The 57,333-nt window shown below is 68.8% G+C and carries 49 protein-coding genes (1 of these 49 running past the window's edge); 16 read left to right on the top strand and 33 right to left on the bottom strand.

Annotated features, from left to right (window positions below; all coding sequences use genetic code 11):
• Positions 1-120 precede the first annotated feature (120 nt).
• Complete coding sequence (locus tag AC0VYM_RS28895) at positions 121-501, top strand: PLD nuclease N-terminal domain-containing protein (protein ID WP_475457454.1); 381 nt, start codon at positions 121-123, stop codon at positions 499-501.
• Positions 502-591: 90 nt separating this feature from the next.
• On the opposite strand, the gene AC0VYM_RS28890 is transcribed toward AC0VYM_RS28895, so the two are convergent.
• From AC0VYM_RS28890 to AC0VYM_RS28870, 5 genes are all read right to left on the bottom strand, one after another.
• Positions 592-978 (bottom strand): DUF952 domain-containing protein, encoded by a 387-nt coding sequence (locus AC0VYM_RS28890; RefSeq protein ID WP_475457452.1) that lies wholly within the window; start codon positions 976-978, stop codon positions 592-594.
• A gap of 118 nt (positions 979-1,096) precedes the next feature.
• Positions 1,097-2,359 (bottom strand): dihydrolipoamide acetyltransferase family protein, encoded by a 1,263-nt coding sequence (locus AC0VYM_RS28885; protein WP_475457450.1) that lies wholly within the window; start codon positions 2,357-2,359, stop codon positions 1,097-1,099.
• A gap of 12 nt (positions 2,360-2,371) precedes the next feature.
• The gene (locus AC0VYM_RS28880; protein WP_378735515.1) at positions 2,372-3,385 is read right to left on the bottom strand and encodes an alpha-ketoacid dehydrogenase subunit beta; all 1,014 of its coding nucleotides are present in this window, start codon (positions 3,383-3,385) and stop codon (positions 2,372-2,374) included.
• Between the two features lie 15 nt (positions 3,386-3,400).
• Positions 3,401-4,501: a pyruvate dehydrogenase (acetyl-transferring) E1 component subunit alpha gene (pdhA, locus tag AC0VYM_RS28875; protein WP_378735517.1), complete on the bottom strand. Its 1,101-nt coding sequence runs from the start codon at positions 4,499-4,501 to the stop codon at positions 3,401-3,403.
• A gap of 508 nt (positions 4,502-5,009) precedes the next feature.
• Entirely contained in the window at positions 5,010-5,687 is a 678-nt protein-coding gene (locus AC0VYM_RS28870; RefSeq protein WP_378735519.1) for a GntR family transcriptional regulator, read from the bottom strand.
• Between the two features lie 778 nt (positions 5,688-6,465).
• On the opposite strand from AC0VYM_RS28870, the gene AC0VYM_RS28865 reads away from it, so the two are divergent.
• Together AC0VYM_RS28865 and AC0VYM_RS28860 are read left to right on the top strand one after the other, a co-directional pair.
• Positions 6,466-7,182 (top strand): phosphatase PAP2 family protein, encoded by a 717-nt coding sequence (locus AC0VYM_RS28865; RefSeq protein ID WP_475463289.1) that lies wholly within the window; start codon positions 6,466-6,468, stop codon positions 7,180-7,182.
• A 351-nt stretch (positions 7,183-7,533) separates the two neighbouring features.
• Positions 7,534-9,483 carry a heavy metal translocating P-type ATPase gene (locus AC0VYM_RS28860; RefSeq protein WP_475463287.1) on the top strand — a complete coding sequence of 650 codons (1,950 nt, stop codon included), beginning with the start codon at positions 7,534-7,536 and terminating at the stop codon, positions 9,481-9,483.
• 239 nt (positions 9,484-9,722) lie between these two features.
• On the opposite strand, the gene AC0VYM_RS28855 is transcribed toward AC0VYM_RS28860, so the two are convergent.
• From AC0VYM_RS28855 to AC0VYM_RS28820, 8 genes are all read right to left on the bottom strand, one after another.
• Positions 9,723-10,559, bottom strand: coding sequence for a polyphosphate polymerase domain-containing protein (locus AC0VYM_RS28855; protein WP_475457445.1), 837 nt, complete (start codon positions 10,557-10,559; stop codon positions 9,723-9,725).
• On the bottom strand, positions 10,556-11,164 hold the full coding sequence (locus tag AC0VYM_RS28850) for a DUF4956 domain-containing protein (RefSeq protein ID WP_475457443.1): 609 nt from the start codon (positions 11,162-11,164) through the stop codon (positions 10,556-10,558). The genes AC0VYM_RS28855 and AC0VYM_RS28850 overlap by 4 nt, the downstream gene beginning before the upstream one ends.
• Before the next feature lie 156 nt (positions 11,165-11,320).
• Positions 11,321-11,980 carry a response regulator transcription factor gene (locus AC0VYM_RS28845; RefSeq protein ID WP_378735522.1) on the bottom strand — a complete coding sequence of 220 codons (660 nt, stop codon included), beginning with the start codon at positions 11,978-11,980 and terminating at the stop codon, positions 11,321-11,323.
• Positions 11,977-13,677 (bottom strand): sensor histidine kinase, encoded by a 1,701-nt coding sequence (locus AC0VYM_RS28840; RefSeq protein WP_475457441.1) that lies wholly within the window; start codon positions 13,675-13,677, stop codon positions 11,977-11,979. The genes AC0VYM_RS28845 and AC0VYM_RS28840 overlap by 4 nt, the downstream gene beginning before the upstream one ends.
• Positions 13,667-14,065 (bottom strand): hypothetical protein, encoded by a 399-nt coding sequence (locus AC0VYM_RS28835; protein WP_475457439.1) that lies wholly within the window; start codon positions 14,063-14,065, stop codon positions 13,667-13,669. The genes AC0VYM_RS28840 and AC0VYM_RS28835 overlap by 11 nt, the downstream gene beginning before the upstream one ends.
• A gap of 200 nt (positions 14,066-14,265) precedes the next feature.
• Positions 14,266-17,535 (bottom strand): efflux RND transporter permease subunit, encoded by a 3,270-nt coding sequence (locus AC0VYM_RS28830; protein ID WP_475457437.1) that lies wholly within the window; start codon positions 17,533-17,535, stop codon positions 14,266-14,268.
• A gap of 245 nt (positions 17,536-17,780) precedes the next feature.
• Positions 17,781-18,767, bottom strand: a complete 987-nt coding sequence (locus tag AC0VYM_RS28825) for an aldo/keto reductase (RefSeq protein ID WP_475457435.1) — start codon at positions 18,765-18,767, stop codon at positions 17,781-17,783.
• A 98-nt stretch (positions 18,768-18,865) separates the two neighbouring features.
• Positions 18,866-19,537 carry a dTDP-4-dehydrorhamnose 3,5-epimerase family protein gene (locus AC0VYM_RS28820; RefSeq protein ID WP_475457433.1) on the bottom strand — a complete coding sequence of 224 codons (672 nt, stop codon included), beginning with the start codon at positions 19,535-19,537 and terminating at the stop codon, positions 18,866-18,868.
• Positions 19,538-19,630: 93 nt separating this feature from the next.
• Between AC0VYM_RS28820 and rfbD the strand changes: the two genes are divergently transcribed.
• On the top strand, positions 19,631-20,497 hold the full coding sequence (rfbD, locus tag AC0VYM_RS28815) for a dTDP-4-dehydrorhamnose reductase (RefSeq protein WP_475457430.1): 867 nt from the start codon (positions 19,631-19,633) through the stop codon (positions 20,495-20,497).
• Between the two features lie 35 nt (positions 20,498-20,532).
• Here the strand turns inward: rfbD and AC0VYM_RS28810 are convergent, their stop codons facing one another.
• Positions 20,533-21,279, bottom strand: coding sequence for an SDR family oxidoreductase (locus AC0VYM_RS28810; RefSeq protein WP_475457428.1), 747 nt, complete (start codon positions 21,277-21,279; stop codon positions 20,533-20,535).
• Between the two features lie 282 nt (positions 21,280-21,561).
• Here AC0VYM_RS28810 and AC0VYM_RS28805 point away from each other — a divergent pair, with 282 nt between their 5' ends.
• Together AC0VYM_RS28805 and AC0VYM_RS28800 are read left to right on the top strand one after the other, a co-directional pair.
• Positions 21,562-22,101, top strand: coding sequence for a GNAT family N-acetyltransferase (locus AC0VYM_RS28805; RefSeq protein ID WP_475457426.1), 540 nt, complete (start codon positions 21,562-21,564; stop codon positions 22,099-22,101).
• Between the two features lie 96 nt (positions 22,102-22,197).
• Positions 22,198-22,488: a hypothetical protein gene (locus AC0VYM_RS28800; protein WP_475457424.1), complete on the top strand. Its 291-nt coding sequence runs from the start codon at positions 22,198-22,200 to the stop codon at positions 22,486-22,488.
• A 17-nt stretch (positions 22,489-22,505) separates the two neighbouring features.
• On the opposite strand, the gene AC0VYM_RS28795 is transcribed toward AC0VYM_RS28800, so the two are convergent.
• Entirely contained in the window at positions 22,506-23,777 is a 1,272-nt protein-coding gene (locus AC0VYM_RS28795; protein WP_475457422.1) for a nucleotide disphospho-sugar-binding domain-containing protein, read from the bottom strand.
• A gap of 26 nt (positions 23,778-23,803) precedes the next feature.
• Positions 23,804-25,072 (bottom strand): activator-dependent family glycosyltransferase, encoded by a 1,269-nt coding sequence (locus AC0VYM_RS28790; protein ID WP_475457419.1) that lies wholly within the window; start codon positions 25,070-25,072, stop codon positions 23,804-23,806.
• Positions 25,073-25,378: 306 nt separating this feature from the next.
• Between AC0VYM_RS28790 and AC0VYM_RS28785 the strand changes: the two genes are divergently transcribed.
• The 4 genes from AC0VYM_RS28785 to AC0VYM_RS28770 all read left to right on the top strand — a co-directional run bounded on the left by AC0VYM_RS28785 (position 25,379) and on the right by AC0VYM_RS28770 (position 30,007).
• Positions 25,379-25,996 carry an LmbU family transcriptional regulator gene (locus tag AC0VYM_RS28785; protein WP_475457417.1) on the top strand — a complete coding sequence of 206 codons (618 nt, stop codon included), beginning with the start codon at positions 25,379-25,381 and terminating at the stop codon, positions 25,994-25,996.
• Between the two features lie 116 nt (positions 25,997-26,112).
• Positions 26,113-27,225, top strand: coding sequence for a DegT/DnrJ/EryC1/StrS family aminotransferase (locus AC0VYM_RS28780; protein WP_475457415.1), 1,113 nt, complete (start codon positions 26,113-26,115; stop codon positions 27,223-27,225).
• Positions 27,222-28,592 carry an NDP-hexose 2,3-dehydratase family protein gene (locus AC0VYM_RS28775; protein ID WP_475457412.1) on the top strand — a complete coding sequence of 457 codons (1,371 nt, stop codon included), beginning with the start codon at positions 27,222-27,224 and terminating at the stop codon, positions 28,590-28,592. The genes AC0VYM_RS28780 and AC0VYM_RS28775 overlap by 4 nt, the downstream gene beginning before the upstream one ends.
• 113 nt (positions 28,593-28,705) lie before the next feature.
• The gene (locus tag AC0VYM_RS28770) at positions 28,706-30,007 is read left to right on the top strand and encodes a nucleotide disphospho-sugar-binding domain-containing protein (protein ID WP_475457410.1); all 1,302 of its coding nucleotides are present in this window, start codon (positions 28,706-28,708) and stop codon (positions 30,005-30,007) included.
• A 36-nt stretch (positions 30,008-30,043) separates the two neighbouring features.
• Here the strand turns inward: AC0VYM_RS28770 and AC0VYM_RS28765 are convergent, their stop codons facing one another.
• The 5 genes from AC0VYM_RS28765 to AC0VYM_RS28745 all read right to left on the bottom strand — a co-directional run bounded on the left by AC0VYM_RS28765 (position 30,044) and on the right by AC0VYM_RS28745 (position 38,231).
• Positions 30,044-31,270, bottom strand: a complete 1,227-nt coding sequence (locus AC0VYM_RS28765; protein ID WP_475457408.1) for a methyltransferase domain-containing protein — start codon at positions 31,268-31,270, stop codon at positions 30,044-30,046.
• 62 nt (positions 31,271-31,332) lie between these two features.
• On the bottom strand, positions 31,333-32,319 hold the full coding sequence (locus tag AC0VYM_RS28760) for an NAD-dependent epimerase/dehydratase family protein (RefSeq protein ID WP_475457406.1): 987 nt from the start codon (positions 32,317-32,319) through the stop codon (positions 31,333-31,335).
• 5 nt (positions 32,320-32,324) lie between these two features.
• Positions 32,325-33,677, bottom strand: a complete 1,353-nt coding sequence (locus AC0VYM_RS28755) for a nucleotide sugar dehydrogenase (RefSeq protein ID WP_475457404.1) — start codon at positions 33,675-33,677, stop codon at positions 32,325-32,327.
• A gap of 999 nt (positions 33,678-34,676) precedes the next feature.
• Positions 34,677-36,734, bottom strand: coding sequence for an AfsR/SARP family transcriptional regulator (locus tag AC0VYM_RS28750; protein WP_475457402.1), 2,058 nt, complete (start codon positions 36,732-36,734; stop codon positions 34,677-34,679).
• A gap of 213 nt (positions 36,735-36,947) precedes the next feature.
• Positions 36,948-38,231 (bottom strand): activator-dependent family glycosyltransferase, encoded by a 1,284-nt coding sequence (locus tag AC0VYM_RS28745; protein WP_475457400.1) that lies wholly within the window; start codon positions 38,229-38,231, stop codon positions 36,948-36,950.
• Positions 38,232-38,473: 242 nt separating this feature from the next.
• On the opposite strand from AC0VYM_RS28745, the gene AC0VYM_RS28740 reads away from it, so the two are divergent.
• The 4 genes from AC0VYM_RS28740 (at position 38,474) to AC0VYM_RS28725 (ending at position 43,206) form a co-directional block, all read left to right on the top strand.
• Entirely contained in the window at positions 38,474-39,784 is a 1,311-nt protein-coding gene (locus AC0VYM_RS28740; protein WP_475457398.1) for an activator-dependent family glycosyltransferase, read from the top strand.
• Between the two features lie 218 nt (positions 39,785-40,002).
• Positions 40,003-40,875, top strand: a complete 873-nt coding sequence (locus tag AC0VYM_RS28735; RefSeq protein ID WP_475457396.1) for an ABC transporter ATP-binding protein — start codon at positions 40,003-40,005, stop codon at positions 40,873-40,875.
• Between the two features lie 7 nt (positions 40,876-40,882).
• Positions 40,883-42,049, top strand: coding sequence for an ABC transporter permease (locus AC0VYM_RS28730; RefSeq protein WP_475457394.1), 1,167 nt, complete (start codon positions 40,883-40,885; stop codon positions 42,047-42,049).
• On the top strand, positions 42,046-43,206 hold the full coding sequence (locus tag AC0VYM_RS28725; protein ID WP_475457392.1) for an ABC transporter permease: 1,161 nt from the start codon (positions 42,046-42,048) through the stop codon (positions 43,204-43,206). Before AC0VYM_RS28730 ends, AC0VYM_RS28725 begins: the two co-directional genes overlap by 4 nt.
• Before the next feature lie 69 nt (positions 43,207-43,275).
• Here AC0VYM_RS28725 and AC0VYM_RS28720 read toward each other — a convergent pair whose 3' ends face one another.
• The 11 genes from AC0VYM_RS28720 to rfbA all read right to left on the bottom strand — a co-directional run bounded on the left by AC0VYM_RS28720 (position 43,276) and on the right by rfbA (position 54,320).
• Positions 43,276-44,148, bottom strand: a complete 873-nt coding sequence (locus tag AC0VYM_RS28720; RefSeq protein ID WP_475457390.1) for an ABC transporter permease — start codon at positions 44,146-44,148, stop codon at positions 43,276-43,278.
• Positions 44,145-44,690, bottom strand: coding sequence for a GNAT family N-acetyltransferase (locus tag AC0VYM_RS28715; protein WP_475457388.1), 546 nt, complete (start codon positions 44,688-44,690; stop codon positions 44,145-44,147). The genes AC0VYM_RS28720 and AC0VYM_RS28715 overlap by 4 nt, the downstream gene beginning before the upstream one ends.
• Positions 44,691-44,748: 58 nt before the next feature.
• Positions 44,749-45,012 carry an acyl carrier protein gene (locus AC0VYM_RS28710; protein ID WP_475457386.1) on the bottom strand — a complete coding sequence of 88 codons (264 nt, stop codon included), beginning with the start codon at positions 45,010-45,012 and terminating at the stop codon, positions 44,749-44,751.
• On the bottom strand, positions 45,009-46,499 hold the full coding sequence (locus AC0VYM_RS28705) for an amino acid adenylation domain-containing protein (RefSeq protein WP_475457384.1): 1,491 nt from the start codon (positions 46,497-46,499) through the stop codon (positions 45,009-45,011). Before AC0VYM_RS28705 ends, AC0VYM_RS28710 begins: the two co-directional genes overlap by 4 nt.
• Entirely contained in the window at positions 46,496-47,635 is a 1,140-nt protein-coding gene (locus AC0VYM_RS28700; RefSeq protein ID WP_475457381.1) for an acyl-CoA dehydrogenase family protein, read from the bottom strand. The genes AC0VYM_RS28705 and AC0VYM_RS28700 overlap by 4 nt, the downstream gene beginning before the upstream one ends.
• A 5-nt stretch (positions 47,636-47,640) precedes the next feature.
• Entirely contained in the window at positions 47,641-48,687 is a 1,047-nt protein-coding gene (locus AC0VYM_RS28695; RefSeq protein ID WP_475457379.1) for a ketoacyl-ACP synthase III family protein, read from the bottom strand.
• Positions 48,688-48,738: 51 nt separating this feature from the next.
• Complete coding sequence (locus tag AC0VYM_RS28690) at positions 48,739-49,629, bottom strand: SAM-dependent methyltransferase (RefSeq protein ID WP_475457376.1); 891 nt, start codon at positions 49,627-49,629, stop codon at positions 48,739-48,741.
• 24 nt (positions 49,630-49,653) lie between these two features.
• On the bottom strand, positions 49,654-51,192 hold the full coding sequence (locus tag AC0VYM_RS28685) for an aromatic amino acid lyase (RefSeq protein WP_475457374.1): 1,539 nt from the start codon (positions 51,190-51,192) through the stop codon (positions 49,654-49,656).
• A gap of 31 nt (positions 51,193-51,223) precedes the next feature.
• Positions 51,224-52,303: a class I adenylate-forming enzyme family protein gene (locus tag AC0VYM_RS28680; RefSeq protein ID WP_475457372.1), complete on the bottom strand. Its 1,080-nt coding sequence runs from the start codon at positions 52,301-52,303 to the stop codon at positions 51,224-51,226.
• Positions 52,304-52,415: 112 nt separating this feature from the next.
• Complete coding sequence (gene rfbB / locus AC0VYM_RS28675; protein WP_475457371.1) at positions 52,416-53,426, bottom strand: dTDP-glucose 4,6-dehydratase; 1,011 nt, start codon at positions 53,424-53,426, stop codon at positions 52,416-52,418.
• 15 nt (positions 53,427-53,441) lie between these two features.
• Entirely contained in the window at positions 53,442-54,320 is an 879-nt protein-coding gene (gene rfbA / locus AC0VYM_RS28670; RefSeq protein ID WP_475457368.1) for a glucose-1-phosphate thymidylyltransferase RfbA, read from the bottom strand.
• 338 nt (positions 54,321-54,658) lie between these two features.
• On the opposite strand from rfbA, the gene AC0VYM_RS28665 reads away from it, so the two are divergent.
• Together AC0VYM_RS28665 and AC0VYM_RS28660 are read left to right on the top strand one after the other, a co-directional pair.
• Positions 54,659-55,906 carry a nucleotide disphospho-sugar-binding domain-containing protein gene (locus AC0VYM_RS28665; RefSeq protein ID WP_475457366.1) on the top strand — a complete coding sequence of 416 codons (1,248 nt, stop codon included), beginning with the start codon at positions 54,659-54,661 and terminating at the stop codon, positions 55,904-55,906.
• Positions 55,907-55,954: 48 nt separating this feature from the next.
• Complete coding sequence (locus tag AC0VYM_RS28660; RefSeq protein WP_475457363.1) at positions 55,955-57,211, top strand: activator-dependent family glycosyltransferase; 1,257 nt, start codon at positions 55,955-55,957, stop codon at positions 57,209-57,211.
• Positions 57,212-57,225: 14 nt separating this feature from the next.
• Here the strand turns inward: AC0VYM_RS28660 and AC0VYM_RS28655 are convergent, their stop codons facing one another.
• A protein-coding gene (locus tag AC0VYM_RS28655) for an activator-dependent family glycosyltransferase (RefSeq protein WP_475457362.1) crosses the window boundary here: on the bottom strand, positions 57,226-57,333 show its end. 1,164 nt of this gene lie beyond the right edge of the window; only the last 108 of its 1,272 coding nucleotides appear in the window; the start codon falls outside the window, past its right edge; the stop codon is at positions 57,226-57,228.

The raw sequence follows: 57,333 nt of genomic DNA, 5'->3' as shown, positions 1-57,333 counted from the left end.
GGATTCGGAGGTGCGTTGGCAGATGCGAGGAAACGCCCGAAAGCGTCGGAATGCGCGTGACTGATCGCCACCAAATACTACGCTATGTGACCAGGGAGTCACTTCTTGCTTGGGGGAGTCATGATCACGAACCTGTCGGAGCTCGCTGATCGAGTGAGCCTGTCGCAGATGGACAGCGGCGAACGCACCTTCGCCTGGATGAGCGGCATCACCGGTGTCCTCTTCCTCCTCGTGTTCCTCGCCGTCGCCGTGCTGGTGATCACCGCCGTCATCTCGACCCTGGCCAACGGCGACACCACCGGCGGGGGCAAGCTCCTGTGGATCCTCTTCATCCTGTGGATCCCGCTGTTCGGCGCGGTCGCCTGGTTCGTGGTCGGCAAGAAGGGGCACCTCAACCGCTTCCTGGGCATCGACAAGGGCAAGGCCCGGCACACCGTCCCGGGCAGCATCGGGCAGCACAGCAACATCCCACCCGACCAGACCGGCCTCGGCCACGCCTGACCGCACGCGAAGGGGCCCCGGGTGATCCCGGGGCCCCTTCGCGTCGTCCACAGCCTGTGGACAAGTTTCCCTGTCGACTTGTCGACGGGATCAGCCCTGGAAGCAGGGGCCGGGCTCCATCACCGTCTCCAGGGCCGCGTACCGCCCCTCCGGGCTCCGGACCAGACGGCGCAGCCCGGTCACCGCCGAGCGGGGGATCGGCCCGTACACATGGGGGAAGAGCACGTCCGCGCCGACGCCGGGCGGCGGGACGGGCGCGGCCGCCTCCCACCGCACCTCGGCGCCCACCTTCTCCGTGTCCACCACCAGCACGACCAGCGCCTCCTCCGGGGCGGAGTAGAAGGCGTCGGCCACCGCCAGCATGGTGGCCTCGTCGGGCGACGCGTGCAGGAACCCCTCGGCGCCCAGGGAGTCGGCCTCGACGTCACCGTCGGCGCGCCAGCGTGAGAGTTCGGTCAGGTGCAGTACATGAGCCATGCAGCGGACGCTACCGCGTCACCCCCGGACGCGCGTGGACCAGGGGTTCCCGGACACGTCGCGGGAACGACGGACGCCCCGGCCGGGGACTCGGGCCGGGGCGTCGCGTACGGGGGTGCTACAGGATGATCCGCATGGGCTCTTCCAGGATCTCCGCGAGCTCCTTGAGGAAGGCGGCGCCCACGGCCCCGTCGACCGCGCGGTGGTCCACGGACAGCTCCAGGGCGATGCGGTTGCGCACCGCCACCTCACCGTCCACGACCACGGCCTCCGGGCGCATGGCGCCGACCGCGAGGATGGCGGCCTCCGGCGGGTTGATCACGGCGGAGAAGCTGTCGATACCGAACATGCCCAGGTTGGACACGCTGAAGGTACCGCCGCTCATCTCCTGCGGCTTCAGCTTGTTGTCCCGGGCCTTGCCCGCGAGCTCACGCGTGCGCGTGGAGATCTCGGACAGGGTCGCCTTGTCGGTGTCGTGCAGCACCGGCACGACCAGCCCGGCGTCCACGGCGACGGCCACGCCGACGTTGGTCCGGTGGTGCTGGACCAGGGTGTCGTTGACCCAGGAGGTGTTGACCTCCGGGTGCAGCTTGAGCGCGGTGGCGCAGGCCTTCACGATCAGGTCGTTGAAGCTGACCTTCACGCCCGTGCTGGACAGCTGCTCGTTGATCTGTCCCCGGAAGGCCTTGAGGGCCTCGGCGTCGATCGAGCGGCGCAGGTAGAAGTGCGGGACCGTCTGCTTGCTCTCGGTCAGACGGCGCGCGATCACCTTGCGCACGTTGCTCGTCCTGACCTCCTCGGAGCCCCGGACGTCGTCCTGGGTCGGGGCGGCCTGGGCGGCGGGCGCGGGGGCGCTCGGCGCGGGGGCGGCCGGGGCCTCCTGGGCGGCGGCACCGTCCTTGGCGGCCTCGATGTCGGCGCGCACGATCCGGCCCTTGGGACCGGAACCCTGGATCTTCGTGATGTCCAGGCCGTACTCCTTGGCCAGCCTGCGGGCCAGGGGGGAGGTCCGGGGACGCTCACCGGCGGGCTCGTCGGCGGCGGGGGCGGGCGCGGCGGCGGCCTGCTCCTCCTCCTTCGGCTCCTCCTTGGGGGCCTCGGTGGCCGGGGCGGCGGGCGCGGCCGCCTCCTCGGGCACCGCGTCCGGGGAGTCCGCGATGAAACCGATGACCTCACCGATGGGCACGGTGTCGCCCTCGGAGAAGTTCTGCTTGACGAGGAAACCGTCCTCGTAGGCCTCGAACTCCATGACGGCCTTGTCGGTCTCGATCTCGACCAGCACGTCACCGGAGGCGACCTTGTCCCCCACCTTCTTGACCCAGGTGGAGATGACGCCCTCCTCCATGGTGTCGGAGAGGCGGGGCATGTGGATCTCGCTCATTGACTACTCCCTCTACCCGACCCGTTTGCCGACGGCGCTCAGGGTTTCCTTGATCGCGGTGCTGATCGACTCGACCGACGGCAGGGCGGCGGTCTCCAGCGGCTTGGCGTACGGCATGGGAACCTCGGCCATGGCCACCCGGCGCACCGGGGCGTCCAGGTAGTCGAAGGCCCCCTCCTGGATCGACGCGGCGATCTCCGCGCCGATGCCGTAGGTGAGCCAGTCGTCCTCGCAGATCACCGCGGCACCGGTCTTCTTCACCGAGTCCACGAAGGTCTGCCGGTCGAGGGGACGCAGGCTGCGCAGGTTCACGACCTCGACGCTGATGTCCTCCTCGGCCAGCTTCTCGGCCACCTGGGTGGCGACCATGGCCATCCGGGAGTAGCCGATCAGCGTGATGTCGCTGCCCTCGCGGGTCACGGCGGCACGGCCGATGGTGGCGACGTTGTCGTTCTCCGGCTCCGCGTAGTCCTCGGGCACCTCACCCTTGGAGTTGTACAGGCCCAGGTTCTCCAGGAACAGCACCGGGTCGTCGTCGCGGATCGCGGCGCGCAGCATCGAGGAGGCCTCGGCCGGGGTGCTGGGAGCCATCACCTTGAGGCCGGGGATGAAGGAGTAGAACAGCTCGATGTTCTGCGAGTGCGTCGCGCCGAGCTGCTGACCGCCGCCACCGGGGGTGCGGATGACCAGGGGGACGCTGGTCTGGCCGCCGAACATCCCGTAGATCTTGGCGGCGTGGTTGATGATCTGGTCGATGGCGATCAGCGAGAAGTTGATCGTCATGAGCTCCACGACCGGGCGCAGGCCCAGCATGGCGGCGCCGACGGCGGCGCCGACGAAGCCCTCCTCCGCGATGGGGGTGTCCTTGACCCGGCGGGGGCCGAACTCCTTGAGGAGCCCCTCGGTGATCTTGTAGGAGCCCTCGAAGACGCCGATCTCCTCGCCGATCACGAGGACGTTCTCGTCACGCACCATCTCGGCGCGCAGGGTGTCGCGCAGGGCCTGGCGATAGGTGATCACGGACATGTGAGTGGTTCCTTCCTATTCCGCGAACACCGGGTCGGCGGGCATACGCCGCGACTCGTTCGGCACCGGGGTGGCGTAGGTGTAGTCGAAGAGCGTGGACACGTCCGGCTTCGGGCTGTTCTCCGCGAAGTCGGCGGCCTCCGTGACCTCGGCCTTGACCGAGGCGGCGATCTCGTCGCGCAGGTCGTCGGTGAGGATCCCGGCCTTGGCCAGCTGGGCGTCGAAGATCACGATCGGGTCGTTCTCCTCGGCGCGGGCCGACTCGCGCTGCTCGTCGGTGCGGTACTTGGCCGGGTCCACGACGGAGTGGCCCTTCTGCCGGTAGCTCCAGGCCTCCAGCAGGAACGGGGTCTGCTCCTCGCGGGCGCGCTCGACCAGGCGGGTGGCGGTGTCGCGGACGGCCAGGACGTCACGACCGTCGACGCGCTCACCCTCGATGCGGAAGGCGGCGCCGCGCTTGTACAGCTCGGGCTCGGCGGAGGACATCTCCACGGTGGTGCCCATGCCGGTGAAGTTGTTGATCACCACGAAGACGACCGGCAGGTTCCACAGCTTGGCGATGTTGAGGGACTCGTGCCAGGCGCCGATGTTGGTGGTGCCGTCGCCCATCTGGCACATGACGACCTCGTCGCCGCCGCGGTAGGTGACGGCGAGCGCCGCACCGGTGGCCAGGGGGAGCTGACCGCCGACGATGCCGTAGCCGCCGAGCATGCGGGTCTCGGTGTCGTACATGTGCATGGAGCCGCCCCAGCCCTTGGACACGCCGTCGACGCGTCCGTAGAGCTCGGCCATGACCCGCTTGGGGTCCATGCCCTTGCCGATCGCGTACCCGTGGTCACGGTAGTTCGTGAACAGGTAGTCGCGCTCCTGGAGGGCGGTCATCAGACCGACGACGGTGGCTTCCTCGCCGAGGTTGAGGTGGCAGTAACCGCCGACGCGGGCCTGGGTGTAGGCCTGTCCGGTGCGCTCCTCGAAGCGTCGGATGAAGAGCATCTGGCGGTAGTAGTCGAGGAGGGTCTCCGGCTTCTCGTTGCCGATGCCGGAGTCCTTCCGGGTCCGGCGTCGGGACGCGGAGGCCCGGGCGGTGCCGCCCTTCGGCTTGGCCGTGTCAGCCATGGTGTGCCTTTCTACGTGCGCGGAGGCCGCGCGACTCCGTCCTGTGGGTCGGAGACGCGGCCCGCCCGGACCCCGCTGTCAGGCGTGGTCCCGGCGCGTGCCGCCGCCGGGCTCATCGGCGGCGACACTGTGGCTGTTGCGGGGCGCGTCCGGTCGGGCCTGGCGGGGCCCGGGTGCGGACGCGAAGCGAATCGGGTCGCGTGTGCAGTTGTCGCGCCGCGACCCTTGACGGCATTGCTTCCCGGTCTGGGGTGCGGTAAGCATCCGCCGGGAGGTCGGCCGAGTTCGTTCACCGGCCGGATGAACAACCCCGTGCCACCAGGGGGCACGCGCGTGTGTGATGTGACGTGCGTCGCGCACACTCTACGGTCTGATCGATGATCGATCAATACAACTTTAAGCCAGAAACCCGAAGTTTGGTGCAAACCACCAGGTGGTCGCAGGAGCCGCCCAGGTGGGAAGGAAGGGGGCGGGGCGGTGAAACCCCGCACCCGGTGGCGGAACGCGGCTAGCGACTGCCCTCGTGGGTCCGCAGCGCCGCCTCGACGTAGTTCATGACGTGGTCGCTGAGCATCTGTCCGACGGCGGGGTCGCCCTCGCGGAAGGCCCGCGTGATCTGCGCGTGGTCGGCGGCCTTGGCGTGCAGCTCCATGTTGAGCCAGCGCACCGACAGCGCCGTCCACACCTCGACGCCCAGGGACTCCCAGGTGTGCAGCAGCACGCTGTTGTCCGCCGCCCGCACGACCTCGCGGTGGAACTCCACGCTGTGCCGGATCTGCTCCGTGACGTTCCCCTCGGCGGTGGCGCGCTGGAGCGCCTCCACCTCGCGTTCCAGGACGGAGGGGTCCTCCGCGAGGCGCGGCGCGGCCAACTGTGCGGCGACCAGCTCTAGACCGGCGCGGACGGGGTAGATCTCCGCCATGTCCTGGACTCCGAAGGCCCTGACCCGGGCCCCCTTGTTCGGCACGGTCTCGATGAGCCGCAGCGTCTCCAGCTCGCGGAGCGCCTCACGGACCGGTGCCTGGCTGACCTTCAGCTCCGTGGCGATCCGGCGTTCCACGATGCGCTCTCCGGGCTGCCAGCGTCCGGACAGCAGACCCTCGACCAGTACCTGCCGGATCTGTTCCCTCAGCGGCTCACGGGCCAGCTTCGAGGGGTCCTCCGGCAACTGTGGGAGGTCGACCATCCAGGGCCCTTCCGTCTTCCGACCCGTGCGCGACCAGCACACGTGCCGACACACTCCAGCGTCTGACAAGCTCCTTGAAGGGTGCCACACGCGCACGTGTCCGCCGGACGGTCGGCCTCGAAGCGCTAACGGAACCCTCACGAACCGGTCGCGTGCGGGTGAAGCGCGCCGGTCGTCGACGTGGGCTTCCGGCAAAGTCCGAGGTGGAAGGGTCACACTTGACCCGGGAACCCACCAATGAGGGCGACTGTCCGGGTAGGCTCGCGTGTTGGCAATATCCACCCAAAGCCGTACGGAGAGTTACCCACGTCACGGTGATGGCCCGACGAGAGCGCCCTGACCTGCGCTGACCGAAGCAATCGCGGTAACGAGCGCCCACACAGACGCCACTGTCGACCAGTTCCGTTCCCTGGACGTCGAGCCTGCCGGCGGCCGGTCACGACCACCGTGAACCAGTCCGAAGGTTCGACCGTCGAACGGGGTGTAAGGGGTATGCCCCCGGTACGTCACCACACTCCGTGTCGGCCCCCGGGCACGTCAGGATCAGTCCCAACAACCGCGGCTAGCCCGTCCCCCACGCCTCAAGCAGTGCCACAGGCAAGCCCACGACGTGTGAGACAGCACTGAGCACATGACGCAATCTTCGCGGACCCGGCACGCGTGGTCCAGACAGTTGACAACGCCACACGAACCGGAGCGGCGCAAGCCGGAACCCGGACCCTACAGCGGCCCGATCCCCGTGGTGCCGAGCAAGGAGCTCGCGCCGGGGCCGCCCGTCGTGCGCGCGGTCAGGTGGCCGAGTGTGAGCGAGATCGCGTGGGGGCTGGCCTCCGACCGCATCGCGATCATGCTCTTCGTGGCCCTCATCGTCATGACGATGCTGGCCGCGGGACCGCTGCATCCGGTCGACAACCTCCTCAACGAACTCCCCCGGCCCTACTGGGACACGCTGCGCGAGCCGATGATCTTCTGGCCGGACAACGTGGCCTCCCGTTACGTGGCGCTGCCGGTCCTGGGCGTCACCACGCTCCAGCTGGCCTACTGGCACCGCAGCTGGCGGCCGATCATCCTGGGGGCGGGCGGCGTCTTCGGGATGATGTCCCTGGTCTCCGTGATGAAGCTGCTGTTCAACCGGGGCCACGCCAAGTACTACGACCCGGACTTCTTCGCGGGGGCGGGCAACGTCGCCTTCCCCTCCGGGCACGGGGCCAACGCGATCCTCATCTACGGTCTGGTGCTGTTCCTCATCATCCGGTTCGGCGCCGCGCGGCCCCACATCATCCGGCGGTTGGCCTACTGCATCGTGGGCATCGCGCTCCTCCAGTCGACCGTCTCGATCTACCTGCACTTCCACTGGTTCACGGACCTGCTGGCCGGGATGATCGCGGGCGGGTTCGCGCTCAGGCTCACGATCCGCCTGGACCGGATGATCCCGCACGGCCACACCGTGCAGTGGTGGCCCTGGTACGGCAGGGAGACCGAGACCGCCTCCTAGGGCGCGACCAGACCGCCTCCTGGACCGAGACCGCCTCCTGGGGCGAGACCGCCTCCTGGGACCAGCCCCCGGAAGAACACCCGTCGAGACGCTCGGCGGGTGTTCTTCGCGTTCGGACCCGGTTCGGAATACCCCGTAGGGGTATATGTGTCATGGGAGACGCGCGAACAACGCGGACGTCCGTGGTCGGGAGGCCCCGGGCGTGCAGGGTCGGAGCAGAGAGGGGTCGACATGACGACGCATCAACACGGTGACGACGACGGCCGCGCGCACGAGGGGCACGCCGACCACGGGGACCAGGGCGGCCACAACGGTCACGGAGGCCATGGCGGTCACGGGGACCACGCGGCGATGTTCCGCACCCGGTTCTGGTGGAGCCTGCTCCTGAGCGTGCCCGTGGTGTTCACCAGCCACATGATCTCCGGGTGGCTCGGCTACGACGTCCCCCAGGCCCTCACCTGGGTGCCCCCGCTCCTGGGCACCGTGGTCTTCCTCTACGGCGGCTGGCCGTTCCTCGCCGGCGTCCCCGGTGAGCTGCGCGAACGCAGGCCCGGGATGATGACCCTGGTCGCGATGGCGATCTCCGTCGCCTTCGTCGCGAGCCTGCTCTCCACCTTCGGGGTGGTCGGCATGGAGCTCGACTTCTGGTGGGAGCTGGTCCTGCTGGTCGTGGTGATGCTCCTCGGCCACTGGCTGGAGATGCGCGCCCTGGGGCAGGCCTCCGGGGCGTTGGAGGCCCTGGCCGCCCTGCTGCCGGACCGCGCCGAACGGGTCGGTCCCGACGGCGGGATCGAGGAGGTCCCCGCCGCCGAACTGCGCACGGGCGACACCGTCCTGGTCCGCTCCGGCGGCCGGGTCCCCGCCGACGGCACCGTCGTCCAGGGGTCCGCCGCCGTCGACGAGTCCATGATCACCGGGGAGTCCCGCACCGTCACCCGTGCCGAGGACGACCGGGTGGTCGCCGGGACGGTCGCCACCGACTCCGCCCTGCGGGTCCGCGTGGACGCGGTCGGTGACGACACCACCCTCGCGGGCATCCAACGCCTGGTCAGCGAGGCCCAGGAGTCGAAGTCGCGCTCACAGGCGCTGGCCGACCGCGCGGCCGCGCTGCTGTTCTGGTTCGCCCTCGCCGCGGCCGTGGTCACCGCGGCCGTGTGGGGTCTGGTCCTCGGGGAGGGCAGCCAGGCCGTCGAACGGACCGTCACGGTGCTGGTCATCGCCTGCCCCCACGCGCTGGGGCTGGCCATCCCGCTGGTCATCGCGATCTCCACGACCCTGTCGGCGCGCAACGGCATCCTGGTCAAGGACCGGCTGTCGCTGGAGCGGACCCGGCTCGTGGACACGGTGCTCTTCGACAAGACCGGAACCCTGACCAGGGGAGCCCCGGCGGTCGGTGACTCCGCGGCCGTCGACGGGTGGACCGACGAACGGGTCCTGGCCCTGGCCGGGGCGGTCGAGGCCGACTCCGAGCACCCGCTGGCCAGGGCGATCGTCCGGGCCGCCCGGGAGCGGGGGCCGGTGCCCGAGGCCACGGACTTCCGCTCGCTGACCGGACACGGCGTCCGGGCGGTCGTGGACGGTGCCGAGGCCCATGTGGGCGGGCCCGCGCTCCTGGACTCCCTGGGCGTCACGGAACCCACTGAACTGGTCGAACGCACCGGGTTCTGGCGTGACCGGGGTGCCACCGTCCTGCACCTCGTGGTCGACGGGTCCGTGGTCGGGGCGATCTCCCTGGCCGACGAGGTCCGCCCCGAGTCCGCGTCGGCCGTCCGCCAGCTCCAGGAGCAGGGGGTGCGCGTGGCGATGGTGACCGGTGACGCCCGCAACGTCGCCGACGCCGTCGCCACCGAACTCGGCCTGGACGAGGTGTTCGCGCAGGTGCTGCCGGACCAGAAGGACGCGGTGGTCCGCGACCTCCAGGAACGGGGCCACCGGGTCGCCATGGTCGGTGACGGGGTGAACGACGCCCCCGCCCTGGCCCGGGCGGACGTGGGTGTCGCGATCGGCGCCGGGACCGACGTGGCCATCGAGTCCGCCGGGGTGGTGCTGGCCTCCGACGACCCGCGCGGTGTGGTGTCGGTCCGGAGGCTGTCCCGGGCGGGCTACCGGAAGATGGTCCAGAACCTGGTCTGGGCCGCCGGGTACAACGTCGCGGCGGTTCCGCTGGCCGCCGGGGTGCTGGCCCCGGTCGGCATCGTGCTCGCCCCGGCGGTGGGCGCCGTGCTGATGAGCCTGTCCACGATCATCGTGGCGCTCAACGCCCAACTGCTCCGGCGTCTGGACCTGCGTCCCGCCGACTGACCGGGCGCGGTCCGGAACCGCCCCTCCGGAAAGAGTGGAACCCCTGCCGGTCTGGACCTGCGGGGGACCGGGTGTCACCATTGTGGTGCCGCGGACTCCCTCTTGTAGCGGGAGAGGGCCCGCGGGAACAAGGCCGCCGCCCCGACCGGTTACGGGGCGGCGGCCGCTCCGCGCGACCGGTCGGGGCGGTCACGAAGCGGGTGCCGGATGTTTCACGTGAAACACCCGGCACCGGTCGGTCAGTCGCCCGCCAACGCCCTCTCCGGGCGCCGCACGGGGGCGGGGTGGTCCATGCAGTGGCCCATCGCCCGGTGCCAGCGGTTCCCGCGCAGGTCAGGTTCGAGGGCGGCCAGCGCGGCGGCGTACTTGCTGAACCGGGCCTCCCGCACCCCGAGCGCGTGCAGTCGCCGCTCCGTCGCGGTCAGCCCGCCCCGGGTCTTGACCTCCAGGAGCACCACGTTCGGGCGCATCCGCACCTCCCAGTCGCCCCGGTAGCCCACCAGGTCGTGGTCGATCGTCACCCGCTCCTCGCCGGACAGGGCCACGACGGTGGTCCGCCGGTAGTCGGTCACCGCCGAGGGCAGCAGGACGTCCGGCGGAGAGAGGCGACAACGGGTCAGCGACCGGTCGAGGAAGTCGCGGGTCCGCCAGGTCAGGCGGTCCACGGGGGAGCCCGGGGGCAGTTCGACGCGCACCTTGTCGGTGATCCCGCGCGCCCCCTTCAGCTTCACCTCGAACATCGTCGTTCCGGTGTCCACGTAGGAGCGGGTGCGCACCTTGTAGCGCAGCCGCCGCCCCTGCCGGTGGTCGTGGAAGGTCCGCAGCTCCGGGGTGTCCAGGTAGGTGGACGAGTACAGGAACGACGTCCGGCCGTCGATCTCCAGCACCCCGAAGGCGCTCTCGGCGCCGTCGAACAGGGCGGGCACCAGGTCGGCGGGGAGCAGGTACTTGCGGCAGGTGCGGGTGACGAGGGCGGCGCGCTCGTTGATCTCGGCCAGGGAGACCGGGTGCAGCCGGTCCAGCCCGGGCGGCGCCGCGGCGGGGGAGAGGGTGGGGGCGGGGGAGGGGAGTCTCAACGTCCACCCCGCATGGAGGCCAGCGGCTGGCGGCGTCCGGCGGGACGCCCCGGGACCTCGGTCGGCTTCGGTTCCTGGAAGCGCACGTCCACCACCATGAGGTCGCGTACGTAGTCCACCTCGGTGACGTCCACGTGCCGCACCCGGCCGCGCAGCCGCCGCTCCAGGTCCTGTCGGAGCGCCAACGGGTCCTCGTGCACCACGTCCAGGGTCATGACCCGGCGCTGGGTGCGGGCCAGCAGCTTCGGGTGCCCGGCCACGTACAGGGAGGACAGCAGGAGCGCGTTCAGGCCGAGCAGCAGCCACGGCGCCGGAGCGGCCACCGCGTTCACCAGGCCGAGGGCGATCGCGATGAAGTAGTAGCCGATCTCCCCCTGGCTGATGAGGTCGGAGCGCAGGCGCAGGATCGACAGTACGCCGAACAGTCCGAAGCCGACCGCCAGGCCGACCTCCTGCTGGGCCAGCATCGACACGACCGCGAAGATACCGACGTTGAGCGCCACGTAGGCGAGCACCAGGTCCCGCCGGCCGTGCCTGCGGAAGTAGAGGACGTAGGACAACAACGTGATCGCGGTCAGGTCGACCGCAAGTGCGAACCAGAACATGTCGACCATAGTGGGCAGCCCCGGTGAGGCGATCATGAGCGCCGCATGAGGGAACCCTCATGTTCGCCCGGGGTTCACGCACCGGCGTCCGAACCCCGGACGCACGAGGGCCGACCGGCCGAGGAGCTCGGCAGGTCGGCCCACGGGGCGGTCACCTCAGCCGGTCAGCCGGTACCCCATGCCCCGCACCGTGAGGATGCGCTCCGGGCCCACCTTGCGGCGCAGCGCCCGCACGAACACGTCCACCACGTTGGACCCGGGGTCGTAGTCGTAGCCCCACACGTGCGACAGCATCTGCTGACGGGTCATCACCTGCCCCTGGTGCCGCATGAGCAGTTCCAGCAGTGCGAACTCCCGGGCGGTGAGGTCCACCGAGTCCTCGCCCACCGCCACCCGGCGGGTCCGCAGGTCCAGGCGGAGCCCGCCCGCGTGCAGCACCGTCAGGTCCGGGGCGCGCTCCGTGCGCATCCGCAGCCGGACCCTGGCCAGCAGCTCCTCGAACCGGAACGGCTTGGTGACGTAGTCGTCCGCGCCGATCTCCAGGCCCGTCACGGTGTCCCGCACCCCGTCCCGGGCGGTCAGGATCACCACGGGGACGTCCACCCCCAGGGCGCGCACCCTGCGGAGCACGTCGAACCCGTCGGTGTCCGGGAGTCCGAGGTCCAGCAGCATGAGGTCGAAGCCGCCGGTGACGGCGTAGTCGACCGCCTCCGCCCCGGTGCCCACCACCGTGGTGGTGAACCCGCTGGCGGTCAGTCCCTTCTGGACGAAGGAGGCGATCCGCTCCTCGTCCTCGACGATGAGTACACGGCTCACAGGTGTTCCCTTCCGACGCGGCCGTCAACGGGGGTCAGGGGGATGACGAGGGTGAAGGTGGAGCCCGCGCCGGGCGCCGAGACCAGGTCCACCCGGCCGTGGTGCGCCTCCGCGATGGCGCGGACGATGGCCAGGCCCAGCCCGGCGCCCCGGTCGCCGCGCTCGGTGCGGCCGCCCCGGGAGAAGCGCTCGAAGATGCGGCCGTGCTCCACGGCGGGGATGCCGGGGCCGTGGTCGGCCACCCACAGGCGCACCTCGGAGCCGCTGACGCGCGAACCGGTGCGCAGGGTGGACCCGGGGGCGGTGTGCCGTACGGCGTTGGCGGCCAGCTGCACCATCGCCTGGGTGACGCGCTGGGGGTCCAGGCGCACGGTCTCCTCCGCCAGGGACTCCAGCCGCCAGTCGCGGTCCCCGAGCTGACGCACCTTGGCGTCGATGTCGCTGCTGAGCTCGGCCAGGGAGACGGGTTCGGCGCGGACGAAGTCGGGCTGCTGGGCCTTGGCGAGCAGCAGCAGGTCCTCCACGATCCGGCCCATCCGGTCCAGCTCGTCGGTGACCAGCCGGACCACCTCGCGGCGCTCCTCGGGGTCGTCGCCCATGAGCTCCAGGTGGCCGCGCACGATCGTGATGGGGGTGCGCAGCTCGTGCCCGGCGTCGTCGACGAACCTGCGCTGCTCGGTGAAGGCGCCCTCCAACCGGTCCAGCATGCTGTTGAACTGCTCGGCCAGCGCCGCGATGTCGTCCCGTCCGGACACCTCGATCCGCTGGGTGAGGTCCTCCTCGGAGATCTGGGCGGCGGTCTGCCGGACCAGCCGGACGGGGGCGAGGATACGGCCCGCCACCCACCAGGCGGCGGTGGCGGCGGCGAGCAGTCCGACCACGCTGACCAGGGCGAGGGTGCCCATGGTCCCGGCGGAGGTGTCGTCGTCGTGGGCGGTGAAGTAGCCGATCACGAACCAGCCCGCCGGGCCGCCGTCGCCCTCCGGGGGCAGCGCGCGGATCTTCTCCCACTCGACCGGACCGGCGGGGGTCTCCAGGACGCCCCGGGCGTCGGGGGTGTCCAGGACCGCCTCGACCATCTCGGGGTCGGCGGACAGGTCGTACGGGGGCTCCTGCCCCTGCCGGATGCGGCCGGTGACGGTCTCGGCCGATCCCCGGGTTCCACGCGAGGCCGACCCCTCGGCGCCCGTCGCGTCCGACTCCGGCTCGTCGACCCAGCCGAAGAGGATCTCGGAGTCCTCGGGGAACTGGCGCTCCAGGTGGACCCGGATGAGGGAGGAGACGTCGGTGAAGGCGGTTCCGGTGCCGGGGTCGACCCCCACCGCCGCGAACTCCTGGAACTCCGCGATCTCCTGGTCCAGGGCGCGGTCCACCCGCTCGTCGGTCCGTGCGGTCAGCGCGCTCCACGTGACCACGTTGACCAGCACGAGGACGGCGGCCATGAGCAGGACCACCCACGCCATGATGAGCAGCCGGGCGGGCACCCGGCGGCGCTGGGGGAGTTCGGGCTGGGGGCCGCGCAGCACGAGGGTCGGGAACACGGAGGTGCCGCCCGAGGAGGGGGACCCTCCCGGGGGCGGTGCGTCGTACGCGGGGTCCACGGGTCTGGACCGGCCCGGCGGGACGTTGACGGTGGTGGCGTCGGGATCGGCCGGTCCGTCCGAGCCGTCCGCCCCCCGCTGACGGTCAGTCGTCATCGTCGTCGTCCCCGTTCTCGTACCGCCCGCTCATGCAGGACTCCCACCAGAGCTCCCACTGCTCCTCGCCCCAGGTCTCGTGCCCGGAGCCCCCGTCGAGACAGTCGAAGGGGAAGCCGGTCGGCGGCTCGGGCGAGGGGCTGGGTGAGGGCTCGGGCGAGGGATCCTCGGAGCCCTCTCCGTCCCGGTCGGTGACCGGGGGAGGAGGGCTGACCACACCGTCGTCGGGGTCGGCGGAGGCGGCGGCCTCGGGGGACTCGCCGAGCACCACCTCGGCGGCGACCCCGGGGTCGGGGTCGCGCAGGAACAGCGCCCACAGCAGGGCGGCGACCGAGACGGCGACGAATGTCAGCGCCCCGACCGCCAGCGGCACCAGAGGTGATCTCATGAGGTCGAGCTTCCCCGAGAGAGACGGCGTCCTGATGAAGCGGACATGAGGAAGTCTTCATTCTCGCAGGTGCGTGGGGACTCGACCGCTCGCACCCGGACCGGCGCCGCGGGTGCCGACGGGACTCCCCGCACACGGAGGCGGAGAGCCCTCGTTCGAGGACCCTCCGCCGTTGACACGTCCTGTCGGGAGACCCGTTCCTAGTCGGCGTCGCCCTCAGGGGTGTGGTCGCTGCCTTCCTTCCCGGTGCCGGAGGCCTCGGCCCTGACGGATCGACGTTCCTCCCGCCGCCGGGTCCTGGCGGCACGTCGTTCCTGCTGACGCTCCGCCTTCGCCTGCCGCCGCTGCGGCTTCGTCGCCCGTCGCTCCGCCCGCCGAAGCTTGCGGTTCTCGACGATGGTGTAGAGGACGGGGACGAAGACCAGGGTCAGGACCGTCGAGGAGACCAGCCCGCCGATGGTGACCACGGCCAGGGGCTGGGTCATGAACGCACCGGCGCTGTTGGTCATCTCCAGGGCCAGCGGGAGCAGAGCCGCGATGGTGGACACCGCGGTCATCACGATCGGCCTGAGCCGGTGGATCGAGCCCTCGATGACCGCCTCGCGGAGCTCCATGCCGCCCGCACGATACTGGTTGACCAGGTCCATCAGCACGATGGCGTTGGTGATGACGATGCCGATGAGCATCAGCAGACCGATGAGCGCGGGAACGCCCAGGGGGATGCCGGTGATCAGCAGCAGGCCGATGGACCCGGTCGCCGCGAAGGGCACCGACACCATCAGGACCAGCGGTTGGGCCATGCTGCGGAAGGTCACCACGAGGACCATGTAGGCGATGGCCAGCGCCGCGATCATGGCGTAGAACATCTGCTCGAACGCCTCGTCCTGTTCGGCGCTGACGCCGCCCATCTCGGTCGTGACCCCGCGCGGCAGGTCGAGCGCGTCAAGCTCGTCCGAGATCCGGGCGGTCAGTTGGCCCAGGTCGTCGCCGGTCGGGGAACTCGTGACGGTGACGGTCGCGACGTTGTCGACCCGGAGGCGCTCGGACGGAGTGGTGGTCTCCTCAACGGACGCGACGGTGGAGAGGCGTACCGTCCCGCCTGCGGGTGTGGCGATCCGGATGTCCTCGACGTCGGCCAGGGTGCTCGGTTCGTCGTCCAGGTACAGGAAGATGTCGCGGGTGACGTGGTCGATCGTGGCGCTGCCGACCTCGATCCCCTGGAACGCCTGGTAGACCTCCTGGCCGACGGCTCCCTCCGTCAGACCCCGTTCGGCCGCTTCCTCGCCGTCGACCACGACTTCGTAGGACCTGACGGTCTCGCTCGTGTTGCTGCGCGTGTTCGTCAGGCCGTCGATCCCTTCGAGGGCCTCGACGACCTGTTTCGACGCCTCCTCGGCGATTTCGGGGTCGAGTGCGCTGACGTTGACGGACACCCCGGTGGTGCCGTCCCCGCTGCCGTCGTCCAGGACGACGGGGTACTCGGTGTCCACCGCCGTGAACAGGTCCTCCAGCTGGTCCCAGTACGCTTCCTGGTCTCCGTCGGGGTTCGTGGTGATGTTGTAGGTGGTGTCTCCGGCACCGGCCCCGCCCAGCGAGGCGATCACGGTGTTCCCTCCTACCGTGACCTGGTACGACTCGATCCATGCGGCCCTGGCGAGTTGCTCCTCAACCTTGGCCGCCTCCTCGTCGGCCTCTTCCAGAGTGGCCTCCGCGGGCATTTCCTGGACGGCCTGGTAGGTGTTCGAGGTCTCCTGTCCGATGAAGTCGGTCTTCAGCCAGGGGGACACGGAGATACCGATGGTCAGGGCGACCAGCAGCACCCCGGCCGCCACGGTGAGCGCCCGGTGCGACACGGACCAGACGATGATCGCCCGGTAGGCGCGTTGGAACGGCGTCAGGCGTACGGCGAAGGGCTCCGGTTCGGCGCCCTCGGCTCCGGGTTCCCCCGAGGGCCGCGGGACCCGCTTGAGGAGGAAGAGGGCCAGCACGGGGATGACGGTGAGGGCCACCAGGAGGGAGGCGATCAGGGCGAGGATCACGACCGCCGCGAAGGGCCTGAAGACCTCACCGGTGATCCCGGTGACGAACAGCAGTGGGAGGAAGACCAGGAGGGTGACCACGGTGGAGGAGGCCACGGCCGTCGTGATCTCCAGCGTTCCGTCGCGCACCGCGCGGAGTCTGTCCTGCCCTGAGGCCAGATGGCGCTTGATGTTCTCCAGGACGACGATCGAGTCGTCCACCAACCGTCCGACCGTGACCGCGATGGCGCCCAGGGTGACGAGATTCAGGGAGTACCCGATCAGGTGCGTCCCGCCGACGGCCAGCAGCAGGGCCAGGGGGATGGAGACCGCCACGACCACGGTCGAGCGGACGGACAGCAGGAAGAGCAGGATGACGACGAGCGCGAAGGCGATGCCCAGCGCTCCCTCCTCGATCACCGAGGAGACGGAGTCGAGGATCTGGGGCGCCTGGTCGAAGACCACCGTGATCTGCGCGCCTTCGCCCAGGAACGACTCCAACTCGTCGATCTGGTCCCGCACGGCGTCGGAGATCTCGATGGTGTTGCCCTCGGGCGTCTTGGTGATGATCACGCCGAGGCTGGGGGCGCCGTTGGTCCGCGTCAGCGTGGTCTCCGCGTCCGTGACCATATCGACCTCGGCCACGTCACTGAGCCGGACCGGGTCCGGGACGTCGTTCTCCCCGGAGAAGGCGGAGGACGAGATCGCGCTCTGCGGAGTGATCCAGACGTCCTCCACCTCTTCGACCGCGTTCAGGGAGGAGTTCGCGGTGAGGTTGAACGTGCCTCCGTCCTCCTGGATCGGCCCGCCCGGGGTGCTGAGGCCGTTGTCCACAAGCGAGGAGAGCACGTCCGAGGGGTCGAGGTCCGCGTCGTCGAGCGCGTCGGGGTCCACCGTCACCGCGAGGCTCTGGTCCCTGATCCCGTTGACGGTCACCGAACGCACGCCGGGAATGGCTTCCAGCTCGGGGACGACCTGGTGTTCCAGCGGCTGGGCGAGTTCCTGCCCGTCCTCATCGCCGCTGACAGCGAGCATGACGATGGGGATGTCCACGGCGCTGAAGGACTGTGAGAAGGCCTCGACGTCGTCCGGCAGGGTGGACGCGGCCTGGTCGGTCGCCCTCTGGATGCTCCGGAGCACTTCCGCGCTGGACTCGCCGAACTCGAACTCCGCGGTGATCCGCGAGTGTCCCTCGGAGGAGCTGGAGCTGATGGAGCTGACGGTCGGCACCTCGCGGATCGCCTGCTCCAGCGGGATGGTGACCTCCTTCTCCACCGCCTGGGGAGAAGCCCCCGGGTAATGAGCGTCCACCATGACCATGGGCATTTCCATGGACGGCATCAGCTCGCGCTTGGCGGTGTTCACGGAAACGAGTCCGAAAATGACCGCGGTAATCGCCAGCATGACGATGGCGGACTTGTGGCGGATTGAGAAATGGACGAGGCTTTTCACGAGGGGCGCACCTCGCCCGGGATTCTTGGTCCGCAGGTTGTGGCGACCGCTGTCGCTCCTGTCCTCTTTGTCCTTTGTGTCATGGGGTTTCGCTGAGTCCTCTTCGGGGCGGGGGGCTTCTTGCGCGTCCCTGGCTATTCCGGCACGTCAAGCGGATAGGAGATTTTACTCGCACATCGCGGGTGAAACTGTAATAAGGAGAATCCCTGGCGGGCGGAGCGGTACCCGGAAGCCCGTGGGCGGCTTCACCAGGCCCAGGCCTCGGGGCCGGGTCCCCCGTTGCCGACCGGCGGGAACAGCTGCTCCAACTCGTGCGTCAACGCGGGGTCCGGTTCCGCCTGCAGGGTGCGCAGCGCGCTCCTCAGGTGCTTGGAGGTCCGGGGGCCGATGACCGTCGACGTCACGCCCGGACGGGAGAGCACCCACCCCATGGCGACGTCCGCTGGCTCCTGGCCGTGCGCGTCGCAGAGCCTCTCGTACTCCGCGATGGTCGGTCGCAGGGTGGGCAGCGCGTCCATGGCCCGCCCCCGCGCCGTCTTCACCGCGGTCCCCTCCGCCAGTTTGCGCAGGGCACCCCCGAGGAGCCCTCCGTGCAACGGCGACCACGTGACGACGCCGATGCCGTAGGCCTGGGCGGCCGGGATCAGCTCCAGCTCCACGTGGCGGCGTACGAGGTTGTAGCAGGACTGTTCGGAGACGATCCCCAGGAAGTGGCGACGGTTCGCCGCCTCCTGCGCCGCGACAAGGTGCCAACCGGCGAAGTTGGAGGAGCCGACGTAGCGGATCTTGCCCTGTTGGACGAGGGTCTCCATCGCCTGCCACACCTCCTCCCAGGGGGCGTTCCTGTCCACGTGGTGCATCTGGTAGAGGTCGATCCAGTCCGTCCCCAGGCGCCGGAGAGAGGCCTCGCAGGCCGTGATGATGTGCCGGGCCGAGAGGCCGCCGTCGTTCGGCCAGTCGCTCATGGGGGTGAATACCTTGGTGCCCAGCACCACCTTCTCCCGTCGACCGCCCCCCAGGGCGAACCACTCCCCGAGCAGCTCCTCGGTCCAGCCGCGGTGGACCTGCCATCCGTACTGGTCAGCGGTGTCGACGAAGTTGATTCCCTCGTCCAGTGCTTCGTCCAGGAGCGCGAAACTGTCGGGCTTGGGCAGGTTGACACCGAGGTTCAACGTGCCGAAGCACAGTCGGCTCACCTGGAGTGCTGTCCGTCCGAGGCGTGTGTACTGCATGGTCATCCCTGTGGGTTGTCCTGTGCGGGCGATGGGGTCGGAAGCGGGGTGGGTGTGCGGGAACGCGGGGCGGGTCCGGGCACGGGGAGCCCGGGGCCTCAGACCCAGGCGGACTCCAACCTGACGCACTCCGAGTAGAGGGGGAGGACACCCTGGTCCCTCGCCTGCGCCATTGTGGGGGCCTCCAGGTCCCGCCTCGACAGGAGGGGTCTGACATCGCGCGGTATCGGCAGGTCCAGACCGGGGTCGAGCGGCGACAGCGCCATCTCCTGGTCGGGGGCGTAGATCGTCGACAACAGGTAGGTCATGACCGTGTCCTCTTCGAGGGAGACGAAGGCGTGGCCCACCCCGACCGGAAGGTACAGCGCGCGAAAGGACTCCTGGTCGAGTTCGACCGCGTCCCAGACTCCATAGGAGGGGGACCCGACACGGATGTCCACCACGATGTCGAGCGAGCGCCCGTGTGAGGCGTAGACGTACTTCGCCGCTCCCGGTGGTGCCGACGTGTAATGGATGCCGCGTATCACGTTCGCGCGGGAACGGCTGTGGAGCGTCTGGGCGACCGGGAACAGCCCGCGTCCCACGGCGCCGGTGAAGGGGTCCTTGTGGAAATGCGAGGCGACGACACCGCGGTCGTCGGGAAACACGGTCGTGGTGAATTCGATCGCGCCTACGACGGCTAGTCTTCGTGCCTGCATTCTGGGTACTGCCTCCTGGCCTCTGCGGTCGAACGGGAGTCCTCGACAACCGGGCGACACCTGTGCGGACATGCTCGGAGCGAACAATGCGCAGGGTATTGGCCCGGCGCGCGGCTCACCAGGACGGAACCGGCCAAGAGCGGGCGACCAGGGGAGGAACACGGAATGAGCTGGATGGTCACCGGAGCTGGCGGCAGTCTGGGCAACGACCTGGTGGAAGAGCTGGAACGGGCGGGCGAGGAGGTGTTCGCCCTCCGGCGGGTGGACCTGGACATCACCGACGGCGAGGCCGTGCGCGCCGCGTGCGCGCGGTTCGCCCCTGAGACCGTGGTCAACTGCGCCGCCTACACTGACGTCGACGCCGCTGAGTCCGACTCCGATCAGGCACGCCGGCTCAACGCGCAGGGCCCGGCCCACCTCGCGTCGGCCTGCGCCGGGAACGGTGCGAGGTTGGTGCAGGTGTCGACCGACTACGTCTTCTCCGGATCGGACCGGTCCACTCCCTATCCGGAGGGGCATGCGGCTTCCCCGGGGTCCGTCTACGGGGAGAGCAAGCTGGAGGGCGAGCACGCGGTGCTGCGGACGCTGCCGGACCGCGCGCTCATCCTGCGCACGGCGTGGCTCTACGGGGCGCACGGGCGCAGCTTCGTCGCGACGATGCTGCGGTTGGCGGCGGGTGACGAGCCGGTGGACGTGGTGGACGGCCAGGTCGGCCAGCCCACGTGGACCCGGGACCTCGCTCGCCGGATCGTCCTCATCGGAGGGCTCCCGCAAGCCAGCGGCGTGTTTCACGGCACCAACGGCGGAGAGGCGACGTGGTTCGCCCTCGCGAGGGAGGTCTTCCGGCTCTCGGGAGCCGATCCGGAGCGGGTGCGGCCCTGCGGTGACGAGAGGTTCCCCCGCGCGGCCGCCCGGCCCGCCTACAGCGTGCTGGGGCAGGACAGGTGGGCGGAACTCGGGCTCAGCCCTCTCCGCCCCTGGGAGGAGGCCCTGGCAGAGGCGATCGGGGAGATGGCCCCGCAGAGGGGGTGAGCCCCTTCCCGGGTGCCCGGGGGGCCGGAAGGAGCTCAAAGGTCGGTGCTGCCGACATAGGCCGTGTACACCTGGCCGGGCGGCAGGAGAGGCGTGTCCGGAGTGGTCACCGCCACGATGCTCTCGGCGAAGTCGGCGGTGTCGGGAAGTTTGCCCACCCGGTCGACCCTCGCCTGGATCCAGCCTGGGTTGAGCCTGTCAAGCATCACGGCGATGGTGCTGTCGGAGATGATGTCACCGCTCACGACGGCCAGGGCGACTCCGTGCGCGGCGAGCTCCCGGGCGTACCGTCGCAGGGCCAGTTCCCCCGCGCGCTTGCTGCGGGCCACGTTCGAGTACACGTTCGACTCGTAACGTTCGAGGTGTGCCCAGTGCGAGGTGACGAAAGTGATCCGCGCGCCCACGGGCATCAGGGGGAGGACCAGGTCCACGAGGTCGATCTGGGCGCGGAGGTTGATCCGCATGGCGTAGTCCGGGTCCACCCAGGGTTCGAGCCCCCCGCTCGCGTTGAGTACCAGCCAGTCGACTCTGCCCAACTCATCCCGCAGGGCCTCGACCATCGCCCTGGTCTCGTCCTGGTCGGTCAGGTCGGCCCGGAGGACTCTGGCCTGGCAGTCGGCGGCTTCGACGGAGGCGGCCACCGCGTGCGCCATCCACGACTTGTGCCGGTCACGGTGGTTGATGACGACGGTGCCAACCTCCCCGTGCTTGGCCAGTCGTTGCGCCACCGCGGCACCCACTCCTCGGGAAGCACCGGTAATGAGAGCCACGCCTTGCGCCATCGAACCTCCTAGATTACGCCGGTCGCGCCTGGATCCCGGCAGCTTAAGCGGCTGGTCCTGCACCTTTTCGTCGGACAGGAGGGATCATTATTGCCCCAGGGAGAGGTGCGCTCTCATGTGTCTCGCTGGCGGGACAGTGAATGCGTGTGGGTGACGGCCCTGTGGAATTCGTGGTTTCTTTTGTGTTCTCGCTGCCGGTAGCGTCCCTCTGAAGCTTCCCGCGGAGCGGTGGCGCCATTGTGCTTCCTGCAATGCGGGAATTGAGACCAAGGTTGGTGACCCATGCTCAACGCGCACATCCAGACCAGGCGAGCGAGACTGCACCCGGTGCCCCCGGTCGCAGGGCAGCCCCTGCGGGACCTTCTTACCGAGTACGGCCTTGAGACGCACCCGGACATGGAGACCTTCGTCGCGGCGCATGGTGGGTCACCCGCCGGCACCGAGGCGCAGTTCCTGGTCGAACAGACGGTGGACGGACGCCATCTCGGTCTGGCATCCCTGCGCCATGTCGACGCGCAGACCCGTGAGGGCGAGATCGAAATGCTCGTTCGCGAGGACGATCTCGTCAACGGGCTCGGCATCGAGGCCAACATCCTCCTCATCAACTACCTGTTCGCGGAATGGGACCTGTCCCTCATCCGCTTCTGGCCCGCGGCGGAGTACAGCTCGGACATCGCGTCCTACCCGTCCATGCTCACCGAGGCCTCCGACCTCACCCCCGAACAACAGGAGAGGGCAGCCGGCCGCCGGACCTTCGTGATCCGCCGCGAGGACTGGGAGAGGATCGGCGTGGTCTTCCTCCGGGTTCTCGTGCGAGCCTGACTCCCCTCGGAAGAGGGGAACACCGCGTGTCCGGCGACGAGGGTCGGACTCTTCCCCCAGGAACAATCCAACTCCCTTCGGAAAGGTCTCCAGCAGATGTCCTCCATTGACCGCGAGAAGCTTGTGTCGCAGATCAAGATCCAGGCCATGACCGTGCTGATGTTCACGCACAGCGAGCCGCAGTACGACCTGCCGCAGCCCGAGGCGATGATCGACCTCGGCTCCTTCGCCGTCGTCCAGCTGACCCTCATGATCGAGGACCTCTACGACGTGGAGCTACTTGAGGACATGGTCAATTTCAAGGGCGAGACTTTTGAGGAGTTCGCCGACTTCATCATCCAGCGGATCGAGGATTCCGAGGGCCGGGAGGCCGCGGTCCAGAGCTGAGTGAGGACGCACCCCCGTCACCCCCGCCACTCTTCTGCTGCTTGTTGGAGTTGGGTGGTGGTGTGGTGGGGGGTGGGCATGGTGTGGGCCTGGTCGCGTAGGCGTTGGGCGGCGTTCTTGTGGGTGGGGTCCGTCAGGAGGCGGTGGAGGTGGTCGTGGATGGTGTCGGGGTTCAGGGTGGGTTGGTCGATGGTGAGTGCGGCGCCTTGGAGTGCGGTGTTGTGGGCCAGTAGGGGCTCGTCGTAGACGTAGAGGGGGAGGATGAGCTGGGGGAGGATGAGTTGGGGGACCGCGTGGACCATGGCGGTGCACAGGGTTCCGACTCCTCCGTGGTGGACGACGGCGTCGCAGGTGGGCAGGAGTGTGTGCAGGGGGGTGGGTCCTGCGGGGATGACGTTGGGGGGTACGTCGGTCAGGGTGGCTTGTTGGTCCGGGGCCAGGGCGGTGACGATTTCGGCGCCGGTGCGGGCCAGGGCGTGGACGAGTTGGTTGAGGGTGAGGCCGGTGGTGGGGTGGAGCCGGTCGAGTGCTGTGGCGCCCAGGGTCAGGCAGACGCGGGGGCGTGTGGGGGGTTGGCGGAGCCATGCGGGGAGGGTGGCTGTGCCGTTGTAGGGGATGTAGCGGGTGGGTTGGTGGTTGATGCCGGGGATGGGGTCCAGGCGTAGGGGTTGGGGGAAGGGGTCCAGGGTGAGGTGGCCTTGGGTGAGGCGTTCGGTGTAGGGGACGTCGTGGCGGTGGGCGGTGGCGGTGAGCCAGCTGGTGAGGGGGTCCTGGCGTTGGTGTGGGGGTTGTTGTTGGAGGGTGTTGAGGTAGTGGTGGCGGGTGCGGCCGAGTAGGTCCAGGCCCCAGAGGTGGCGTACGTGGAGGGCTCCCACGGCTTCGGCGGCGATGGGTGCGGCGTAGGTGATGGGTTCCCAGATGACCAGGTCGGGTTTGAAGGAGCGGCAGAACTCCGTCAAACCCGCGACCATCGGCATGTTCACCATGCGCAGCCAGCCCAGGACGAGGTCGCTGTAGGAGTTCCTCATCTCGGGCCACGCCATCTCCCACGGAGCGTGTTTCAGCCTCATCGAGGGGGAGGCCGAGAAGCCCGAGCTGTCCACCGACCTCGCCAGGAGCGACATCACGTGGTCGTTTCCGACGGCGACGGCGGGCAGGCCGGTGGCGGCCACCGTGGGCATCAGCGCGGGCTGGCTGGCCACCACCACCTCGTGCCCCGCCGACCGCAGCGCCCACGCCAACGGCACCATCCCCAGGAAATGCGTCTTCTCCGCATGGGAAGCGATCACTACCCGCATACTCGTCCGTTCCGTGCTCATACCGTCTCCGCCCGGCCCCTGTGGTGTTCGACCAGGTCCTCGACCTGTGCCGCGAACCGTCCCGGAGAGGGCATCGCCGCCATCTCCCCACGCAACCGCCGCGCCGACCGCGCGAACGAACCCTCAGCCAGCACCCGCTCCACCCCCGCACGCACCACCGCACCCGAAACCCGATCGGCGGGTGTGGTGACGGCGGCACCGAGGTCGGCGAACCTCGTGGCCATGAGCGGTTCGTCCAGGTGGTGTCCGGGCAGGAGGACTTGGGGGACGCCGTGGGACAACCCGGTCAGCAACGTCCCCGGACCACCGTGGTTGACCAACACCGCGCACCCGGGCACCAATGCGTGCAAGGGCACGAAGGGCACCACCCGCACGTTGCTCGGCACCCGACCCGAGTACCCCGGCAGAGCCGCCACCACTTCGGCGTCCACACCCGCAACACCCTCCAACACCTCCTCCACCCCCACCGCGTACCCACCCAGACGCTCCACCGCCGAGGTCCCCAACGTCACACACACGCGTGGGCGATCACCCCTGCCCCCACGCAACCACTCCGGCACCACCGCACGCCCGTTGTAGGGCACATACCGCACCGGAACCCGCTCCACCCCCTCCACCGCACCCAGACCCACCCCTTGCGGCAGAGGGTCCAGAGTGAAGGAACCCCGGGTCATCCGCTCGGAGAACCCCACCCCCACCCGCCGAGCACGATCACCCAACCACCGGGCCAGAGGATCCCCCTCCAGACCCCGCCCACCCAAAACCTCCAGAAAACGTCCCCGCATCCGCCCCAGCAGATCCATCCCCCACAACACCCGACCGTGCACCGCCCCCACCGCCTCAGCGGCCACCGCCCCCGCGAAGGACACCGGCTCCCACAACACCAGGTCCGGACGCCACTGACGACAGAACACCGTCAGCTCATCCACCATCGGATCATTGACCACCTTCCACCACAGGGAGACGGCCGAGCCGTAGCCGTCCAGCAGTTCCGCCGCCCCGGTCTCCTCCGGCCACCGTTGCCCGACATCGAACAGCCCGGGTCCGCTGTTCCCGCCCAGACGTTCGGTCCACCGGTTCAGTTCGTAGAGGACGTGGTCGTTTCCGACGGCGACGGCGGGCAGGCCGGTGGCGGCCACCGTGGGCATCAGCTCGGGCTGGCTGGCCACCACCACCTCGTGCCCCGCCGACCGCAGCGCCCACGCCAACGGCACCATCCCCAGGAAATGCGTCTTCTCCGCATACGAAACAAACAACACGCGCATAGTTACGTCTCCTTACTCATTGTTGTCGAGGGCTCGGTTTCTTTTTGTGAACTCGGTCCCGAATTCCGGTTCAGCGTGTCCTGAGCAGCGCGGAAGCGGTCGTTCAGTCTCCGTACAGACCTCCTTAAGTGGGCTCTGGTCTACTTTTGTTCGCAATGCTTGACAGTCCTTGAAGCTGACTGGTCTTCTCTGCTCGAAAACACTTCTCCGTTTCATTCGGACAGCTGCGCGTCAAGTGCTTGACAAGCATGGCGTCCTCCTTGGATCGGTTGAAGCTGAAAGTTCATGTGAGGACAAACTATTCCAGTGAGTCGACTTTCCCGATCTACTGTCAACGGCGGCCCCCCCGCTGATTTCGACAGAATAGCTCTGGACCGCTCTGCCGCCACGAGGCGAATTTCCCTTGCCCTGCCCCTCGGGATGCCGCTTCACTCCTGGCAGCGGATCGGAGACCAGATTTTCGTGATCTCCGATGCTTCCGCATGGTGGCTCGGCGACTGGCTCATCTACGGCCAAGAGCACTACCCGGACCGTTACAAGACGGCGATCTCCAAGACTTCCCTGGACTACCAGACCTTGCGCAACTACGCCTGGGTGGCACGGAAGTTCTCCATGCTCCGACGCAGGGAGAAGCTGAGCTTCCAGCACCATGCCGAGGTGGCCAGGCTCCCCGAGTCGGAGCAGGAACTCTGGCTGACGAGAGCGGAACAGTGGAAGTGGTCCCGCAACGAGCTGCGCAGGCAGATTCGGGCGGATATCTCAGGGAGAGAAGAAGTAGACTCCCCGAAAATCCGGCTGACGCTGATCGCAGAACAGCACGATCGCTGGCAGAAGGCTGCTGAGCAAGAGAGTAAGGACCTTCTCGAATGGATCCTCAACACCCTTAACGAGGCAGCCAAGACCGCCCCGCCACTGGAGAGCTGAACGGATGTGGCCGGATCCCTCGGGCCACATCCGGTCCGTGGCACTGCCAGACGGCAGTGCTACGGTGCTTCGCCTGCCCCGTTCTTCTCAGTACAGAACTCGGAAGTGATATCACGATGACCACGTATGTCTGGGGTTACCTCAATGAGTACAACCAGGAACGTGACGATATCCTCGACGCCGTCGACTCGGTCTTCAGTTCGGGGAACCTTGTCTGGGGACCGAGAGTCGGGCAGTTCGAGGAGGATTTCGCCGCCTATCACGGGGTGAGCCACTGCGCGGGCGTCGACAACGGGACGAACGCGATTCTGCTCGCCCTGCTCGCCATGGGGATCGAACCCGGTGACGAGGTGATCACCGTGTCCAACACGGCCGCTCCCACCGTCCTGGCGATCGACCGCGTCGGCGCGATCCCTGTCTTCGTGGACATCGACCCGCGCACCTACCTCATGGACGTCGACCAGGTGGCGGCCGCCATCACCGACCGCACGCGGTGCATCCTCCCCGTCCACCTCTACGGGCAGTGTGTCGACATGGCGCCCCTGGAGAAGCTCGCCCGCCGCCACGACCTCCAGATCCTGGAGGACTGCGCCCAGTCGCACGGGGCCCGCCACCACGGTCGCATCGCCGGTTCGATGGGCCGCGCCGGAGCCTTCTCCTTCTACCCGACCAAGGTCCTGGGCGCCTACGGTCACGGCGGAGCCACGATCACGTCCGACCCCGAGGTGGACGCGGGGCTGCGGCGCCTGCGCTACTACGGGATGGAGGAGGTCGCCTACTACGTGGTGGCTCGAAACGGGCTCAACGCGCGCCTGGACGAGGTGCACGCCGAGATCCTCCGCCGCAAGCTCACCCGCCTGGACGGCTACATCGAGGGGCGCAGGGCCGTGGCCGCCCGGTACGCCGAGGCGCTGGCCGACACCGACCTCGTCCTGCCGGTCACCGCGGAGGGCAACGACCACGTGTACTACGTGTACGTGGTGCAGCACCCCGAGCGCGACCGAATCATCGAGGGGATGAAGGCGTACGACATCTCCCTCAACATCAGTTACCCGTGGCCCGTGCACACCCAGACGGGCTTCTCGCACTTCGGCTACAAGGAAGGCGCGCTGCCCGTCACGGAGGACGCCGCCGGGAGGATCTTCTCCCTGCCGATGTACCCCTCCCTGACCGAGTCCGACCAGGAGCGGATCATCGACTGCCTGCACAAGACCCTGGCCTCCCTGTGACCTTCGAGGATCCGGGGAGCCTCCTCAGCGACGAGGAGTTCCACGCCTGGCTCGCTGACCGGACGGCGTCACGTGTCGCCTCGGTGGAGGAAGTGCCCTTCTCTGAGGCGACGGGCTGGGCCTTCGAGCACGGCACCGGGAACCTGGGCCATCAGAGCGGCAGGTTCTTCACGGTGGAGGGGATCGAGGTCCGCGACGGCTCCTCGACCTGGACACAGCCGATCATCGACCAACCCGAGATCGGCATCCTGGGCATTCTCACCGCCGACTTCGACGGGGTACCCCACCTGCTCATGCAGGCGAAGTTCGAGCCGGGCAACGTCAACCTCCTCCAGATGTCGCCCACCGTCCAGGCGACCCGTAGCAACTTCACCGGGGTGCACGGCGGGCGCAGCACTCCGTACGTCGAGTACTTCAACGGGTCGCTTCCACGGAACATCGTGGCCGACGTGCTCCAGTCGGAGCAGGGGCAGTGGTTCTGGCGCAAGCGCAACCGCAACATGGCCGTGCGTGTGGAGCCGGACGTGCCGGTCCTCGTCGACTACTGCTGGCTCTCCGTGTACCAGGTGATGCGGTTCCTGCGGACGGACAACCTCATCAACATGGACGCCCGGACCGTGCTGGCGTGCATGGGGTTCGGGCCGCCTCCCGGAGTCGGCGACGGGACCCCGGCAAGGGAGCTCGCGGCGTCCCACGCGGCGACGGAGCCGGACTCCCCGGAGCCCGCACTCCACAGCATGAAGGAGGTGACCACCCACCTCATCGAGGCCAAGACCCGGTGTGGGTGGGGGCCGAGGCTGACACCGCTGAACCGCGTCACCGGATGGACCGCGGGATCCACCGAGATCGGGGACGACGCGGGCAAGGAGTTCCGTGTCATCGCCGCCAGGGTGAGGGCTGAGACCCGTGAGGTCAGCCAGTGGTCCCAGCCGCTCCTCGAACCGCGTGGACTGGGACTCGCGGTCTTCCTGGTGCGATCGATTTCGGGCGTCCTCCACGTCCTCGCGCACGCCCTGCCCCAGCCGGGCCTCGCCGACGTCGTCGAGTACGCCCCCACGGTCCAGCTCTCCCCGAGTGGTCGCTCGTGGGAGGAGTCGTCGGACACCCCCTTCCTGAAGGAGGCCCTCTCCGACGACGGGGACAGGGTGCTGTACGACACCGTGCTCTCGGAAGAGGGCGGACGCTTCCACCACGCGCAGACCCGCTACAGGATCGTGCGCGTGGATGAGGGGACGCCTGTCCGGGAACCGGAGGGCTACCTCTGGGTGACCCTGGGGCAGTTCACGGAACTGCTCGGACACGCGCACTACCTCAACATCGAGGCCAGGACCCTGGTCGCCTGCGCACACTCCCTTTGGAGTACCTGACCGCGCGCGATCCGGGCACCTCAGGGGGCGCGGGCAGCCGTTCCCCGACGGCCCCGCCCCCGCTTCAGCGTTTCTCAGGTTTTTGACCGTAGAACAGGACGAGTATGCGGGTAGTGATCGCTTCCCATGCGGAGAAGACGCATTTCCTGGGGATGGTGCCGTTGGCGTGGGCGCTGCGGTCGGCGGGGCACGAGGTGGTGGTGGCCAGCCAGCCCGCGCTGATGCCCACGGTGGCCGCCACCGGCCTGCCCGCCGTCGCCGTCGGAAACGACCACATCCTGCACAGCCTATTCGACCTCCCCGTCCAGCCGGGGATGGGGGACAGAGCCGCCGAGCTCCGGAGCGGTGTGCTCGTGCCGGGTGACTCGCCGCCCCACAGGCTCTCCTGGGAGGAACTGGTCGAGGAGGCCAAGTCCTCCGTCCTCCTCTGGTGGAAGCTCATCAACGACCCCATGGTCGCGGGTTTGACGGAGTTCTGCCGCTCCTTCAAACCCGACCTGGTCATCTGGGAACCCATCACCTACGCCGCACCCATCGCCGCCGAAGCCGTGGGAGCCCTCCACGTACGCCACCTCTGGGGCCTGGACCTACTCGGCCGCACCCGCCACCACTACCTCAACACCCTCCAACAACAACCCCCACACCAACGCCAGGACCCCCTCACCAGCTGGCTCACCGCCACCGCCCACCGCCACGACGTCCCCTACACCGAACGCCTCACCCAAGGCCACCTCACCCTGGACCCCTTCCCCCAACCCCTACGCCTGGACCCCATCCCCGGCATCAACCACCAACCCACCCGCTACATCCCCTACAACGGCACAGCCACCCTCCCCGCATGGCTCCGCCAACCCCCCACACGCCCCCGCGTCTGCCTGACCCTGGGCGCCACAGCACTCGACCGGCTCCACCCCACCACCGGCCTCACCCTCAACCAACTCGTCCACGCCCTGGCCCGCACCGGCGCCGAAATCGTCACCGCCCTGGCCCCGGACCAACAAGCCACCCTGACCGACGTACCCCCCAACGTCATCCCCGCAGGACCCACCCCCCTGCACACACTCCTGCCCACCTGCGACGCCGTCGTCCACCACGGAGGAGTCGGAACCCTGTGCACCGCCATGGTCCACGCGGTCCCCCAACTCATCCTCCCCCAGCTCATCCTCCCCCTCTACGTCTACGACGAGCCCCTACTGGCCCACAACACCGCACTCCAAGGCGCCGCACTCACCATCGACCAACCCACCCTGAACCCCGACACCATCCACGACCACCTCCACCGCCTCCTGACGGACCCCACCCACAAGAACGCCGCCCAACGCCTACGCGACCAGGCCCACACCATGCCCACCCCCCACCACACCACCACCCAACTCCAACAAGCAGCAGAAGAACACCAGTCGGAACGCGTCTGAGCGTCCGACCGGTGTCGTGGTCGAGGCAGCCGACCGTCAGCTCACGCCGACCTCGGGCACGTAGGTGATCCAGCGGCCGCCGGCCTCGCGGAACGCCTGTTCGTTGGCCATGATCTCGTCCGCGTGGTTCCAGGCGAAGAGGAGGGCGTAGTCCGGGTAGTTCCCAGAGAACTCCTCCGGGCCGCGCACCGGGATGTGCCCGCCGGGGGTGAGGCGCCCCTGCTTGGCCGGCGTCGTGTCCGTGACGAACTCGACGAGGCTGTCGTCGATGCCGCAGAAGTTGACGACCGTGGCGCTCTTGGCGGTGGCCCCGTACGCGACGACTCGCTTGCCCTTCGCGCGCAGGTCGCGGAGCAGTTCGACGAGCTGCTCCCTGGAGCGCTCCACGTTCCTGCCGAACTCCCGAAGTGTCGACTCCGAGGCCAGTTCGGTTTCCCGCTCCTCCTCCAGCAGGTCGGCGACCGACGCCGAAGGCTCCCGTGCCCCCGCCTTCGCCAGCGTGTACCGCAGCTCCCCGCCGTGCACGGGGATGCGCTCGACATCCACGAGCTCCAGCCCGAAACGCCCGGCCATCGCCTGAACGGAGCGCACGGTGAAGAGGAAGAAGTGCTCGTCGTAGACCTGGTCGTAGGACGTCTTGCGCACGATGTCCCCGAAGTAGGGGTCCTCGAACACGAACACGCCGCGCGGTGCGAGCAGGGCCTCCACACCGCGCAGGATCGAGCCGATGTAGGGGATGTGGCAGAAGGTGTTCGCGGAGAAGATCACGTCGGCGTGTCCGTGCTGTTCACGAATCTGCTCGGCCACCTCCTCCTCGAAGAAGTCCTTGCGGACCTCGATTCCCAGTGAGGCCGCGATGTCGGCGACACCGCCGGAGGGCTCGACCCCGAGGTGGCGCTGCCCCGCATCGGCGATGGTCCTGAGCATCACGCCGTCGTTGCAGCCGATCTCGACGGTGAACGGGTCGTCGCCGACGAGCTCCGTGCTCAGGAAGCGCTTGGCCACCGACTCGAAGTGGTTCCGCATCCCCGCGGAGCCTGAGGAGAGGTAGGGGTAGTCCTCGTGGAACATGCGCTCCCGGGGCACCTCCTCCATCAACTGCACCATCGTGCACGCCTCGCAGGCGCCCACGGCGAGTCGGAAGAAGAACTCGGGTTCGGTGGCGTCGGGCAGGCGGAAGGCGTCCGACAGGGGCTGACGTCCGAAGTCGAAGAACTCTCGGACCGTGCTGCCGCAGACGCGGCACTCCGATGTGGTGGGCATGGCAGTCATTCCTCGGGAGGTGAGAAGGGGGCCGCTTGGCCGGGACGGGGGATTCGATGGGTTCAGAAAGGTGAGTCGTCCTTCAGTTCCAACCACCACGGGTGCTCGTTCGCCCACTCCACCAAGTGGGCCACACCCTCGCGCAGCCCGGTGTCGCACCGGGCTCCGATGAGCGTCCGGAGTTTGGTGGTGTCCGGAACGCGGCGCCCCAGGTCCTGGTAGGTGTCGCCGAAGTCCTTGCCGGTGTCCACCGACGTGATCCCCACCCCGGTGCCGGACAGCTCCACGACGAGCTCCACGGCCTCCTGGACCGTCAGCTCCGTGGAGTTGCCCACGTTGAAGCACTCGCCGGAGGCGGCTTCGCTCGCGCCGATGCGGACGGTGGCCTCGACCGCGTCCCGCACGGACGTGAACGTGCGCGTCTGCTTGCCCTCGTCGTACACGACCGGCGGGAGGTTGTTGAGACAGCGGTGGACGGTCCGGCTGATGAGGAAGGCGGGGCGCTGACGGGGTCCGTACAGGTTGAAGTAACGGACGATGGACGCGTCCAGCCCGTGCTGGCGGACGAACGCGAAGGTGAGGTGCTCGGCGAGGGCCTTGCTGGAGGAGTAGCTCCACCGGTTGACGGACGTGCTGCCCAGGACGCGTGCGGCGTCCTCGGTCCAGGGGACCGAGGGATTCATGCCCGACACCTCGCTGGTGCTGGCCAGGACGAGCCTGGCGTCCATCTTCGACGCCCGCTCCAGGACGTTCCTGGTACCGGTGAAGTTCGTGTCGATGACGTCGAGGGGTTCGGCGAGGTAGCGGTCGACGCCGACGACGGCGGCCAGGTGGTAGACGACGTCGACGTCCTTGGTGATCACCGGTTCCAGTTCCGCGGGATTGCGTATGTCACCGGTCACGAACCGGGCGGGCACCCGGCGCCTGGCCGCTTGGGCCGCCCGCCCTCCGGTGTCGAAAACGGTCACGTCGTCGCCCTGGGCGATCAACTGGTCGACCAGGTGGCTTCCGACGAACCCTCGCCCTCCGGTCACGACTACACGTGCCATCGCGTCTACCGTCCGATCCCGAGATAGGTGTATCCGAGAGACCACAGGTGGTCGATGGTCTCCCGGGTGAAATAGGCGCGCCCGTCCAGCACGACGCAGTGTGGGGCCGTGTGGTCGCGCAACGAAGCGAAGTCGATCGAGGCGAACTCGCTGTGCCAGGCCGTGACGGCGACGCAGTCAGCGTCACGCACGGCCTCTTCCGGGGTGCGGCAGAGCGGGAGGCCGAACACCCGCTCGGCGTCCCCGTCGCTCACGAGGGGGTCGTGGAGAGCCACGTCGACTCCGCGGTCCCGCAGTTCCCGGACCAGTGGGGCCACGGGAGTGGACCGTAGGTCCCCCGTGTCGTTCTTGAAGGCCAGGCCGAGGACCGCGACCCGCGAGTCCGAGGGCTTCCGGCCCGCCGCCTCCAACGCGGAGACGATGACCTCCGCCGTGTGCCGGGGCATGCCGTCGTTCACGGCGCGCGCGGTGGCGACGGTGGTGAGATCGACGCCGTGGTCCTTGGCGGTGCTCCACACCATCCACGGGTCCTTGGTGAGGCAGGAGCCGCCGACGCCGACGCTGGGCAACAGCACGTTCACGTTGCCGCCCCCCTTGGGCAGCCTGTTGGCGGCCTCAGCCACTTCCAGCGTGTCCACGCCGAAGCGGGAGCAGACGAGCGCGAGCTCGTTGGCGAACGCGAGGTTGTGGTCGATCCACCAGTTGCTGGCGATCTTGATCATCTCGGCGGTCTCCAAGGAGGAACACGAGGTGGTCTCGACCCCCAGCACCGTGCGCCAGAAGACCTCCGCGGCCTCCGTGCTGTGGTTGTCGGATCCACCCACCACGACCGGGAGCGTGTTGAGCTCCCGAAGCGCGGCCCCCTGGGACAGGCGCTCGGGTGAGAAGACGACGCCGAAGTCCTCGCCGCAGGTGAGGCCACTGCTCTCCAGGATCGGGATGACCAGGTTCCGGGTCGTCCCCGGCGGAACGGTGCTCTTGAAGATCAGAAGCTGCCCTTTGCGCAGGTGCTGCCCCAGCTCCTTGCAGGCGCTCCTGAGCTGCGTGTCGATGAACGTGCCGGACCCGTCCACCGGCGTTCCCACGACCACGATCACCACGTCCGTCGACGAGACCGCGGCATGGTCGGTGGTGAACCTCAGGGTGGGTAGGTCCCGACAGCTCTCCAGGAGTTCGGCGATCCCGGGCTCCTGGAAGCGGCAGACGCCCTGGCTCAGCTCGCTCACCAGCTCCGCGTTGATGTCCACACCGACGACGTCGACGCCCCTGTGCGCGAGGGCCAGCGAGACGCAGGAGCCCACGTGCCCGAGACCAATGACTGAAACCCGGGATTTTTCCCTCTCACGCAGGAAACGCATATTCGCTCCATTCGAGATTTCTGGTTGGGCGCACTGGTTCCTCGTCCTCGCCATCAAAGCTGTGGTTTTCTTGTCAAGTGCGGCGGCGCATGGAATGAATATTCACGCTGGCGCTGCCAGTGAAAGTTTGACGGGTCCTGCCGAGCGAATCCAAGCATAGGAGTACGCGCTCCGAGCGGCCAGGGCAATAGGCATTGCTGCTCTGTGAGGTGGGCCTTGACGGAAGCGGGCACTTGTCGTGCCCATAAAGCATGCAGGTCCCCTGGAACCCTCGCACCCCTGAGGAACTCCACAAGCGTCGGATGCTCGCCGCCACCCTGTCCGAGACCGGAAAGCACCTACGCCGTCCCGGGCCTGGCGGATGCCGGACCCCCTGGCAGGTTCCCGCCGTGCGGGCCGAGGAGCGGGCCGAAGAGGTCGTCGCCCCCTGGCGTCCCCGGTGCGGTCGCGGTCGGAGGAGGAAACACCGCGGTTCGGGGCGGCCGTTCCCTGGGCGCGGTGCGGGCGCGTGAGCTGGTCGATCGGGCGTGGTCCACTCGCGCCCAGGTACGCGCCCGAGCCCGATCCGGTCGGGACGCCGTGGTCACACCTGGGAGATGTTCCGCCGAACCGGGCGTTCAGAAGCCCGGGCGGCTTTGAGGAGGTGATGCGATCCTGACTGCGCTCGGTCGTGCCGCAGTCGGGTTGCTGCGCGGATTCATCCGATCAGTCAGATCGAGCGCCGCCCCCATTCCGGCAAACTCCTATTCGGAACCCAGTAGCAGGGTGTTCGCATTCGCGGGACACCATACGAGGGAGGTTTTCCGGGCGTTGCGCATCGGTTGGGGGCCGCAGTGTCGGTCCGGGGCGGTCTTCGGCCCCCTTCCGGGGCGGATTTCAGGGTGCCCCCATTTCGGTGCCGACCGGCGTGACCCGGGGATTCGTGGCCGCCAGCGTGCGAGGTGTCTCGCCAGCGAGACACCTCGCACGCTGGCGGCCGCATGCCGACTCCAGACGTGTTCAGCCGACCCTGGCATCGTGCATGGCGGTCCAGAGCGTCGCTCTCGTGTCCCGCAGCCAGGCGCAGGCGTGTTCGCGCGTCTCGAACCGGGGGAGAGCGCGGTCGTCGGCGACCGGTGTGTCGTCGGATTCGGTGTCGGACGCACCGACCAGGACGCGGGAGGCGCGGGACGCGGCCGAGCGGTAGTGCTCGGCCAGCTGCTTCAGCCAGCGAGTCCGGTTCTCCTCGGGATCACTGGCCAAAGAGGCCTCCCGGGCGTACAACTTCAGGTAGCGCCGCATACTCACCCGGCCGGGACCGCTCTCGTACAGGAGATTGTGATCGGCGAGCCTGACCAGGTGATGGTCGGCGTCGGCCACGTCGGCCCGCAGAATCGCCGAGACCGCCTGGGTGTCGAGAACCTCCGCGTTGGAGAGTCCCACGGCTCGGAACACGAGCGCGGTGTCCGCTGGCAGGAGCCTGTAGGACCAGGAGATCTGATCGGACGCGAACGACTGGTCGTGCCCTTCGGAGAGTAGACGGTCGAGCATGGCCGTGTCCTTCTGTTGGGAAGAGGACACGGCGCGGGCAAGGCGCTCCGCGAGGGCGTGGAGGGGGAGGGGAATCCTGCTGTGGGAGCGACACAGCTCCATGATTTCCGACGAGTCGGGCATGCGCGGAGGTCGGAGGGGATTCTGTTCGGAGAGCGCCCTGGACACCGACTGGAGAACCATGAGCGCGGCGTCCTCGTTGGCGAGGGGGCCGAGCGTTATTCGCTGGGCGCCGTCCCGTATAGCCAGATTGGTCATTCTGGTGCGACTGGTTACGATGACCCCGCATTGGGGGGATCCGGGGAGCAGGGTGCGGACCTGCTCCTCCGACGCGGCGTTGTCCAACATGATCAGGATCCGCTTGGACGAGGTCAGGCTCCGGAACAGTCCGGAGAGGCGCTCGGGCGGCAGGGACCCCGGGGCGCGCTCGCCGAGCCCGAAGAGCAGATCGCCCAGGGCCTGGTCGGAGGTGAGCGGCGGACCCGAGGCAGAGGCGCCTCGGAGGTCGACGTAGAGCTGCCCGTCCGGGAAGGAGGAGGAGATCTCGTGTGCGAAGCGCACCGCCAAGGCGGACTTTCCCGTGCCTGGTGGGCCGTCGATGTGCAGGAACATCGACTTGCGCCGACAGACGGGGTTCTCCGCGAGGGAGTGGAGCGCCTTCAGCTCGGCTTCCCGGCCGACGAGCACGGGGGTGACGCGGGGGAGCTGGAAGGGTGTGGTGGGAGAAGGGCGCGCGGGGGGCTGGTGCGTGCTTTCGGGGAGAGCGACGCATTCCCCGCGGAGTATCTTCAGGTACTTTTTCTGGAGGTCCGGATTGGGTTCGATACCGAGGTGGCGGACCAGGTCCTCGCGAAGGGACTGGAACTCCATGAGCGCCTCCGACCTGCGACCCGCCAGGTAGTAGGCCGTGATGAGGAGTCCGCGCAGCTGCTCCCGCAGGGGGTGCTGTCTGGCGAACCTCGACAGGCCGTGCACGGCTTCCTGGTACCGGGAGGTAGCGATGAGCAGGGTGTACCGCTCCTCCAGGGCGGATCGGTGGAGTTCCTCCAGGCGGTGGCGTTCCATCTCCGGGAAGGGACCGGGCACACCGACCAGCGGGCTGTCGACCCACCGCTGGAGGGCGCGGTCGTAGGCGCTGAGGAGATGGTCGGCTGATGCGGTGGTGCGCAGCTTGGCCTGTTCGAGGCAGGACTCGAACAGGTGTGTGTCGATGTTGTCGGTGTCGAGGTTCATCCGGTAGCCCAGCCCGTCGAACTCCAGTGCTTCGCTCGGGCTCCGGGGTTCCCGTTCGGGCTCCAGGGCCCGCCTGATCCTGGCCACGTAGGTGTGTATACTGCTGGTCACGGAGTGTGGCGGGCTGTCCCCCCAGACAGCATCGATGATCTCCTCGCGGCTCACTGTTTTGTTGGCCTGTGAAGCCAGGAAGCTCAGGAAGGCTCGCTGTCGAGCGCCACCAACGTCGGGGTTCTTCCCGTTCACGGACAGGGCCACCCGACCGAAGAGGTGGACGCGTACATCTCTACCCATTTTTACCCCGGTGCTCTCTTCTGGGTGTGGACGCTCGGTCAGTCAAACGTTGCGCAAAGCAATCAGACCAACTCCTGCCAAAGCCCGTCTGATTTTGCGTTATGGCAAGATATCCCAGTTCTAGCCAAAATAAAGGTGGATTGTCCTAGTATGATCCGTTTTGTCACCTCGGCTTAAGTGACGGTTTGGAAACACGGGACGCATCGGACTAATTCAGTTGCGGTGCGCGGTATCGGCGTGGCGTTGGGTGATGGCCTCGATGTCGGTGGCGATCCGGTTGGGCGTGGGCGCGGACTCCATTTGTGCGCGCAGACGGTAGGCGGCCGAGGTGTAGGCGGGGTCCCTGAGGATGGCCCGCACGGCGCGGGGCACGGTCTCACCGTCGGCCCGCTCCGGAGGCACGTGCACACCCCCTCCTTCGGCTTCCAGTGCCCGGGCCGGGAGGACGTTGTCGAACCAGGTCGGTACGACGACCTGCGGAACGCCCAGCGACGTGGTGCAGAGGAAGGTCCCCCACCCGCCGTGGTTGATGACGGCGGAGCAGGTTTCCGCGAGGGCGTGCAGGGGTGCGAATTCCACGGGGCGGACGTTGGGGGGTAGGGGGCCCAGGCGTTCGCGTTCGGTGCGGGGCAGGGTCGCGATGATCTCGGCGTCCAGATCGGCCAGGCCGTCCAGGATGTCGGCCACGGGCAGGGAGTAGCCGCCCTGGCGTTCGGTGGCGGAGGTGCCCAGGGTGAGGCAGACGCGGGTGCGTTCGGGTGGGGTGCGCAGCCATGCGGGCAGGGTGGAGCGGCCGTTGTAGGGGATGTAGCGCATGGGTTCGTAGCGCACCTGGGCCGGTTCGGGCAGGCGCAGGGCGCTGGGTAGGTAGTCGATCGTGAAGTACCCGCTCGTCATCCGCTCGGTGAACCGCGTTCCGGCGGCACGCGCTCGCTGCTCCAGCCAGTCGCGCAACAGATCCTCCTGCTCTGCGGGGGGCTGTTCCCCGATGAGGCGGCGCAGGTGGCCGCGCATGAGCGCGAAGATGTCGGCGCCCCAGAGCAGGCGCGCGTGCACGGCGCCGACGGCCTCGGCCGCGACCGGCGCCGCGAAGCTCAGCGGCTCCCAGATGACCAGGTCCGGCCTCCATTGCCGACACAGGTCCACCAGGTCGTCCGCCATCGGGTCGTTGATGATCTTCCACCACCAGAGAAACGCCTGGCGGTGGCCGTTCCTGACGTAGTCCCACGTGATCTCCCCCGGTGGGAGGGCGGCGCCGCGGACGAAGGGAACCCTGTCCTCTCCTTGACCGGACACCGAATAGGCCCGCATGATGCGCCAGAAGTTGTGGTCGCGTCCGACCGGGACCGAGGGCAGACCGGTGTCGGATGCCGTGGGCATCAGATCGGGTTGGCTGGCTACCCTCACCTCATGGCCCGCCGCACGCAGCGCCCAACCGAGCGGAACCATGCCGAGGAAATGCGGTTTCTCCGCGACTGTGGCCAGGAGTATGCGCATGCTGTTGCCCTTCGAAGGGAGGCGGCGTTGATTTCCCGTGAAGGTACACGCGGAGAATAGGCCACGATGACGGAAACCCCGCGGAGTGTTCCGCGCAGGGGCCCGTGCGGGGCGCCGGTACGGATCCGCCGGTACGGATTCGGCGGTACACGGTCGCGGAGGAGACCACCGACTCGAATATCCGCGGTCACGGCGGTCGACTCGCCCTGGAAAGGGTGCGACACAAGAATTAGGGAGCCCTGGTGAGAGTCCTCATAGTCTCCGTGGCGGAGAAAACGAACTTCCTGAACATGGTTCCGCTCGGCTGGGCGCTCCGTGCGGCGGGCCATGAGGTGAGGGTAGCCAGCCAACCCGATCTGATGCCCACGGCATCCGACACCGGTCTGCCCTCGGTCCCGGTCGGACGCGACCACAACTTCTGGCGCATCATGCGCATGTTCCGGGCCCCGGGGGCGACCGACAGCGAAGTACCCCTCTTCCGCCAGACGGTGGGTCCCCTGAAGGAAATCGGCTGGGAACGCCTCAGAAACGGCTACCGGGAGGTTGTGCCCTGGTGGTGGCGCACCGTCAACGACCCGATGGTGAACGACCTGGTGGACCTGTGTCGGCAATGGAAACCGGACCTGGTGATCTGGGAGCCCATCGCCCTGGCGGCGCCGATCGCGGCCGAGGCGGTCGGCGCCGTGCACGCGCGTTTCCTGTGGGGTGTGGACCTGTTGGGGGCCATGCGCTCCCGGTACCTCCAGGTCATGGAGCAGCAGCCCCCGGGCGAGCGCGAGGACCCGCTCGCCGACTGGTTGGGCTCACACGCGCGCAGGCTCGGCGGGGACTTCACCGAGCGGATGACGAGCGGGTACTTCACCATCGACTACCTACCCAGCGCCCTGCGCCTGCCCGAACCGGCCCAGGTGCGCTACGAACCCATGCGCTACATCCCCTACAACGGCCGCTCCACCCTGCCCGCATGGCTACGCACCCCACCCGAACGCACCCGCGTCTGCCTCACCCTGGGCACCTCCGCCACCGAACGCCAGGGCGGCTACTCCCTGCCCGTGGCCGACATCCTGGACGGCCTGGCCGATCTGGACGCCGAGATCATCGCGACCCTGCCCCGCACCGAACGCGAACGCCTGGGCCCCCTACCCCCCAACGTCCGCCCCGTGGAATTCGCACCCCTGCACGCCCTCGCGGAAACCTGCTCCGCCGTCATCAACCACGGCGGCGCGGGCACAGTCCTTTCCATGCTCGACCATGGTGTCCCCCAGGTGATCGTGCCCCGGATGCAGTTCGACGAGAAGCTCCTGGCGGCCGGGGTCGGCCGGGCGGGCGCGGCCCGGGTCCTGACCGGTACCGAGGTGGGCGCCGCCGAGGTCCGTGCCGCTCTCGACGAGGTCCTCACCGAGCCCGGCCACGCACTCGGCGCGGCCGAGGCCCAACGCACCATGCGCGCACTCCCCTCGCCCAACGAGATGGTCGGGACACTCGCGGGGATCGTCGCGTGCGGCGGTGGCGCACCGGTCCCGTCGACGCACGCCTCGCACACCGTGGTTTGAACCATTCGCCGGAAACCCCTTTTGTGGAGGCGCCGAAATCGGATAGGAATGGTTCGCCCTGGTCAATGGCGGTGGGCTAAATATTCGGTGTCCGAGCTCTGCTAGGCTGCGCGGATGAAAATGTGGTGCTCGGTTTTCGGGGAGAGGTCATAGTGGAGAAAGTCGTGGAAGTCCTGGGTCTCACTAAGGCCTATCGTGATAAAAAAGTAGTCGACGGCGTGAGTTTCTTCATTTCCCAGGGCGAGGTCTATGGCCTCCTGGGGCCCAACGGTGCAGGTAAGACCACGACGATCTCCATGGTCATGGGCATTCTCGACCGCGATGCAGGGTCAGTGACGATCGGTGGCGCACCCCACGGCCCCACGGAATTGTCGACCAAGGCGCTCATCGGTTTCGTTCCGCAGCAGAACGCCCTGTACGAGGACCTGTCCGTGACCGAGAACCTCCGGTTCTTCGCCGCCCTCTACGGCATCCCCCGTGCGGAGACCGGGCCGCGGGTCGACGAGGTGCTCGCCGCAGTCGGCCTGACCGACCACGCGGACCAGCTCGTGTCGGAGTACTCGGGCGGTATGGCCCGCCGAGCCAACATCGCGGTCGGGCTGCTGAACCGGCCCAAGCTGCTCATCCTCGACGAGCCGACCGCGGGAGTCGACCCCCAGAGCCGCAGCGCCATCCTCGAACGCGTGCGCAAGCTGGCCGACGAGGGAGTCGCGGTCCTCTACACCACGCACTACATGGAGGAGGCCGAGCGGATCTGCGACCGCATCGGCGTGATCGACGGCGGTCTGATGGTCGCGGAGGGCACCCGCCGTGAGCTCGTCGAATCGTTGGGCGAGTTGGACCGGATCGTGCTGGGCCTGGACGGCTCGTCGGCCGATGCCGTTCGCTTCCTCACCCCGCTGCCAGGAGTCCACTCCGCCGCCGCCAACGAGCACGGTGTGGAACTGACGGTGCGTAACGCCTCCGAGCTGTCCCCGCGCATCGTGCGGGAGCTGGCCGAACGCGGACTCGAACTCCGTTCCCTCACCGTGCACGAGCCCGACCTGGAAGCGGTCTTCCTGAGCCTGACCGGCAAGGCACTGAGGGACTGAGGGGCAGATGCGTGTCATAACGGTAATCACGGCCAAGGACCTCAGACAACGGCTGAAGGACGGCTCGCTGCTGCTCTTCGGTCTCCTGCTGCCCCTCGGCATGGCGTTCTTCTTCGCCCAGCTCCTGGGCGACACCTCCGACCGGCTCGACATCAGCTACACCGTCGTGGACACGGACCGCGGGGATCTGGGATCCGTCTTCACCGAGGACGTTCTCGGTGCCCTCCAGGACGAGGGCCTCATCTCCTGGGAGACGGCGGCCGACGCCGACGAGGCCGAACGGCTGGTCGATGACGGTGACGTCGACGCCGCCTTCCTCATCCCCGAGGACTTCACCGAGCGGGTCGAGAACGGGGAGAGCGCGTCGATCGAGGTCGTCGGGTCCGCCGACGCCGCCGTCCAGGTCCAGGTCGCCAGGGAGATCGCGGAGTCGTTCGTGGTCGAGACCGGAGTCGCGGGCGCCGCGGTGGGAACCGTCGTGGAGTCCGGTTCGCAGGTCCCCCCGCAGGAACTCGTGGAACGGCTCCAGGCACAGGACGCCCCCCTGGCCCTGGTCGAGGAGTCGACCTCCGAGTGGCGGGAGCTGGACACCGCCACCTACTACGCGGCCGGCCTGGCCTACTTCTTCCTCTTCTTCGTGGTGATGTCGAGCGTCACCGGCATCCTGGACGAGCGGCGTGACGGTACCCTCGCCCGCCTCCTCGCCGCTCCCATCCAGCGTTCGGCCATCCTCTTCGGCAAGTCCCTGAGCGCCCTCATCGTCGGCATGACGGGACTGCTCGTGCTGGCCTTGGGGTCCGTCCTGCTCCTGGGCGCCTCGTGGGGCCCGCTTCCCGGGGTCATCGCCCTGGTGCTCGCGGGAACGCTGGCCGCAGTGGGGGTCACCGTGCTCATCACGACCTTCTGCACTTCGTCCGAACAGGCGACGAACCGGATCTCCGTGCTGGCGCTGGGTCTGGGTCTCCTCGGCGGAGGGCTCTTCCCCGTCTCCCATCTCGGCTGGCTTTCGGTACTCAGTTTCGCCACACCCCACCGTTGGTTCCTCCACGGTCTGGCGGAGCTCGCGAGCGGATCCCTCTCAGCGGTTCTCGTCCCGGTCCTGGTCCTGACGGCCATGGCGGCGGTGACGGGAGCACTGTCGCTGCTCAGACTCGGAAGGATGCTGAACGGATGAAGCTCGCCGCGATCGGACTCGTCAACCTGAAACGGGTCTTCAGGACCCGATCCAACATCATCTACATCCTGCTGATCCCCTTCATCATGGTCCTGATGCTCGGCCTGATGTTCGGCGGAGGGGAGGACGGCCAGCGCCTGGGCGTGGTCGAGGAGGGCACCGGAGAGCTCTCCGAGCGCCTGGTCGACCGGCTCTCCTCGGGCGATCAACTGAACGCGGTCCCCTACACCGACGAGGACGCCATGCGCCTCGCCGTCGAGCGGGGCGACCTCCAGGCCGGGGTCGTGATCCCCGGCGACTACGACGAGGCGGTGCTGACCGAGGGGGGCGCCGAGGTCGCCTTCGTCGCCAGGGAAGCGGACACGGGAGCGCTCGACCTCGGTACCTGGGCGCGTTCGGTGGTCCGGGACGAGGCCGCCTCGCTCAGGTCCGCGAGCTTCGTCGCCGCCGAGACCGACATCCCCTTCGAGCAGGCGTTGGCCGGGATCGAAGAGGAGGCCGGCTCAGACGAGGCGGTGCGGGTTCGCACCACGGGGGAGGCGGTCTTCCCGCCGGGGATGAACTCCTTCGCGCTGTCCGCTCCGCCGCTCCTGCTGCTGTACACGTTCCTGACCGCCCTCACCACGGCGAGCGCCCTGGTGGGAACCCGGGAGCGGGGCATCGCCCAGCGCATGTACGCGACCCCGACGTCGGCGCGGACGATCCTGCTCGGCGAGATGGCCGGGCGTCTGTTGATCGCCCTGACCCAGGCGCTGGTCATCATGTTCGGCACGGCCCTGGTCTTCGGCGTCAGCTGGGGCGACCCCCTCGGCGCCGCGGCCGTCATGCTCCTGTTCAGCCTCGTCGGCGGAGGCGCGGCACTGCTGCTGGGAGGGATCTGCAGGACGGAGAACGGGGCGGGGTCCCTGGCGCTGTTCTTCGGGCTCGGACTGGGCGTCCTGGGGGGTACCGCCATCCCCCTCGACACCTTCGAGGGGACGATGCGCCAGGTCGCACACCTCACCCCGCACGCGTGGGGCTACGAAGCCTTCTCCGAACTGGTCCGGCACGACGCGGGGATCGGCGACATCCTCCCCCAGCTCGGGGTCCTGGCCGCTTTCGCCGCGGTCCTGCTCACCACAGGCGTCCTGGCCATGCGCCGGGCCATGCTCCGCTGACATGCGAACGCGACTCGGGTGGGGCCGCGCACGGCCCCACCCGAGAGGCCCGGGACGAGCGGACCGGTCTCAGGTGAGCCTGCGGAAGCGGCGCACCGAGAGCCAGAGGAAGAAGGCCGTGGCCGAGGTGACGAGCAGGACCTCCGCGACGACGCCCAGTTTGTGGCCGAACAGGTACATGCCCGGGTTGAACAGCTCGTGGACCGCCGGAGCGGCCGAGACGTGGTCGAAGATCGACTGCCGCATGGGGTCGACCGTGTAGCTGATCGGGTTGAACAGTGTGAGCCGCGCCAGCCAGTCCGGGAGCACCCCCACGGGGAAGAGGGCGCCCGAGAGCATGACCGCCGGCATCACCAGGAGCTGCGAGACGCCGAAGTACGACTGGGTGTTCTGGACCAGCGTGGCCACCCACACCGCGAAGGCGGAGATCGCCAGGGAGCAGAGGAAGGTGAGCAGGACCAACTGCGGGGTCAGGACCGGGTGCAGGGGGACCCCGACGAACCCGCCCAGGCAGATGACCACGGTGCCCTGGGCGGTGGCGAGGATCGCGGTGGACAGGATCTTTCCGAGCGCCAGGGACGCCCGGCTCACCGGGGCCACCAGCATCTCCCTGAGGAAGCCGGAGTCCCGGTCCGCGATCACCGAGGACGCGGAGTACATGGCCGCGATCACGACGGTCATGGTGATGACACCGGGGAACATGGCGGTCGCGAGCCTGACGTCGTCGGGCAGGTTCGGCAGCAGCGCGCCGAAGCCCGCGCTGACCACGAACAGCCAGAGCAGCGACTGGAGGAAGAGGGAGAAGGGCCGCCCCCACTCGTGCAGGGTCCGGATCATCTCGCGCTTGATCATGACGTTGATCGCGCGCAGCCCGTGGGCGTAGCCGTGCGGCGGGAGGAGCCAGGCCTCCTCCCGCTCCGTCTGCGCCTTCAGCGCGCTCACGTCGTCTCCCGCTCGTCCATGAGCCCGTCCAGGAAGCCGGCCGCGGCCTGCCAGTCCTCGCGGTCGATCGTGAAGACGGTGAGGTCGCGGTGCCCCGCGCCGTCGGCCACGTATTCGATCAGGGACCCCTCTCTGTGTGCCTTCACCGGCAGGTCCCGGTAGCCCCGGGCCTCCTCGTCGACCGTCCACAGGTAGACCTTGCGCACGGGGAACATCGAGAAGGCGTAGTTGACGGTCAGCGCGGCCGTCGCCACGACGGTCGAGGCGTCCGCGGTCGGGGCCAGGTGGATCTCCGCCCGGACGTGACCGCTGGTCAGGTCCAACGTGTGCAGGCCCACGACGCCGACGGTCGTTCCGGTGTCCGGAAGCTCCACCGTGAACTGGGCCGCGTGCGCCTCGGTCCTCTCGGGCAGCAGCTGGGACAGGACGTCGACACTGGGCAGGCCCTCGGGCCCGCCGAGTACCCGGTGCAGCTCTTCGGGGCCCAGGACACGGGACACGCGCAGTTCGACACCCGGCACACTGGTGTGGGGTAAAAGCAAGGGGACTCCTCTCGTGCGGCCGCTGTCGGGCGGCCTCCGGGTGTACACCGGATCCACATCAACGGGACTCGCACAGCATCGCGCTGATGCTGCGCACATCCTTGAAGCTGGCAGCGCTGATGCGTTCAAGGTTCACCTCGCCGGTGAACTCCCGGTGGATGAAGTTCATGAGGATCGCCGAGTTGAGGGAGTTCAGGACGCCCCACTCGATCAGCGGAGAGTGCTCCCGCAACTCCCCGGCGGGGTCGCCGTCAAGGAACTTCTCCTTGATGAACTCCATCAGCCTGGCGGACACCTCGTCGCGGTTCGGGCCTTCGTTCACGGTGGTCCTCCGTTCGTCGTGACCGCGGCGTCCGTGGACAGCGCGGCGCGGTCGATCTTTCCGTTGCGGTTCAGCGGGAGTCCCCCCACCAGGCGCACCAGATCGGGGACCAGGTGGGGGGCCAGGCGTTCGGCGACGTGGCGCCTGACCGACAGCACGCCGAGGCCGGGCCGGCGCGGGACGACGAAGGCCACCAAGCGCGCGTCGAGGCCGGAACCCGTCCCGACCACCGCCGCCTCCGACACCTGCGGATGCGTGCTGAGCACAGCCTCCACCTCGCCGGGCTCCACACGGTTCCCCCGGATCTTCAGCATGGAGTCGGCCCGGCCGACGAACTCCAGTACCCCGCCGGGCAGGACGCGCACGACGTCTCCCGTCGGGTAGGGGCCGCGGAGCGGCGCGCCCCCCCAGTAGCCGCTCATGAGGGTGGGGCCCTCCACGAACAGTTCACCCTCCTCGCCCGGGGCCGCGAGTCGGCCGTCCGGGAGGCGCACCCACAGGGTGTTCCCACAGCTCGCACGGCCGATGGGGACCGCGCGGTCGTGTTCCAGGTCCGCGGGCTCGACCTCGTGGAAGGCGCAGACGTTCGTCTCGGTCGGTCCGTAGAGGTTGAGAAGGCGCGCTCCGGACCACCGGGCCAGCGCCCTGACGCGATCGACGGGGAAGGGCTCTCCGGCGAAGAGGACCGAGCGCAGCGACGGGGGAGGCGGACGGTCCAGCAGGCCCCCGTCGCGCATCATCAGGACCAGGGCCGAGGGAACCGAGTACCAGACGCTGATCTTCTCTCGGTGGAGGAAGTCCACCAGGGCCGCCGGTGTGTGCGCGGACAGTTGCGGAACCATGCTCACGGAGGCCCCGGCCCGGAACGCGGCGTACAGGTCGAGTACCGACAGGTCGAAGCCCAGGGAGGCGTGGTTGGCGAAGACATCGTCCTCCCGGGCGGCCAGCTCGTCGCCTGCCCACGTGACGAAGGCCAGCGCCGCCGAGTGGCTGACCGCCACACCCTTGGGCGCGCCCGTCGAACCCGAGGTGTAGAGCACGTAGGCCAGATCGCCGGGGTCGGGGCTGTGCGCGGTCCGACGCCTGCTCGGCTTCTCGCCCTCGGCGGCGTCGAGGCGGACGAGCCGCGTACCGGGGAGGTCATCCGGGTCGATCGTCCCGTGCAGTTCGGCGGCGGCGATCACGGCGCGTGCCCCGCAGTCACGCGCGATCATGGTGATCCGGCGCCGGGGTGTTCCGGCCGGAGCGGGGACGTAGGCGGCTCCGAGGCGAAGGGCGGCCTGTGTGGCCGCCACCAGGTCCGTGGACTTCTCCGACCACAGGACCACGCGGTCGCCCGGTCGGACCCCTTCCTCAGCGAGGACCTCAGCGAGGACCTCCGCCCGGAGGTCCAGCTCCTCGTAGGTCATCCGACCGTCCGGTGCGGAGACGGCGGTGGCCCCGGGACTGCGCTCGGCGCTTCGCACCACGAGTCCGTCCAGGCTCACAGCCCCAGCCCCTTCGCGATGATCTCCCGCTGGATCTCCGAGGTCCCCGAGAACAACGTGCCGGGCACGGAGTCCCGCAACTGCTGTTCCACGGCGCTTCCGGACAGGTACCCCTCGGCTCCGCGGATCTGCATGGCTGCCACCGAGTTGGCCACCGCCGCCTCGGTGGCCGCGAGCTTGGCCGCGGAAGCGGCCGTGTCGGCGGTGTGGTGCTCCCGGTCGAGCAGCCAGCAGGCCCGGTGGAGGAGCAGACGGGCGGACTCGGCCCGCTGATGCATGTCGACGATCCGGTGCGACACGGCCTGGAAGTCGGCCAGCCGGTGGCCGAACTGGCGGCGCTGCCGCGCGTGGGCCACGGCCTCGCGGGTCTGCCGGGTCATCTGACCCAGGTAGACGGCGGGCAGACACGCCCGCTCCCACGTCATCGCTCGCTGGAAGATCGAGGCGCCCTGGCCCTCCGCCCCCATCCGGTGGGAGGCGGGCACACGGCAGTCACGGAACTCCACGGGAGCGGCGGGACACGTACGCAGGCCCACCTTCGAGTGGTCACCTCCGACCTCCACTCCGGTGGTGTGCCTCGGGACCAGGAACGCGGTGGTCCCGAAGGGGCCGCCGTCCTGGTTGGTGCGGGCGTAGACCACGAGGGCGTCGGCGATCGGGGCGTTGCTGACGAACGACTTCGCGCCGTCGATGACGTAGGAGTCCCCGTCCCGTCGGGCCTGGGTGGCCAGATACCCGATGTCGGACCCGGATTCGGCTTCGGTGATGGCGTTGGCCAGCACGATCGAACCGGAGGCGACACCGGGGAGCAGGGACTCCGCGAGGGAGCCCTGGCCGAAGTCCCGGACGACCACCGCCCCGGCCAGGAGGTGGGCGGCGACGGCGAAGGCGAGACCGGTGTCGCCGGAGCCCTCGCTGAGTGCCTCCAGGCAGAGCGCGGTGTCCAGGGCGCCCAATCCGGACCCGCCCGCCCCCTCGGGGACACACAGCCCGGCCGCGCCCAGCGCGGCGATCCGGTCCCAGTTCTCTCGGTCGAGAGGAGCGTCCGGAGCCGTCCTCGGCGGACACAGGAGCGCCGCCCCGGCTCGGAGCCCGTCCGTGCGCTCGACCTGTTCCGGAGTGAGATCGAAGTCCACGGCCCTCAGCCCCCGCTCGGCGGTTCGAGGATCTCCACGATCGCGCAGGAGACCGTGACACCCGATCCGATGCCCCCGAGGATCACGTGGTCGCCCGGGTTGACCTCGCCGGTCGTGATGAGGTGGTGGAGGCCGATGAAGGGGTCACTGGCACCGATGTGGCCGATGTTGCGGGCGAAGTCCCATGTGGACTTGGACATCGGCATCGACAGGACCTCCATCCAGCGGTGCTCCAGGTCCTCGGGGCCCAGGCTCGTGAACGCGGCACGGTCCAGGTCCCCGTAGCCGGTCCCCGCCTCGACCATGGTCCGGTTCACGGTCCGGAGCATCTTCTCGTGCAGCTTGAGCCACAGTTCGCTCTCCGTGCCCTGCTCGGCCAGGTACTCGCCGAACCTGTTCTCCCTGGTGGCGAAGTCCACGTGCCCTCCGGCGGTCGGGCCCGGAGGAAAGAGCGGTTCGCCGAAGCGGTGCACCTCCTCCAGATCGGCGAGGACCATCGAGTTCACGGAGAGCACCCGGGCGTACCCGGAGGTGCGGGAGAGCAGCAGGGCGCTGGCGCCGTCGCCGAAGATGGAGGGCGCCGACGTCCAGCGGTCCACCCGTGGCGTCCCGTAGTTGTCCGAGGCCACGATGAGGGCCGAGGGCGCCTCACCGGGGTCCGCCGCCAGCAGGGGAGCGGCCAGTTCGAGCCCGGCGAAGACGGCGTTGCAGCCCTGGCGGATCTCCAGTGCCAGGGCGTCACGCGTGCCCAGGTGGCGCTGTAGGTAGGACTGCGGGAACCAGCCGTCCGGGCCCTGGTGCCAGGTGTCCGCGTACAGCAGGAGCCTCAGGGCTTCCGGATCGGCGTCTCCGGCGTGGGCCAGTGCCGCCCGGGCCGCTCGCAGCGCCATCTCCGGGGCAGGAAGGTCTCCTGCCACCGCGGCACCGGTCATGTCGCCCTCGTTCATGCCGACCTCGGGAGGGCACAGGCCGGCGCTGATCGCCGAGTCGACGGTGACGACGTCTGGTACGAACACGCCCAGACCGCTGAGGAAGAGGTCCTTCGTTCGCAAGAGGTGGGTTCGCCTTTCCGGAGGAGTGGGGGTGGTGGGGCAGGCGGGACCTCAGGTGCCCGTGGGGGAGCTGTTGGCGGAGGTTGACCACAGCTTGTGGGCCCGCTCCGTGGCGGCCATGAGAGGGAGCCACTGCCGTGGCACCGGGCGCAGGACGAAGGTCGCGTAGCCCAACGTGTTCCGGTACGAGTCCAACCAGGCTCGCCGGTAGCTGTTGGTCGCCAACAGGATCGAGGGGGTGCTCACCAAGGGGGACTGATCCTGGGAGGGCTCGTTCGCCTCGTCCAGGGCCCACCTGGTCAGGCCGTCCACGCAGGCCCAGATGAAGTCGTCCCACTCCTGCTCGGTGCTCTTGTGTCCGTAGATCGGCGCCCAGCCGGAGCCGACGATCGTCTCGACGGTCCCCTCGAAGGTCGTGTGTTCGTCCCGTTCGACATCCAGGACGCGCAGGCACTCCTCGCTCGGCTCCTTCTCCCAGAGGCCCTGACCGATGATCATCGTGCCCGTGGGGTGCAGGTACGGGCGCAGGAACTCCAGCATCTCGGCCAACCCGCCGAAGGCCTCGGAGAGCCCGGTGCAGAGGATGACGTCGAACTTCTCGTCCGGCACGTCCCTGGTGGCGTCACCCACCCGGAAGTCCGTCCGCTCGTCGAGCCCTCTCTGCTTGGCCTCGATCCGGGCCCTCTCGATGAACGACGCCTCCATGTCCACGCCGACGCACGTCGCGTCCGGGCAGAAGTCCAGGAGCGTGAAGATCCAGCTCCCGAGGCCGCAGCCGACGTCGAGCACACGCGGTGCGGTACCGAGGCGCGCGCGGCCCAGAATCCGCCGCACCGACTCGTCGAAGAGGGGGTTCAGGGTCGGGTGGATGTCATGGGTCCGCTTCCACACGGACTCGTTGTCCACGATCTCCGACTGCCAGTCGGACGGTCCTTGCGACATGAGGGTCTCCAAAACTCTGGGTTTTCACGGGGTGTGGTCCGGAACCGTCGTGTCCGAAAGGAGGCGCGTCTCCTCGGCGATCACGGCGAGGGCGGACCTGACCTCGGTCGCCAACGGGCGGTCCTGGGCCAGAGGCGGGCACGCCTCCGACAGGCGCCGCCAGACGCCCTCTGAGGGAACGGGCCGTCCGAGGAGAGCAGCGTATTGAGCGGTGCCCACAGCGAGGGAGCCGATCGCCAACCAGCCCAGCTCAACCGCGTCGGCGACGGCGTTGGCACCGTTGAGCGCCATGGGGACGTGGTCCTGGTTGCCGTTGTTCGTGGGCAGTGCTGTGAGCGACGCGGGGTAGACGAGCTGGCGGATGCGTGAGACGAACGACGTCGCGCTGATCTGCACGCCGGCCAGGCCGCTGTTGTTGCCCGGGGTCGGGGTGAGCATGGGGTTGGCCCGCCCGTTTGTGGTCGGCGCGCACAGGAGCGCCAACTGGCGGTCCGCCAGGTAGGCGATCTGCTGTAGGCACAGCCCGATCTGGTCGGAGGCCAGGGCGACGGGCATGGCGTGGAAGTTGCCGCCGTGCAGGACCTCACCGTCCACGCACACGGGGTTGTCCGTGCAGCCCTGTGCCTCGCGGGCGAGAAACTCGCCCGACGCCCCGAGTTGGTCGATGACCGCTCCGACGATCTGGGGCACGCAGCGGATGCTGTAGGGCTCCTGGAGCGGTCGGGAGGTGTCGCGCTCGAACCCCTGCGGGATCTCCTCGCGGACCCAGCGTGCCGCCGTCCGCTGGCCCGCCTGCCCCCGGACGAGGCTGACGCCCTCGTGGAAGGCTTCGGGACTGGCCCCCAGGAGGAAGGCGTTACGGCCGGTGAGCATCGCGGTGGCACGTGCCATCCGCATGACTTCCGTCTGGTTGTGGATGCTCTGGGCCAGGCCCACGCTGGTGCCGTTGACGAAGGCGAGCGCCTCGCGCGCCGACCAGGTGACGGGGGCGGCTCCGAGGTCGGCCAGGACCTTCTCCGCCGGACGCGTCCGCCACTCACCGTCCTCGCGTACCCAGGCCTCGCCGCGTCCGGCCAGGGCCAGGGCCGCGTGCGCCAGGGGCTGGAGGTCGCCGCTCGCGCTGACCGAACCGTCACGGGGGATGACGGGGGTGAAGCCGCGGTTCCACAGGTCGGCGAGCACCTGCCAGAAGTCGGGGGAGACGGCCGAGTGCCCGCGGCGCATGCTGGACAGGCGCAGCCACACGACGAGTCTGGAGACCTCGGGCGGGACGGGGCGGCCCTGCCCCGAGCCCAGGTGCGCGATCAGACCCGCTCCCTGTTCGACGGACGAGCCGGAGGCGCCGTAGTCCACCAGGGGGCCGAACCCCCGGGTGACGCCGTACACCTCCTCGTCCCGGGCCAGCTTCGCGGCGAGCGTCTCGGCCCCCGCGTTCATCCTCTCCTTGTCCTGGGGGCCGATCTCCAGGCGCGCGTCCCACCCCGCCGCGCGCAGGACCCGGGCGGGGTCGGAGACGGGCGGAAGATCGGCTTCGCGGCCGTGGGATGTCGGTTGGGGTGTCACGTGTCTTCTCCCAGGATCGTCCTGACAGGGTTCATGTCAGCTTTCGGAGCTTGCCGGTCTCGGATCGGTCAATGCGTTCGACCACGCGAATCCCGCGCGGCCGGACAGGCAGTAGGGAGAGTGCCGCGTCCAGCACGGAAGCGGGAGGCGCACTTCCGGGACCAGCCGCGATGAGCAGCTCGAAGTGCTCTCCCGCCAGTTCGTCGCGCACGGGGACGCATGCCAGGTCCGGGCAGGGCAGTGCCCCGCGCAGCGGTTCCTCCAGGGCGTCGAGGTCCAGCCGGACCCCGTTCACGTTCACCAGTCGCTCGCGCCGCCCGGCGAAGTGGAAGCTCCTGGGGCCGGTGATCCGGACGTGGTCGTCGAGGCGGCACTCACCGGGAGGGCCAGCGCCCTCGGGGAAGGCCAGACGGGGGCTGCGCACGTGCAGGCGGCGGTCCTCGCCCGCGGTGCCGGAGACGAACTCCACGTCTTCGAGAAGGGTCCAGTCCTGGCTCTGCGCGAAGGGGTTCCGCGTGGCCACGCCCCCCGACTCCGTCGAACCGAAGATCTCGGTCAGCACCGCCCGGTCGTGCCCCGCCTGCTCCACCAGCTCCCGGCCGGCGGCCGGGAGGGAGGCGGTGCTGTGGAGGATCGCCAGCCTCTCGGCGGAGCGGATCCAGGCGGGCCGTCGGCGCAGGAGCTGGAACGCCCAGGGGATGGCCATGACGGCCCACCGGCGGTGCGGCCGCTCGGGCGGCATGGAGGCGAACTCGGGGCGGTACCAGACGGGCAGACCCAGCCGGGCGGGGACGAGGACGCTGACCAGGGTCCCGTAGAGGTGGCGCGGGGGGGCGAAGCTGAGGATCGCCTCCGGGGCCTCCCCCCGCACCAGGTCGGCCAGCAGCCCCGCCTCGGCCCACACCTGGGCCCAGGTGCGCTGCCAGGAGTTCCCACCGGGGGACGCGGTCCCGGAGGTACGGAACTCCAGAAGGGGTCCGAGGCCGTCCGCGAGCACCTCCTCGGCGTTCTCTTCCCGGCTCCAGTCCACCGTCCACGCGTCCTTCGTCAGGGCGTCGGAACGCAGTCCCGTTCGGATGAGCTCGCGGGGTTCGAGCTCCTGGTAGGGCATGGGTGTTCCTCCGCCTGTTTCGGACTCGTCGGGGTGGTTGAGGTGGTGCGCGGACAGCCCCTGCGGCCCTGTCTCGCTGGCGGGACACACGGACGCGGCGCGTCCGTTCGGTTCACTCCTGTGTCGGTTCGCCCAGCAGGTCGACGTCCACGCGTTTGCGGAGCGGTTCCCACCAGGCCCTGTTGTCGGCGTACCAGCGGATCGTTTCGCCGAGCCCTTCCTCGAAGGACAGGAGCGGTTCGTAGCCCAGCTCACGGGTGATCTTGGACGAGTCGAGCGAGTACCGCCGGTCGTGCCCCTTGCGGTCCTCCACGTACTCCACTGAGGACCAGTCGGCCCCGAGCGCGTCCAGGAGCGTCTCGGTCATCCGGAGGTTGCTCAGCTCCGTCCTGCCGCCGATGTTGTAGATCTCCCCGGGCACTCCCTGCTCGGCGACGAGCGCGATCCCGCGGCAGTGGTCGTCCACGTGGACCCACTCCCGCACGTACCGTCCATCCCCGTAGACCGGGACGGTGAGGCCGTCCATCAGGCGGGTGATGAACAGCGGGATCAGCTTCTCGGGGAACTGGTAGGGGCCGTAGTTGTTGGAGCACCGGGTCACGCAGACCGGCAGACCGTAGGTCTGGTGGTAGGCGCGGGCGAAGTGGTCCGAGGCGGCCTTGGAAGCCGCGTACGGGGAGTTCGGAGCGAGCCTCTCGCCCTCGGACGACGAGCCGTCGGTGACCGAGCCGTACACCTCGTCGGTCGAGACCAGGACCACTTTCTCGACCCCCGCGGCCAGCGCGGCGTCGAGCACGGTGTAGGTCCCGACGACGTTGCTCCTCACGAAATCGTCGCCGTCGGCGATCGAGCGGTCCACGTGGGTCTCGGCCGCGCAGTGCACGACGAGCTGGATTCCCTGGGAGAGCCGTTCCACGAGCGCGCGGTCGCAGACGTCCCCGCGGACGAACTCCAGTCGGGGATCGTCCATGACGGGCGCGAGGCTTGAGAGGTTCCCCGCGTACGTCAGCTTGTCGAGAACGACGATGCTGACCTCGCCCAGGAACGGGTAGGCCTCCGAAAGTGCTTGGCGGACGAAGTGAGAGCCAATGAAACCAGCCCCTCCGGTAACCAGCATTCGCATGAGTATTTACCTTCGCTAAGAGTCGTCCCAGAGTTTGGCAATATTCATTACATACTGACCGTAGGCCGACTGCCGCATCTCCGTGCCCAAGTTGTAGCACGCTTCGGAATCGATAAATCCCATGCGCAGGGCGATCTCCTCGACGCACGCTACTCGGTTTCGCTCCTGCTGCTCCACTGAATGCACGTACTGTGAGGCGGCCAGTAGGGATTCGGGGGTTCCCGTGTCAGCCCATGAGATTCCGGGGGGGAGGACCATAATCGTGGACCTCTTCTCCTCCATATAAGCGATGTTGACGTCGGTGATCTCCACTTCACCGCGTGGGGAGGGCTCCAGGCTCCGGGCGATCTCCGGCGCGTCCTCGTCGTACAGGTAGAGGCCCGTCACGGCGAGGTCCGACTTCGGGACCAGGGGTTTCTCCTCCAAGGAGGTGAGGTTTCCCGTGGCGTCGACCTCGGCGATCCCGTACCGGTGGGGGGACGACACGGGGCAGCCGAACAGGACGTTCCCGTCGAGTTTGGCGCGGCCCTCGCTCATGAGGTCCCGCATGTTGGTCCCGTGGAAGAGGTTGTCCCCCAGGATGAGCGCGGAGGGTCGGCCGCCGATGTGCCCCTCACCGAGAACCAGGGCGTCCGCGATGCCGCGGGGTTCGGTCTGCGGCAGGTAGGACAGGTGTATGCCGAAGCGTTCACCGTCTCCGAGGAGTTCGGTGAAGAGCGGGAGGGATTGCGGGGTCGAGATGATCAGGATCTCCCTGATCCCGGCCCACATGAGTGTGGCCAGGGGGTAGTAGATCATCGGCTTGTCGTAGACCGGCAGGAGCTGCTTGGAAATTGATCTGGTGGACGGTAGGAGGCGACTCCCCAAACCGCCTGCCAGGATGATTCCCTTCATTTGGCCTTCCTGGGATGCCTGAGCGGTCGCCAGCCCGGAACGGGATCGGCGAACGGATCGGATTCGACTTTCCCTTGCCCCCGGTATTCGACATGGAGGATTGGGTTCAGGGAGGTATCGGTTCCCCGAGCGAGAGCTTTACATAAATTCCTGCGGGAGTCGCTGTCCATCACGGGGCGACTGAGGTCACCACTCTGATTAACTGGCCGCATTGGGTGCAAGGGGTTTCATCTGCAAGCACTTTTTGGTACCCAGGACCTTCCCCTAGCTGACGAGGAAGCCATCACACCATGCGTGTTCTGATTGCAACGTACGCGGATTCGCCCAGCTTTTCGAGCATGGTGCCCCTGGCTTGGGCACTACGCAACGCCGGCCACGAGGTGCGTGTGGCGAGCCAACCCGCCTTGGTGGAGGACATCGTCACTTCCGGTCTCACCGCCGTTTCCGTGGGTGAGGACCACGAGTTCGGGGCCATGGAGTCCTGGGCGTATGAGGGTGGTGAGTACGCCGAGGAGTACGACGAGGACGAGTTCGACCTTGCGGAGGACCGGTCCGAGGTTCTGACCTGGGACTACCTCAGCAACGGCTTCTCTGAGTCCGTCAACTGGTGGTGGAAGGTGGTCAATGATCCGATGGTCGATGACCTGACGCTGTTCTGCCGTCAGTGGCGTCCGGACCTGGTGCTGTGGGAGCCGGTCTCCTTCGCCGGGGCGGTCGCCGCCGAGGCCGTGGGCGCCGTGCACGGCCGGGTGCTGTGGGGGATGGATCTGCTGGGGCGCATGCGGGGGCGCTTCCTGGACGTGCTGGATGAGCGCGGCCGGGGCGGGGACCCCCTGGCCGAATGGTTGGGTGATCGCGCCCAGCGGGCGGGGGTGGAGTTCTCCGAGCGGATGACGCGCGGGTTCTTCACGGTCGACCCCCTGCCGGAGAGTGTGGGCCTGGGTGCGGTGCCGGGGGTCGATCGTGTCCCGATGCGGTACGTGCCCTACAACGGGTGTGCCGTGGTCCCCGAGTGGCTGCGGGGTGACGGGGACCGCCCGCGGGTGTGCGTGAGCCCCGGATCGGAGCCCGAGCGCATGGGCGGCTACACCATTCCCGTCCCGGAGCTCGTCAGCTGGCTGGGCGAGATCGACGCCGAGGTCCTGGTCGTGATTCCCGAGCGCGTGATCACCCACGTCACCGAGCTCACCGAGGTCCCGGAGAACGTCCGCCTCGTGGACGCGGACACGGTGCCGCTGCACGTCATCCTGCCGCGCTGTTCCGCCCTGGTCAGCCACGGGGCGCCCGACGCGGTCATGGGCGCGCTGGCCAACGGGATCCCCCAGGGGATGTTGCCCCAGCGGTACATCTTCGACTCCCCGCTCCTGGCCAGGACGCTCACGTCCCTGCGAGCCGGGCTGTCGATCGCCTACGAGGACCTGGATGTGGAGCCCGTGCTCGACATGATCCGCAGGCTGCTCACCGATCGCACCCTGGCAGAGGGAGCCCGGCAGGCGCGCGCCCTCATCGAGAAGGAGCCGACCCCGGTCGACGTGGTCGCCGACATCGAGCGCCTGGTGGAGCAGCACGCGGGAAACAGCGCCTGAGCTTGGAAAGTCCGATCGCACCAGCACCCCCATGGCCGTGGAGACCACATGCGCGTGTTGTTTGTTTCGTATGCGGAGAAGACGCATTTCCTGGGGATGGTGCCGTTGGCGTGGGCGCTGCGGTCGGCGGGGCACGAGGTGGTGGTGGCCAGCCAGCCCGAGCTGATGCCCACGGTGGCCGCCACCGGCCTGCCCGCCGTCGCCGTCGGAAACGACCACGTGATGCACGCGGTCAACCAGGCCGTGCGGTCCATGGGGGCCGCATCCGTCCACGGGTTCGACCTCATGGACTCGCGCGAGGAGAGCCTGACCTGGGAACGGCTCCGGGACGGCTACGCGCGGGAGCTTCTGCCCCTGTGGTGGAAGGTGGTCAATGATCCGATGGTGGATGAGCTGACGGTGTTCTGTCGTCAGTGGCGTCCGGACCTGGTGTTGTGGGAGCCGGTGTCCTTCGCGGGGGCGGTGGCCGCTGAGGCGGTGGGGGCGGTGCACGGTCGGGTGTTGTGGGGGATGGATCTGCTGGGGCGGATGCGGGGGCGTTTTCTGGAGGTTTTGGGTGGGCGGGGTCTGGAGGGGGATCCTCTGGCCCGGTGGTTGGGTGATCGTGCTCGGCGGGTGGGGGTGGGGTTCTCCGAGCGGATGACCCGGGGTTTCTTCACTCTGGATCCTCTGCCGCAAGGGGTGGGTCTGGGTGCGGTGGAGGGGGTGGAGCGGGTTCCGGTGCGGTATGTGCCCTACAACGGGCGTGCGGTGGTGCCGGAGTGGTTGCGTGGGGGCAGGGGTGATCGCCCACGCGTGTGTGTGACGTTGGGGACCTCGGCGGTGGAGCGTCTGGGTGGGTACGCGGTGGGGGTGGAGGAGGTGTTGGAGGGTGTTGCGGGTGTGGACGCCGAGGTGGTGGCGGCTCTGCCGGGGTACTCGGGTCGGGTGCCGAGCAATGTGCGGGTGGTGCCCTTCGTGCCCTTGCACGCGTTGGTGCCCGGGTGCGCGGTGTTGGTCAACCACGGTGGTCCGGGGACGTTGCTGACGGGGTTGTCCCACGGCGTCCCCCAAGTCCTCCTGCCGCACGAGCACATGTTCGATGCTCCACTTCTCGCGGACCGCTTCGCGTCGCTGGGCGCGGGTGTGGCGGTCACCGCCGACCGGGTTTCGGGTGCGGTGGTGCGTGCGGGGGTGGAGCGGGTGCTGGCTGAGGGTTCGTTCGCGCGGTCGGCGCGGCGGTTGCGTGGGGAGATGGCGGCGATGCCCTCTCCGGGACGGTTCGCGGCACAGGTCGAGGACCTGGTCGAACACCACGCTGTCTAGGATCGGGCGCGGCGTCAGCCGTGGTGTGCGGCGTCAGCGTGGCGTTGGGTGATGGCCTCGATGTCGGCGGCGATCCGGTTGGGCGTGGGCGCGGACTCCATCTCCGCTCGCAGGCGGCGGGT

Source organism: Nocardiopsis sp. iso_237 (assembly GCF_056173345.1).
This window is presented reverse-complemented; position numbering and strand designations above follow the sequence as displayed.

Excerpts from the sequence above, each read along its gene's own strand:
- AC0VYM_RS28895 (WP_475457454.1), top strand. The coding sequence starts at position 121 with ATGATCACGAACCTGTCGGAGCTCGCTGATCGAGTGAGCCTGTCGCAG.
- AC0VYM_RS28890 (WP_475457452.1), bottom strand. The coding sequence starts at position 978 with ATGGCTCATGTACTGCACCTGACCGAACTCTCACGCTGGCGCGCCGAC.
- AC0VYM_RS28885 (WP_475457450.1), bottom strand. The coding sequence starts at position 2,359 with ATGAGCGAGATCCACATGCCCCGCCTCTCCGACACCATGGAGGAGGGC.
- AC0VYM_RS28880 (WP_378735515.1), bottom strand. The coding sequence starts at position 3,385 with ATGTCCGTGATCACCTATCGCCAGGCCCTGCGCGACACCCTGCGCGCC.
- pdhA (WP_378735517.1), bottom strand. The coding sequence starts at position 4,501 with ATGGCTGACACGGCCAAGCCGAAGGGCGGCACCGCCCGGGCCTCCGCG.
- AC0VYM_RS28870 (WP_378735519.1), bottom strand. The coding sequence starts at position 5,687 with ATGGTCGACCTCCCACAGTTGCCGGAGGACCCCTCGAAGCTGGCCCGT.
- AC0VYM_RS28860 (WP_475463287.1), top strand. The coding sequence starts at position 7,534 with ATGTTCCGCACCCGGTTCTGGTGGAGCCTGCTCCTGAGCGTGCCCGTG.
- AC0VYM_RS28850 (WP_475457443.1), bottom strand. The coding sequence starts at position 11,164 with ATGTTCTGGTTCGCACTTGCGGTCGACCTGACCGCGATCACGTTGTTG.
- AC0VYM_RS28840 (WP_475457441.1), bottom strand. The coding sequence starts at position 13,677 with ATGACGACTGACCGTCAGCGGGGGGCGGACGGCTCGGACGGACCGGCC.
- AC0VYM_RS28835 (WP_475457439.1), bottom strand. The coding sequence starts at position 14,065 with ATGAGATCACCTCTGGTGCCGCTGGCGGTCGGGGCGCTGACATTCGTC.
- AC0VYM_RS28825 (WP_475457435.1), bottom strand. The coding sequence starts at position 18,767 with ATGCAGTACACACGCCTCGGACGGACAGCACTCCAGGTGAGCCGACTG.
- AC0VYM_RS28820 (WP_475457433.1), bottom strand. The coding sequence starts at position 19,537 with ATGTCCGCACAGGTGTCGCCCGGTTGTCGAGGACTCCCGTTCGACCGC.
- rfbD (WP_475457430.1), top strand. The coding sequence starts at position 19,631 with ATGAGCTGGATGGTCACCGGAGCTGGCGGCAGTCTGGGCAACGACCTG.
- AC0VYM_RS28810 (WP_475457428.1), bottom strand. The coding sequence starts at position 21,279 with ATGGCGCAAGGCGTGGCTCTCATTACCGGTGCTTCCCGAGGAGTGGGT.
- AC0VYM_RS28805 (WP_475457426.1), top strand. The coding sequence starts at position 21,562 with ATGCTCAACGCGCACATCCAGACCAGGCGAGCGAGACTGCACCCGGTG.
- AC0VYM_RS28800 (WP_475457424.1), top strand. The coding sequence starts at position 22,198 with ATGTCCTCCATTGACCGCGAGAAGCTTGTGTCGCAGATCAAGATCCAG.
- AC0VYM_RS28790 (WP_475457419.1), bottom strand. The coding sequence starts at position 25,072 with ATGCGCGTGTTGTTTGTTTCGTATGCGGAGAAGACGCATTTCCTGGGG.
- AC0VYM_RS28780 (WP_475457415.1), top strand. The coding sequence starts at position 26,113 with ATGACCACGTATGTCTGGGGTTACCTCAATGAGTACAACCAGGAACGT.
- AC0VYM_RS28765 (WP_475457408.1), bottom strand. The coding sequence starts at position 31,270 with ATGCCCACCACATCGGAGTGCCGCGTCTGCGGCAGCACGGTCCGAGAG.
- AC0VYM_RS28760 (WP_475457406.1), bottom strand. The coding sequence starts at position 32,319 with ATGGCACGTGTAGTCGTGACCGGAGGGCGAGGGTTCGTCGGAAGCCAC.
- AC0VYM_RS28755 (WP_475457404.1), bottom strand. The coding sequence starts at position 33,677 with ATGCGTTTCCTGCGTGAGAGGGAAAAATCCCGGGTTTCAGTCATTGGT.
- AC0VYM_RS28750 (WP_475457402.1), bottom strand. The coding sequence starts at position 36,734 with ATGGGTAGAGATGTACGCGTCCACCTCTTCGGTCGGGTGGCCCTGTCC.
- AC0VYM_RS28745 (WP_475457400.1), bottom strand. The coding sequence starts at position 38,231 with ATGCGCATACTCCTGGCCACAGTCGCGGAGAAACCGCATTTCCTCGGC.
- AC0VYM_RS28730 (WP_475457394.1), top strand. The coding sequence starts at position 40,883 with ATGCGTGTCATAACGGTAATCACGGCCAAGGACCTCAGACAACGGCTG.
- AC0VYM_RS28725 (WP_475457392.1), top strand. The coding sequence starts at position 42,046 with ATGAAGCTCGCCGCGATCGGACTCGTCAACCTGAAACGGGTCTTCAGG.
- AC0VYM_RS28690 (WP_475457376.1), bottom strand. The coding sequence starts at position 49,629 with ATGTCGCAAGGACCGTCCGACTGGCAGTCGGAGATCGTGGACAACGAG.
- AC0VYM_RS28680 (WP_475457372.1), bottom strand. The coding sequence starts at position 52,303 with ATGCCCTACCAGGAGCTCGAACCCCGCGAGCTCATCCGAACGGGACTG.
- rfbB (WP_475457371.1), bottom strand. The coding sequence starts at position 53,426 with ATGCGAATGCTGGTTACCGGAGGGGCTGGTTTCATTGGCTCTCACTTC.
- rfbA (WP_475457368.1), bottom strand. The coding sequence starts at position 54,320 with ATGAAGGGAATCATCCTGGCAGGCGGTTTGGGGAGTCGCCTCCTACCG.
- AC0VYM_RS28665 (WP_475457366.1), top strand. The coding sequence starts at position 54,659 with ATGGTGCCCCTGGCTTGGGCACTACGCAACGCCGGCCACGAGGTGCGT.
- AC0VYM_RS28660 (WP_475457363.1), top strand. The coding sequence starts at position 55,955 with ATGCGCGTGTTGTTTGTTTCGTATGCGGAGAAGACGCATTTCCTGGGG.